Annotated in this window: 55 protein-coding genes and 1 tRNA gene (2 of these 56 only partly in view); 30 read left to right on the forward strand and 26 right to left on the reverse strand. The window is 58.9% G+C overall.

Annotated features, from left to right (window positions below; genetic code table 11):
• The 3 genes from Q1B27_RS01085 to Q1B27_RS01095 all read left to right on the forward strand — a co-directional run.
• On the forward strand, positions 1-281 hold the 3' portion of the coding sequence (locus Q1B27_RS01085; protein WP_299842369.1) for a CBS domain-containing protein. Its footprint begins 154 nt before the window's first position; 281 of the gene's 435 nt are visible here — the last part of the coding sequence; its start codon lies off the left edge, out of view; the stop codon is at positions 279-281.
• 79 nt (positions 282-360) lie between these two features.
• Complete coding sequence (coaD, locus tag Q1B27_RS01090; RefSeq protein WP_299842370.1) at positions 361-852, forward strand: pantetheine-phosphate adenylyltransferase; 492 nt, start codon at positions 361-363, stop codon at positions 850-852.
• A 14-nt stretch (positions 853-866) separates the two neighbouring features.
• Positions 867-1,220, forward strand: coding sequence for a cupin domain-containing protein (locus Q1B27_RS01095; protein WP_299842371.1), 354 nt, complete (start codon positions 867-869; stop codon positions 1,218-1,220).
• Positions 1,221-1,316: 96 nt separating this feature from the next.
• Here Q1B27_RS01095 and Q1B27_RS01100 read toward each other — a convergent pair whose 3' ends face one another.
• Complete coding sequence (locus Q1B27_RS01100; RefSeq protein WP_299842372.1) at positions 1,317-1,460, reverse strand: hypothetical protein; 144 nt, start codon at positions 1,458-1,460, stop codon at positions 1,317-1,319.
• A gap of 73 nt (positions 1,461-1,533) precedes the next feature.
• Positions 1,534-2,535 (reverse strand): type I glyceraldehyde-3-phosphate dehydrogenase, encoded by a 1,002-nt coding sequence (gene gap, locus Q1B27_RS01105; RefSeq protein ID WP_299842373.1) that lies wholly within the window; start codon positions 2,533-2,535, stop codon positions 1,534-1,536.
• A 245-nt stretch (positions 2,536-2,780) separates the two neighbouring features.
• On the opposite strand from gap, the gene Q1B27_RS01110 reads away from it, so the two are divergent.
• Both Q1B27_RS01110 and Q1B27_RS01115 read left to right on the forward strand, forming a co-directional pair.
• Positions 2,781-4,544 (forward strand): hypothetical protein, encoded by a 1,764-nt coding sequence (locus Q1B27_RS01110; protein ID WP_299842374.1) that lies wholly within the window; start codon positions 2,781-2,783, stop codon positions 4,542-4,544.
• A complete protein-coding gene (locus Q1B27_RS01115; RefSeq protein WP_299842375.1) occupies positions 4,541-5,119 on the forward strand; it encodes a hypothetical protein in 579 nt (192 codons plus the stop codon). The genes Q1B27_RS01110 and Q1B27_RS01115 overlap by 4 nt, the downstream gene beginning before the upstream one ends.
• Positions 5,120-5,344: 225 nt before the next feature.
• Here the strand turns inward: Q1B27_RS01115 and tkt are convergent, their stop codons facing one another.
• A complete protein-coding gene (gene tkt, locus Q1B27_RS01120) occupies positions 5,345-7,360 on the reverse strand; it encodes a transketolase (protein ID WP_299844816.1) in 2,016 nt (671 codons plus the stop codon).
• Between the two features lie 191 nt (positions 7,361-7,551).
• Between tkt and Q1B27_RS01125 the strand changes: the two genes are divergently transcribed.
• Together Q1B27_RS01125 and Q1B27_RS01130 are read left to right on the forward strand one after the other, a co-directional pair.
• On the forward strand, positions 7,552-8,055 hold the full coding sequence (locus Q1B27_RS01125; RefSeq protein ID WP_299842376.1) for a hypothetical protein: 504 nt from the start codon (positions 7,552-7,554) through the stop codon (positions 8,053-8,055).
• Entirely contained in the window at positions 8,055-8,450 is a 396-nt protein-coding gene (locus Q1B27_RS01130) for a cell division protein ZapA (protein ID WP_299842377.1), read from the forward strand. The genes Q1B27_RS01125 and Q1B27_RS01130 overlap by 1 nt, the downstream gene beginning before the upstream one ends.
• Before the next feature lie 3 nt (positions 8,451-8,453).
• Here Q1B27_RS01130 and Q1B27_RS01135 read toward each other — a convergent pair whose 3' ends face one another.
• Positions 8,454-9,341: a LysR substrate-binding domain-containing protein gene (locus tag Q1B27_RS01135; protein ID WP_299842378.1), complete on the reverse strand. Its 888-nt coding sequence runs from the start codon at positions 9,339-9,341 to the stop codon at positions 8,454-8,456.
• A 93-nt stretch (positions 9,342-9,434) separates the two neighbouring features.
• On the opposite strand from Q1B27_RS01135, the gene Q1B27_RS01140 reads away from it, so the two are divergent.
• A complete protein-coding gene (locus Q1B27_RS01140; protein ID WP_299842379.1) occupies positions 9,435-10,463 on the forward strand; it encodes a permease in 1,029 nt (342 codons plus the stop codon).
• Positions 10,464-10,579: 116 nt separating this feature from the next.
• Here the strand turns inward: Q1B27_RS01140 and grxD are convergent, their stop codons facing one another.
• The 4 genes from grxD to purL form a co-directional block, all read right to left on the reverse strand.
• Positions 10,580-10,942, reverse strand: a complete 363-nt coding sequence (grxD, locus tag Q1B27_RS01145) for a Grx4 family monothiol glutaredoxin (RefSeq protein ID WP_299842380.1) — start codon at positions 10,940-10,942, stop codon at positions 10,580-10,582.
• A 43-nt stretch (positions 10,943-10,985) separates the two neighbouring features.
• A complete protein-coding gene (locus tag Q1B27_RS01150) occupies positions 10,986-11,222 on the reverse strand; it encodes a BolA/IbaG family iron-sulfur metabolism protein (protein ID WP_299842381.1) in 237 nt (78 codons plus the stop codon).
• A 79-nt stretch (positions 11,223-11,301) separates the two neighbouring features.
• On the reverse strand, positions 11,302-11,835 hold the full coding sequence (locus Q1B27_RS01155) for a hypothetical protein (RefSeq protein WP_299842382.1): 534 nt from the start codon (positions 11,833-11,835) through the stop codon (positions 11,302-11,304).
• An 83-nt stretch (positions 11,836-11,918) separates the two neighbouring features.
• Positions 11,919-14,084 (reverse strand): phosphoribosylformylglycinamidine synthase subunit PurL, encoded by a 2,166-nt coding sequence (gene purL / locus Q1B27_RS01160; protein WP_299842383.1) that lies wholly within the window; start codon positions 14,082-14,084, stop codon positions 11,919-11,921.
• A 134-nt stretch (positions 14,085-14,218) separates the two neighbouring features.
• Here purL and Q1B27_RS01165 point away from each other — a divergent pair, with 134 nt between their 5' ends.
• Together Q1B27_RS01165 and Q1B27_RS01170 are read left to right on the forward strand one after the other, a co-directional pair.
• A complete protein-coding gene (locus Q1B27_RS01165; RefSeq protein WP_299842384.1) occupies positions 14,219-15,244 on the forward strand; it encodes a pyridoxal-phosphate dependent enzyme in 1,026 nt (341 codons plus the stop codon).
• A gap of 2 nt (positions 15,245-15,246) precedes the next feature.
• Positions 15,247-16,383: a Xaa-Pro peptidase family protein gene (locus Q1B27_RS01170; RefSeq protein WP_299842385.1), complete on the forward strand. Its 1,137-nt coding sequence runs from the start codon at positions 15,247-15,249 to the stop codon at positions 16,381-16,383.
• On the opposite strand, the gene Q1B27_RS01175 is transcribed toward Q1B27_RS01170, so the two are convergent.
• Positions 16,376-16,837: a GNAT family N-acetyltransferase gene (locus Q1B27_RS01175; RefSeq protein ID WP_299842386.1), complete on the reverse strand. Its 462-nt coding sequence runs from the start codon at positions 16,835-16,837 to the stop codon at positions 16,376-16,378. The genes Q1B27_RS01170 and Q1B27_RS01175 overlap by 8 nt on opposite strands.
• Positions 16,838-17,056: 219 nt before the next feature.
• A complete protein-coding gene (locus Q1B27_RS01180; protein ID WP_299842387.1) occupies positions 17,057-17,962 on the reverse strand; it encodes a LysR family transcriptional regulator in 906 nt (301 codons plus the stop codon).
• A gap of 158 nt (positions 17,963-18,120) precedes the next feature.
• Between Q1B27_RS01180 and Q1B27_RS01185 the strand changes: the two genes are divergently transcribed.
• The 11 genes from Q1B27_RS01185 (at position 18,121) to Q1B27_RS01235 (ending at position 29,509) form a co-directional block, all read left to right on the forward strand.
• The gene (locus Q1B27_RS01185; protein WP_299842388.1) at positions 18,121-21,540 is read left to right on the forward strand and encodes an indolepyruvate ferredoxin oxidoreductase family protein; all 3,420 of its coding nucleotides are present in this window, start codon (positions 18,121-18,123) and stop codon (positions 21,538-21,540) included.
• A 77-nt stretch (positions 21,541-21,617) separates the two neighbouring features.
• Positions 21,618-21,755: a hypothetical protein gene (locus tag Q1B27_RS01190; protein WP_299842389.1), complete on the forward strand. Its 138-nt coding sequence runs from the start codon at positions 21,618-21,620 to the stop codon at positions 21,753-21,755.
• Positions 21,756-21,859: 104 nt separating this feature from the next.
• The gene (locus Q1B27_RS01195; RefSeq protein ID WP_299842392.1) at positions 21,860-22,672 is read left to right on the forward strand and encodes a glutamate racemase; all 813 of its coding nucleotides are present in this window, start codon (positions 21,860-21,862) and stop codon (positions 22,670-22,672) included.
• A gap of 60 nt (positions 22,673-22,732) precedes the next feature.
• Positions 22,733-23,761 carry an N-acetyl-gamma-glutamyl-phosphate reductase gene (argC, locus tag Q1B27_RS01200; protein WP_299842395.1) on the forward strand — a complete coding sequence of 343 codons (1,029 nt, stop codon included), beginning with the start codon at positions 22,733-22,735 and terminating at the stop codon, positions 23,759-23,761.
• A 12-nt stretch (positions 23,762-23,773) separates the two neighbouring features.
• A complete protein-coding gene (gene ccmE, locus Q1B27_RS01205; RefSeq protein WP_299842398.1) occupies positions 23,774-24,220 on the forward strand; it encodes a cytochrome c maturation protein CcmE in 447 nt (148 codons plus the stop codon).
• 66 nt (positions 24,221-24,286) lie between these two features.
• Positions 24,287-24,898, forward strand: a complete 612-nt coding sequence (locus Q1B27_RS01210) for a holin-associated N-acetylmuramidase (protein ID WP_299842401.1) — start codon at positions 24,287-24,289, stop codon at positions 24,896-24,898.
• A complete protein-coding gene (locus Q1B27_RS01215; RefSeq protein WP_299842404.1) occupies positions 24,889-25,464 on the forward strand; it encodes a holin family protein in 576 nt (191 codons plus the stop codon). The genes Q1B27_RS01210 and Q1B27_RS01215 overlap by 10 nt, the downstream gene beginning before the upstream one ends.
• Before the next feature lie 81 nt (positions 25,465-25,545).
• Positions 25,546-27,513, forward strand: a complete 1,968-nt coding sequence (locus Q1B27_RS01220; RefSeq protein ID WP_299842407.1) for a heme lyase CcmF/NrfE family subunit — start codon at positions 25,546-25,548, stop codon at positions 27,511-27,513.
• Entirely contained in the window at positions 27,510-27,962 is a 453-nt protein-coding gene (locus Q1B27_RS01225) for a cytochrome c-type biogenesis protein (protein WP_299842410.1), read from the forward strand. The genes Q1B27_RS01220 and Q1B27_RS01225 overlap by 4 nt, the downstream gene beginning before the upstream one ends.
• Positions 27,963-28,037: 75 nt before the next feature.
• Positions 28,038-28,817 (forward strand): enoyl-CoA hydratase-related protein, encoded by a 780-nt coding sequence (locus Q1B27_RS01230; RefSeq protein ID WP_299842413.1) that lies wholly within the window; start codon positions 28,038-28,040, stop codon positions 28,815-28,817.
• Between the two features lie 11 nt (positions 28,818-28,828).
• On the forward strand, positions 28,829-29,509 hold the full coding sequence (locus tag Q1B27_RS01235; protein ID WP_299842416.1) for a DUF2161 domain-containing phosphodiesterase: 681 nt from the start codon (positions 28,829-28,831) through the stop codon (positions 29,507-29,509).
• 67 nt (positions 29,510-29,576) lie between these two features.
• Here Q1B27_RS01235 and gltA read toward each other — a convergent pair whose 3' ends face one another.
• On the reverse strand, positions 29,577-30,872 hold the full coding sequence (gene gltA / locus Q1B27_RS01240) for a citrate synthase (RefSeq protein WP_299842419.1): 1,296 nt from the start codon (positions 30,870-30,872) through the stop codon (positions 29,577-29,579).
• Positions 30,873-30,947: 75 nt separating this feature from the next.
• Complete coding sequence (gltX, locus tag Q1B27_RS01245) at positions 30,948-32,357, reverse strand: glutamate--tRNA ligase (protein WP_299842422.1); 1,410 nt, start codon at positions 32,355-32,357, stop codon at positions 30,948-30,950.
• 131 nt (positions 32,358-32,488) lie between these two features.
• Here gltX and Q1B27_RS01250 point away from each other — a divergent pair, with 131 nt between their 5' ends.
• Positions 32,489-34,444 carry a ComEC/Rec2 family competence protein gene (locus tag Q1B27_RS01250; protein WP_299842425.1) on the forward strand — a complete coding sequence of 652 codons (1,956 nt, stop codon included), beginning with the start codon at positions 32,489-32,491 and terminating at the stop codon, positions 34,442-34,444.
• Here Q1B27_RS01250 and lexA read toward each other — a convergent pair.
• From lexA to Q1B27_RS01285, 7 genes are all read right to left on the reverse strand, one after another.
• Positions 34,438-35,139 carry a transcriptional repressor LexA gene (gene lexA, locus Q1B27_RS01255; protein WP_299842428.1) on the reverse strand — a complete coding sequence of 234 codons (702 nt, stop codon included), beginning with the start codon at positions 35,137-35,139 and terminating at the stop codon, positions 34,438-34,440. The genes Q1B27_RS01250 and lexA overlap by 7 nt on opposite strands.
• A 397-nt stretch (positions 35,140-35,536) precedes the next feature.
• Entirely contained in the window at positions 35,537-36,250 is a 714-nt protein-coding gene (locus Q1B27_RS01260; RefSeq protein ID WP_299842431.1) for a DNA helicase, read from the reverse strand.
• 220 nt (positions 36,251-36,470) lie between these two features.
• Positions 36,471-37,643, reverse strand: coding sequence for a gephyrin-like molybdotransferase Glp (gene glp, locus Q1B27_RS01265; RefSeq protein ID WP_299842434.1), 1,173 nt, complete (start codon positions 37,641-37,643; stop codon positions 36,471-36,473).
• Positions 37,640-38,116 carry a cyclic pyranopterin monophosphate synthase MoaC gene (gene moaC, locus Q1B27_RS01270; protein ID WP_299842437.1) on the reverse strand — a complete coding sequence of 159 codons (477 nt, stop codon included), beginning with the start codon at positions 38,114-38,116 and terminating at the stop codon, positions 37,640-37,642. The genes glp and moaC overlap by 4 nt, the downstream gene beginning before the upstream one ends.
• Complete coding sequence (trpC, locus tag Q1B27_RS01275) at positions 38,117-38,932, reverse strand: indole-3-glycerol phosphate synthase TrpC (protein WP_299842440.1); 816 nt, start codon at positions 38,930-38,932, stop codon at positions 38,117-38,119. It abuts the gene before it with no gap.
• The gene (gene trpD, locus Q1B27_RS01280) at positions 38,929-39,951 is read right to left on the reverse strand and encodes an anthranilate phosphoribosyltransferase (RefSeq protein ID WP_299842443.1); all 1,023 of its coding nucleotides are present in this window, start codon (positions 39,949-39,951) and stop codon (positions 38,929-38,931) included. The genes trpC and trpD overlap by 4 nt, the downstream gene beginning before the upstream one ends.
• Positions 39,948-40,529, reverse strand: coding sequence for an aminodeoxychorismate/anthranilate synthase component II (locus tag Q1B27_RS01285; RefSeq protein ID WP_299842446.1), 582 nt, complete (start codon positions 40,527-40,529; stop codon positions 39,948-39,950). The genes trpD and Q1B27_RS01285 overlap by 4 nt, the downstream gene beginning before the upstream one ends.
• A gap of 125 nt (positions 40,530-40,654) precedes the next feature.
• On the opposite strand from Q1B27_RS01285, the gene Q1B27_RS01290 reads away from it, so the two are divergent.
• Entirely contained in the window at positions 40,655-42,295 is a 1,641-nt protein-coding gene (locus Q1B27_RS01290; RefSeq protein WP_299842449.1) for a divergent polysaccharide deacteylase family protein, read from the forward strand.
• A gap of 1 nt (position 42,296) precedes the next feature.
• On the opposite strand, the gene Q1B27_RS01295 is transcribed toward Q1B27_RS01290, so the two are convergent.
• From Q1B27_RS01295 to gpt, 5 genes are read right to left on the reverse strand one after another with little or no spacing between them, the layout of a single operon-like run.
• Positions 42,297-42,842, reverse strand: a complete 546-nt coding sequence (locus tag Q1B27_RS01295) for a pseudouridine synthase (protein ID WP_299842452.1) — start codon at positions 42,840-42,842, stop codon at positions 42,297-42,299.
• A 30-nt stretch (positions 42,843-42,872) separates the two neighbouring features.
• Complete coding sequence (gene trpE, locus Q1B27_RS01300) at positions 42,873-44,384, reverse strand: anthranilate synthase component I (RefSeq protein WP_299842455.1); 1,512 nt, start codon at positions 44,382-44,384, stop codon at positions 42,873-42,875.
• Positions 44,385-44,397: 13 nt separating this feature from the next.
• On the reverse strand, positions 44,398-46,239 hold the full coding sequence (locus Q1B27_RS01305) for a peptidyl-prolyl cis-trans isomerase (RefSeq protein ID WP_299842458.1): 1,842 nt from the start codon (positions 46,237-46,239) through the stop codon (positions 44,398-44,400).
• Between the two features lie 45 nt (positions 46,240-46,284).
• Positions 46,285-47,487 carry an aminotransferase gene (locus tag Q1B27_RS01310; RefSeq protein WP_299842461.1) on the reverse strand — a complete coding sequence of 401 codons (1,203 nt, stop codon included), beginning with the start codon at positions 47,485-47,487 and terminating at the stop codon, positions 46,285-46,287.
• A 21-nt stretch (positions 47,488-47,508) separates the two neighbouring features.
• Entirely contained in the window at positions 47,509-48,009 is a 501-nt protein-coding gene (gene gpt, locus Q1B27_RS01315; RefSeq protein WP_299842464.1) for a xanthine phosphoribosyltransferase, read from the reverse strand.
• 112 nt (positions 48,010-48,121) lie between these two features.
• Between gpt and Q1B27_RS01320 the strand changes: the two genes are divergently transcribed.
• Complete coding sequence (locus tag Q1B27_RS01320) at positions 48,122-48,592, forward strand: hypothetical protein (protein ID WP_299842467.1); 471 nt, start codon at positions 48,122-48,124, stop codon at positions 48,590-48,592.
• Here the strand turns inward: Q1B27_RS01320 and Q1B27_RS01325 are convergent.
• Positions 48,589-49,197 carry a LysE family translocator gene (locus tag Q1B27_RS01325; protein ID WP_299842470.1) on the reverse strand — a complete coding sequence of 203 codons (609 nt, stop codon included), beginning with the start codon at positions 49,195-49,197 and terminating at the stop codon, positions 48,589-48,591. The two genes, Q1B27_RS01320 and Q1B27_RS01325, sit on opposite strands and share 4 nt — an antisense overlap.
• A 5-nt stretch (positions 49,198-49,202) precedes the next feature.
• The gene (gene fabI / locus Q1B27_RS01330) at positions 49,203-50,009 is read right to left on the reverse strand and encodes an enoyl-ACP reductase FabI (protein WP_299842473.1); all 807 of its coding nucleotides are present in this window, start codon (positions 50,007-50,009) and stop codon (positions 49,203-49,205) included.
• Positions 50,010-50,181: 172 nt separating this feature from the next.
• On the opposite strand from fabI, the gene pdxH reads away from it, so the two are divergent.
• The 6 genes from pdxH to Q1B27_RS01360 form a co-directional block, all read left to right on the forward strand.
• On the forward strand, positions 50,182-50,787 hold the full coding sequence (gene pdxH, locus Q1B27_RS01335; protein ID WP_299842476.1) for a pyridoxamine 5'-phosphate oxidase: 606 nt from the start codon (positions 50,182-50,184) through the stop codon (positions 50,785-50,787).
• Positions 50,788-50,909: 122 nt separating this feature from the next.
• Complete coding sequence (locus tag Q1B27_RS01340; protein WP_299842479.1) at positions 50,910-51,437, forward strand: cold-shock protein; 528 nt, start codon at positions 50,910-50,912, stop codon at positions 51,435-51,437.
• The gene (locus Q1B27_RS01345) at positions 51,413-51,889 is read left to right on the forward strand and encodes a DUF192 domain-containing protein (protein WP_299842482.1); all 477 of its coding nucleotides are present in this window, start codon (positions 51,413-51,415) and stop codon (positions 51,887-51,889) included. Before Q1B27_RS01340 ends, Q1B27_RS01345 begins: the two co-directional genes overlap by 25 nt.
• Before the next feature lie 70 nt (positions 51,890-51,959).
• A tRNA-Pro gene (locus tag Q1B27_RS01350) sits at positions 51,960-52,036 on the forward strand.
• Positions 52,037-52,633: 597 nt separating this feature from the next.
• A complete protein-coding gene (locus tag Q1B27_RS01355) occupies positions 52,634-56,308 on the forward strand; it encodes a vitamin B12-dependent ribonucleotide reductase (protein ID WP_299842483.1) in 3,675 nt (1,224 codons plus the stop codon).
• Between the two features lie 290 nt (positions 56,309-56,598).
• Positions 56,599-56,991 carry the 5' portion of a glycosyltransferase family A protein gene (locus Q1B27_RS01360; protein ID WP_299842486.1) on the forward strand. Its footprint extends 360 nt past the window's final position, so 393 of the gene's 753 nt are visible here — the first part of the coding sequence; its start codon is at positions 56,599-56,601; the stop codon falls past the right edge of the window.

The raw sequence follows: 56,991 nt of genomic DNA on the forward strand, positions 1-56,991 counted from the left end.
TGTCCGAGCGCGATATCGTTCGGTCGCTGGCGATGCGCGGGGCCAGCTGCATGAATGACAAGGTTGAGGATTTGATGACGCGCAATCCGGTTTGCTGCTCCAAGCAGGACACGTCCGATGCGGTTCTGACGCGCATGACCGATGGCCGTTTCCGCCATATGCCGGTCGTGTTCGATGGCAAATTGGTGGGGATCGTGACGATCGGCGATGTGGTCAAGGCGCGGCTTCAGGAACTGGCGATGGAGAAAGATGCCCTGCAGGGCATGATCATGGGGCATTAGCGGCTTTCATTAACCACTTGCATTCCGGGCCACAGTATTATTGCGTGCCGCCCGACGCCATATTTCAAGGAATCTGCCCATGCGCATCGGCCTTTACCCCGGCACGTTCGACCCGATTACCCTGGGCCATATCGACATCATCCGCCGCGCCGCCGTTCTGGTCGACAGGCTGGTCATTGGCGTGGCGATCAACCGTGACAAGGGCCCGCTATTTTCGCTAGAAGAGCGCGTGGCGATGATTGAGGCAGAGTGCAAGGCCTTGTCAGCACAGACCGGGACCGAGATCGTGGTGCATCCGTTCGAGAACCTGCTGATCCAGTGTGCCCGTGACGTGGGCGCGCAGATGATCGTGCGTGGCCTGCGGGCGGTAGCCGATTTTGAATATGAGTTTCAGATGGTTGGGATGAACCGGTCTATGGATGCGTCAGTAGAGACGGTATTCCTGATGGCGGATGCCAACCATCAGGCGATTGCTTCGAAACTGGTTAAGGAAATCGCGCGGCTTGGCGGGGACATCACCAAATTCGTGACGCCCGCCGTGAAGGACGCCTTGTTGCGCAGCTATTCCTGATTGGAGGGAACCTGATGGCTGAAATTTTCAGGAATTCCGCCCCGGCGCTGCCGCGTCCCAAGGCCGAGACACTGGTGCGCCGCACGCAAGAGGCCGCGTGGCAGGAAACCGGCACCGAAGGGTTCCTGATCAAACCGCTATATGAGGACACCGCATCGGCTCAGCGGACCTGGTTGATGAAGGTCGAGCCCGGTGCGCTGGCACCGTCCCACGCCCATGACGAGACCGAACAGATCTATGTCATCGAGGGTACGTTCTATGATCAGGAAAACACCTATGGCCCCGGTGATTTTGCGATCCGAGCGCCGGGTGTGATGCATACCGGTGGTAGCAAGCACGGCGCGATCGTGATGCTGGTCTATAGCTGATCCATCTGCCAGAGTTTCCTGGGCAGGGCGGGCGCAGTTTCGCACGATTGACCATTTACACAAAAAAGATTGACGCGGTGGCTGGGTGCTGAGGTCTTAGCGCCAAAAGGCTAGCCATTCGATTAGGTCGGCCAGTTTGCGACTGAGAAAGAGCGTGCCTGCCCAGTCGTAGCTGTACCAGTCGATGCCAAGCGCGATCAGGATGATGCAACCCAGCACTACGGCGATCTGATTGGTCATCTGGTCCTGCCCGCGAAACGAAATGTCCCGCCCGGTATGCCGGACGGGACGAATTTACGCAAGAATTCAGGGGTTAACCCAGTTTGCCCATCAGCACGGCGACATCTGCCATGCGGCAGGAAAAGCCCCATTCATTGTCATACCAGGCCAGAATACGCACCAGGCGGTTGCCGATCACTTTGGTCTGTTCTGGCGCAAAGATCGAGCTTTCCTCGGTGTGGTTGAAGTCGATCGAGACCTTGGGTTCGGGATCGTAACCCAGCACACCCTTGAGCGGCCCGGCGGCTGCCGCGGCGACAACCTCGTTCACATCCGCTTCGGTCACGTCTTTCTTGGCAACGAAAGTCAGGTCCACTGCCGACACGTTCGGTGTGGGTACGCGGATGGCCGAGCCGTCCAGCTTGCCTTTCAGTGCCGGCAGCACCTCGCCCAATGCTTTGGCAGCACCGGTCGAGGTCGGGATCATCGACATGGCGGCGGCGCGGGCGCGGTAAAGATCCTTGTGGCGGCGGTCCAGCGTGGGCTGGTCACCGGTATAGGCGTGGATCGTGGTCATGATGCCGCTTTCGATGCCGATGCCTTCGTGCAGTACCTTGGCGACCGGGGCCAGACAGTTGGTGGTGCATGACCCGTTCGAGATCATGTTCTCGCCCGCCTGAAGATCGCCGTCATTGACGCCGAACACGACCGTGCGGTCGACGTTCTTGCCGGGCGCCGACAGCAGCACCTTCTTGGCACCGCGCTCAAAGTGCTTCTTGGCCTTTTCGCCATCGTTGAACTTGCCGGTACATTCCAGCACGACATCGACACCGGACCAGTCCAGCTCGTCCATGTCATAGGTCGAGAACATCTGCATCGGACCCTTGCCCAGATCCATCGTGCCATCGCCCAGGGTGATCTCATTGGCAAAGCGGCCATGCACGCTGTCATACTTGATCAGATGCGCGGCTGTTTCCAGCGGGCCGGTCGCGTTGACTTTGACGACTTCGATATCGTCGCGGGTGCTCTGTGCGATATGAGCCAATGTGCAGCGACCGATGCGGCCAAAGCCATTGATGCCGACTTTGATGGTCATGGCAGGTTCCTCTGATGCGGTTTCTTGCCTGCGATATAGACGGGCGGGATAGGCCCTGAAAGGCGAAAATCACCTAAATTTCGCGTGTTAGCGATAAACACTGTCCACGGTTTGGCAATGGTTGATCTGGTTGCGCTAACGGCTGGTAACCGGGGGAGATGTGGCACGATGACTGTTTTGATGCTATCATGCACGCCATAGTTGAAGTGGTCCTTTGGACCTGAATTGAAACAGAGTGATTTCCTATGCGAGCCGTCTGGTGCTCTGCGGTCCTTTGGATCGCGCTGATCTTTGCCGTGATGCCTGCGCCCACAGTGGCGCAAGCCCAGAATTCCGGAACCCGGCAGACCGGGGCCGCCGATCAAGGCCGTCAGATTGTGAACCCCCTGATTGAGGGGGTGTTGCAGCAGATGCTGGATCAGATGGCGCAGCCCCCTCGTGATCCTCCTGTAGTGCCTAATGACGATGTCCAACAGCCGCGCGGCGATAATACCCCAGGCGCGCCCGATGACGTACAGGCCGCCGACCGGGTGGGGCCGGTTGTCTCGCTGGACAGGTCCGTATTCCAGAGCCGAAGCAGGGCGGCGCTTGTCCGGGCGAAGATTACCGATAGCAGCGGGATTGACCGGGCTGTAGTGACGATCGGAAACCGGCAGGTGACCATGCGGGCCACGGGCCAAGATGTCTTTGAGGCTGGCGTGCCGCTTGCGCCCCATTACCGACCGATAGCGGTGACTGTTCAGGCCTGGGACAGGCGCAGAAACGCTTCGGCCATTGTGCCTTTGGCCGTGCGCCGAGTACCGGCTTGCGGGGCTGCTGATGATGTCAGCGTGTCACTGGTACAGTCCGTCCAGCGCAGCCTTGCGGCCCTGAACCGATACGGCGGGGGCATCGACGGTTTGGCGGGCCCCAACACGTGCCGGGCCATCGCGGAAGCAGGTATTGCAACGCCTTTCAGCTGGCCCCAGATCGCGCAGGAGCTTGAGACTCAGGTGGCCCTTGATCTGATCGCTTTGCAGGTCGACGCCCCTGCGGAAGTTCTGGACGAAACGGGCACGATCCGCGTCAGCGTCCTTGATCCGCGCCGGACCGGTGCGGTTACCTGGGTCCGAATGCTGGTCGATGGGGTAATGGCGGAAGAGGTGCAAAACCGGTCGCAGGATTTGTTCTTTACGGTGCCTGTTGCCGAAGGGACCACCCGTCAGGTCACCTTTCTGGCGCTGGATCGAAGCAAAAACAGACCTCTGACGCAAGCGCGCGTCGTGCTGTCGCGGCCAGAGGCGCTGCGGCTTGAGCTGAGCGCTGAGGGGATGCTGGGCAATCGGATCGAAAGCGAAGACGCGCAGATTATGGTGACGGCCAGCATCAGTGGCACTCAGGAAGCGCGGGTATTTTATGAGGATACTCAATCGCTTGAGCGTGGCGCGCGGGACTATGTTGGACGCCCGGTCACCTTCATGCTGAGCATGCCCGCGCCGGGTGCGCGCACGCTCGTGACCTTTTGGGCCGAGAGCGGGCGGCGTACCGTCCCACGGCAGCGGCTTGAATTGGTGCGAGTCCGTGTGCACGTGCCCGTCATCTGGATCGGTGATCTTGCGCTGTCTCCGATACCAGTGGCGGATCCGGGGTGGAGCTATACACCCGTGCCGCCACCGGGCCGGGCCGAGGTGCCGGCGAAATTGGCGCTGGCAAGCGCTGATCGAAGACCTGGGGCGGTATCTCCTCTGCCGGTGGTGCCGCGCGCTGGATTGCAATGGTGGGTCGTGCCCGCCGGGTTGGGTCTGGTTCTGTTGCTTGGCGTGGCCGGGCTGATCCGAAAAGCGAAATCGCGGCCATCTGACATATCAAAAGCCCCTCCCACGCTGCGTGTTGTGGCGGTGCCCGATCCTGCCCCTTCAGTCGAAGTTGCAGGCGCCGATTTGCCGGGCCTGATGTTGACGGTCGAGCCGGGGTCGCGGGGCAAGGTCGCTTTGGAATTCGAGGAAACATTGGAGGATGCAGCGCCATGACCAATCAGACAATCGCCGAAAGCATACCACCCGCGGAATTCAATAACGTTGTCGAGGCTGTGAAATCCGCGCTCAAATACGGCGATTCCGGCGTGCGGTTGACAGGCGTCGGGCTGGACGCCGGCACCTTGCAGAAAAGCGTGGCGGATGCAGTGGAAAGCGCGCTGTCGATCTCGGTTCTGGATGCGCTGCTGAAGGGGTGGTACGGGGCCAAGAGCATTGTGGCGCTGACCGGTGAAGAGGGCCCGATGGATGGCAAACCAAGGGTTGCCGCACTGGCCAGTCACACGCTCAAGGTTTCACACAAACCGGAAATTCGCGTGAGCCTGGGGGAAATGCTGGATATCCGTACCATCGCGCTGCCGGTTACATTGAAGGTAGAAGCGTCGGGCGTGGCGCTGACGGTTGTGGACCGCACGATCACCAGGGTTTCAGCCGGGTATCTTCAGCCCAAGGTGGTGGTGAAGGTGGAGAAAGTGAAGGTGGTGGACGCTAAGCTGCCTCGGGTCGAGATGTCGGGTAACTTGCTGACAATGCAGAAAGATACTGCCAGGGTCGACGCCCTGGAGGCTTAGAATCTAGCAAAGACCGACACATGGCTTTGGCGTGGTGCTGTGCCGGATATGACGTTGGTTTTACGTGTTGTGGGGCGGCGGGCGAGAATTTGCTTCCTGATAATGTGTTTATCCACTCACCGATTCCGTCGGGCGGAAGCATTATTCGCATTGATCTAATTATGTGTTGTGACGCATCTGAACCCGACCAAGCGGATGGCCGGGCTCTTGCATTTTTGTTCTCGATCAGATCAGGGATTTGACCCTTTCTGCGACGGCCTCGGCGGTGATGCCGAATTTCTCGTAGAGTGTGCCGGCAGGGGCCGATGCGCCAAAGCTCCACATGCCTACGAAACCGGCTTTGGCTTCGCGGCCCCGTTCGCCAAGCAACCAGCGGTCCCAGCCTTGCTGAACAGCCGCCTCGACACCGACGCGCACTGGACCGCCGGGCAGGATGCGTTTGCGATAGGCTTCGTCCTGGTCGGCAAAAAGCTCCATGCAGGGCATCGAAACGACACGCGTGCCGATGCCTTGGGCCTGCAACATGTCGCGCGCCTTCATGGCGATTTCGACCTCGGAACCGGTGGCGATAAGGATGGCCTGACGCTTGCCATCGGCATCGGCCAGAACATAGGCGCCCTGCGCGGTCAGGTTCTTGTTCTTATGCTCATGCCGAAGGGTGGGCAAACCCTGACGGGTCAGCGACAGCACCGAAGGTGTCGATTTTGAGCTGAGCGCCAGTTCCCAGGCCTCGGCTGTTTCGACCGTGTCACAGGGGCGGAAGACCCGCGTGTTGGGGGTGGCGCGGCTGATTGCCAGATGCTCGACCGGCTGATGGGTCGGGCCGTCCTCGCCCAGACCGATACTGTCATGGGTCATGACAAAGACGGTGGGCACTTTCATCAGCGCGGCCAGACGCATGGCGGGGCGTGCATAATCGGTGAAACACATGAAGGTGCCGCCATAGGGACGGATGCCGCCATGCAGCGCCATGCCGTTCATCGCGGCAGCCATGCCATGTTCGCGAATGCCCCAATAGACATAGCGCCCTTTACGATTATCGATGTCGAAAACGCCCAGATCACCGGTCTTGGTATTGTTCGAGCCGGTCAGGTCGGCCGAACCGCCAACGGTTTCGGGCATGATCGGGTTGATCACCTCAAGCACCATTTCAGACGATTTACGGGTCGCCGCTTTTGGTTTTTCCTCGGAAATCTGCTTTTTCAGCGCCTTGATGCGGGCGGAAAGCTTGGCGGGAACATCACCGTCAAAGACGCGTTTGAATTCCGCCTGACGCCGCTCGGATACCTCGCCTAGACGCGCCCGCCATTCGGCATGATCCGCCGCGCCGCGCTGGCCGATTGCTTCCCACGCGGATTTGACATCGGCAGGCACCTCAAACGGGCCGGTTGTCCAGCCATAGGCGGATTTGGCGGCGGCCATCTGCGCCTCATCCGTCAGTGCGCCGTGACCTTTGGACGTATCCTGCGCCGCGTGACCAAGCGCGATGTGGGTCTTGCAGGCGATCATCGTCGGCTTCTTGGTTTTCTTCGCAGCCGTAATCGCTTCGTCAATCTCATCGGGGTTATGGCCATCAATTTCGATCACCTGCCACCCGGCGGCGCGGAAGCGTTTTACCTGATCGGTCTTGTCCGACAGTGAGACCTTGCCGTCGATGGTGATGTCATTGTTGTCCCAGAAGACGATCAGCTTGCCCAGCGAATGCCGACCGGCAAGGCCGATCGCCTCGTGGCTGACGCCTTCCATCAGGCAGCCGTCACCGGCGATGACATAGGTATAGTGATCTACCAACTTGCGGCCATAGCGGGCGCGCAGGATTTCCTCGGCCATGGCAAAGCCCACGGCATTTGAGATCCCCTGGCCCAGCGGACCGGTGGTGGTTTCAATGCCCGCATGCAGGAAGTTTTCCGGGTGACCGGCGGTCAGCGCACCCCATTGACGGAAATTCTTGATCTGCGCCAGATCCATGCCCTTGTAATCGGTGAGGTAAAGCAGCGAATAGATCAGCATCGAGCCGTGGCCAGCGGACAGGATGAACCGGTCGCGGTCAGGCCATTCGGGTGCGGCGGCGTCGAATTTAAGGTGCTTTTCATAGAGGACCGTGGCGACATCGGCCATGCCCATCGGCATGCCAGAGTGACCGGAATTGGCGGCATGAACCGCATCAAGGGTCAGCGCGCGGATGGCGGTCGCTTTGGACCAGTGATCGGGGTTGGCTTTGCGCAGGGCGGCGATGTCCACGGGGAGTTTTTCCTTTGGCAGTGGCAACAGATAAGGCTGCATATCAGCCCAGCCTCAAAGATCAACCCGGCCAGAAGTTGCGAGCGTTAGGGGGGCGCATTTTACCTGGGTTTTGAGTAGGTTTAGGATCAGGTCACCGTTGGTCCGATTCGCCGGACGGGTGGGAATGATGATTGAGGGGGTTTGAGGCAATGAGCCAGATAGAAGAACTGCAAAGGCGGATCACCGCTGCGCTGGACAGGATCGGGCAGGGCCTGGACGAGGTGGCGCCCGGGGGCGGTGCTGATGCCGGTGAGATTGACGCGTTGAAAAAAGAGCTGGAAGACGAGAAGCTGGTCAGTGCGCAGTTGGAAGAACGGTTGAAAGCGGTGAGCCAGAAGCAGCGAGAGCGTGCCGAGGCAGAGGATGCTGCGCGTGCCGAGCAGGCCGATGCGCTGCGCAAGCTGGACACCGAGTTGCAATCCCTGCGCAAGGCCAATCAGCAATTGCGTGACAACAACAAGGCGCTGCGGGAAGCCAATGAGGCGGGCGTGGCCGAGCCTCATCTGATCAATAAATCCATGTTGGCCGAGTTGGAGGGCCTGCGTGCGGCGCGCGCGGCAGACCGGGCCGAGGCAGATGTGGTGATGGCGGATCTGGGACGGTTGATTTCAGGCGCGGCGACGGTCGAGCCCAGCCAGGCGGAGGATGCGTAATGCCAGAGGTGACGATTGAAATCGGCGGAAGGTCGTTCGAGGTAGCCTGTCAGGAGGGTGAGGAGCATTATCTGCAATCCGCCGCCAAGATGCTGGATGAAGAAGCAGCGGTCCTGGCGTCGCAGATCGGGCGTATCCCCGAAGCGCGAATGTTGCTGATGGCCGGGCTGATGCTGGCGGATAAAACCGCAGGCGTGCAGGATAAGCTGCGTGAAGTTGAAGACCGAATGGCCGAGAAAGAAGCCGAGCTGGAGCGATTGCGATCTGCGCCCCCGCCCGATGCCGAGCGGATCGAGGTGCCGGTGGTGCCGGGCCATGTGACGGATACGCTGGCCGAAATCGCGGCAAGAGCCGAAGCGCTGGCTGAAACGGTGGACGGCAAACGCGCGGGCTAAGCCTTAAACAGCACTGGAACTGGCCGGGCGGAACTTGTCCGTACGCCGAGCGAATGCGTGTTGGATAGCGGCCGCGATGCTGCGGCGTGCTGGTGACTCAGGCCCGGCGGTTTCTAGGATGAGGTTTGAAATCGGCATCTCGGGGAACCCCTGTTGTGGTCCGAGTGCCGTCATCTTTTCATTGATCGCACCACTGCCCAGAAGTGCTACGGCAACGCCCGCATCGACGGCAGCGGTAATACCTTGGACGCTTTGACTGGAATAGATCACGCGATAGGGGCGTTGCATGGCCTTTAAGGCCCCAAGCGCTGCATCGCGCCACCAGCAATCGCGATCAAAAAGAGCCACGGGCAGAACCTCGCGCGATAACAGGTCGTGATGGCGCGACATCAGCCATTGGGTCTGATCCCGCCACAGGACCGTGTCCGGATCATCGGGTGTTTCAACCTCATAGACCGCAAGATCGAGGGCTCCGTTCGCCAGAAGGCCGGGGAACCGCGCGCTCAGGTCGCAGATTACCTCAAGTTCGACGGAAGGATGCGATTGGGCAAACTCCGCGATGATCTGGGCCAGAGTGTCCTGGCTGTGATCGTCCGGGAGGCCTATTCGCAAACGCCCGGCCAATTGGTCCGCCGTCAGATGGCGCAATGTAGTGTCTAGCGTTGCGGTCACCTGCCTGGCGATGGGCAGCAGTTCTTCACCGACAGGCGTCAGCGATACGCCGCGCCCGTGGCGCCTGAACAGCGGCTGACCCAACGTCTCTTCCAGCTTTTTGATCTGCAGGCTGGCCGCCGATTGTGTGCGCAGGATACGGGCCGCCCCAAGCGTGAAACTGCCAGTGTCGGCGACAGCAATGAAGGTGCGCAGAAGATCACTATCAAGCGTATTCATTCGATATGCTCATATCAGATAAAATATATATTCGTTTTTCTTTTAACTTGATGCCACGCATATTGGCAAATGAGAAATCAGAGGATTGAACCTATGGCCGAACAGATTGAATCACGCGTGGGACTTGGCCGAATGCCGTTCTGGATGGTTGCAGCCGTGCTTTTCCTGATCGCTGCGGCGCTGATCTGGCCCGGGGATTTTGCGCAAACGGCTCTCTTCGTTGCATGGAGCCTCGTGGTAATTGCGCCATTCGTCATACCGGGCATCCTGTTGGCGGCGTGGATCATTGCCAGCGGTGCGGACAGCCGGATCGCTCGCGTTTTCGAAGGGCGGATGGGGTGGTCGATCCTTGCGGCGGCGGCGATCGGTGCGGTGACACCCGTGTGTGGCGTGACCGTGCTCCCGCTCATGGCGGGCTTGCTGGCAGGAGGCGTGCCCTTGGCGCCGGTGATGGCTTTCTGGTTGTCGTCGCCGGTAACCGACCCGGCGATGCTGGCCACCACGGCGGCGACACTTGGTGTTGCCTTTGCTGTGGGCAAGACGGTTGCTGCCTTTATGCTTGGTTTGTTGGGTGGTGCCGGTACCTTGACCGTGTCGCGGGCGGGGTGGGCCCACGATCCGCTGCGAAATAATGCAATGGTTGGGCGCATCGTGGCCGCACGCTGCGGTGGTGACATGCCATTTTTAATGGCCGTCTGGGCCGATGCAGACCGGCGGCGTGTGTTTGCGCGTCAGCTGTGGGCGACCACCAGGCTGATCCTGATCTGTCTTATCCCCGCATTTGCGGCCGAACATGTACTGAATGCTTTACTTCAGCCCGAGGCGCTGAGTGCTTACGTGGGGCAGGGAACAGCATGGGCAATTCCCCTAGCGGTTTTTGTCGGTGCGCCTGCCTATGTTGATGGTTACGCCGCCTTGCCGCTGACCCGTGCCCTGATTGACCACGGCATGTCACAAGGTGCCGCGATGGCATTTCTGGTGTCGGGCGGGGTGGTCAGCATCTGGGGCGCGATGGCGATTTTCCCGGTGCTGAAATTGCGCCCTTTCCTGCTTTATCTGCTGCTGGCGGTCACAGGTTCGTTGCTGGCGGGATACGGATTCGAAGCCGCCATGTCGTTTTGATGCGCGATCACTTTTCGCCCAAACGTTCAGGTGTCCGGCCCGAGGAGGATGGCGGAGCTGGACGATTAGAGATCCTGCGTGTGCGGTAGCGCATTCGACTAAGCAACGGTTCTGGTTCAGGCGTTCGCTTCTCGGATCTTGTCAGCGGCTTCCTTATCGTAGACCACACCATTTTGTTCAAAAAGCGTGTCCAGTTCACCCGATAGCGTCATCTCGGTGATGATGTCGCAGCCGCCCACAAACTCACCTTTAACATAAAGCTGAGGAATTGTTGGCCAGTCGGAATAATCCTTGATCCCCTGGCGGACCGCATCATCGGCCAAAACGTTGATATCGGAAAATTCGACCCCCATGAAATTCAGCACGCCGGCCACGCGGCTGGAAAAACCGCATTGTGGCATTTCCTTGGTGCCTTTCATGTAAAGCACAACGTCATTGGCTTTGACGGTTTCTTCGATCTGGGTTTTTGCGTCGGTCATGTTGACTTCCTTGCTGTGTCAGTCGCGCCTTGGGCGACGCGTCTCAATCCGGGGCTTTGGTGGTCAGCGCCAATGCGTGAATTTCGCCTTGCGGGCCGTCCATTTTACCTTTGAGGGCCGCCATTACCGCGCGTTGCTGCTGCACGCGGTTTTGGCCACGAAAGCTCTCGTCGATCACTTCGGCGGCAAAATGCGCACCGTCATCCCCTTGCACCGTGATCTGGGCATTGGGGAAGCTTTCGCGGATCAGCGCTTCGATATCTGTGGCGAGAATGGCCATCTTAGCTCTCCTTGGTTCTTCCCTTAGGATGTAGAACGCAAGGGGGAGAAGCGCAAGGTGGCTGAGGGGCTGAAATGCGTCAGATTTCTTCGCCCTTTTTCAGCAATTCGTCGATCAGCCGCCGTTGGATCGGCGCACTGTCCCCCCCTTCGAATTGCAAGGCGCCACCTGAATAGAGCGTCCCGTAGGACTGAGCGAGATTGACCGTTTGGCCCAGACTCGAGATGAACTCCTTTTTCTCCAGCGGTGAGAGCGGGTGGATAAAAGTGGCCCATAACGTGCCCTGTGCAATGGCGTAACGAGCGTCCAAAGCACTGTCAAAATTGGCTTGCATCATACGAGTGAGATCTTCGGTCGAAATCTCATCGCTTTTACGGATCGGAACCATTGCGCGCATGCGATCGGCTTTGGCATCGGTGACAACGAATACCATCGTGCCTGCCACCTCGAATTGCCATGCGGCACCGTTTGTCTGAGCTTCGGGGTCAAGCGTGCTGATGATTTGCCCCAGCGTTTCCAGGGTCATCGGCGGTTCGGAAACTGGATCGCCCTCCTGCGCGCTAAGGGCAGGGGGCAGGAAGATAATCAGGGCAGCAATGGCAATGCGGATCATGGGGCAGTCCTTTCAGATTTGCCCTGATCCTGACACGCAGGCGGATGCCTTGCCATGCGCCTGATATGAATGTGAACAAATGTTCAGTCGAAGGTCGCGCCAAATGTGCTGCGGTAAATCTGCGAGAGCGCGGTTAGCGGGGCCGCGCTATTGCCAATTTTAACCGCATCGCCAGTGAAACGACCCACGGTCTGAATCGTGACACCGGCGTTCCCGGCGGCGACCATCAGTGCTTCGGCCTGATCGAAATTGCAGGCGACCAGATAGCGACCCTGATCCTCGCCAAAGAGGATGGCGGTGTCGTCGCTGTCAAGCTGCACCCCCACACCCGCAGCTTCGGCCATCTCGAACGCGGCCACGGCCAGTCCGCCATCGGAAAGGTCGGTGCAGGCCTTGATCAGGGTATGGTTGGCACGAATGAAATCGCCATTACGTTTCTCGGTCGCCAGATCGACCGGGGGCGCATCGCCCTCTACTCGGTGAAATACTTCGGCCAGAAGGGCGGATTGGCCCAGATGGCCATGGGTTTCGCCAATGACCAGGGCCACATGGCCGTCGCGCACCTTGCCGGTGATTGCGCAATCAGGATCGCGGATCAGGCCGACCGCACCGATCGTGGGGGTGGGCAGAATGGCAGCGCCATCGGTTTCATTATAGAGCGAGACATTGCCCGAAACGATGGGCATGTCGAGCGCGGCGACCGCCTGACCGATACCGTTGATGGCACCGACGAACTGGCCCATGATCTCGGGCTTTTCGGGGTTGCCGAAATTCATGTTGTCTGTGGTCGCCAGTGGCACGGCACCAACGGCGGTAAGATTGCGATAAGCCTCGGCCACGGCCTGTTTACCACCCTCGACCGGGTTGGCCTTGACGTAGCGGGGCGTGACATCCGATGTGAAGGCCAGCAGCTTGTCGCTGCCATGCACGCGCACAAGTCCGGCGCCAAGGCCCGGTGTCCGCGCGGTATCGGCCATGACCATCGTGTCATATTGTTCGAACACCCATTCGCGCGAGCAATAGTTGGGCGAACCGATCAGTGCCTTGAGCCCGTCGATCGGATCGATATGAGCAACACTGCCGGCATCCAGAGGGGCCGCCGCAGGGGTTTCGACCCAGGGGCGGTCATATTCCGGTGCCGTCGAAGAGAGTTTCGAAAGCGGCAGGTCAGCCTTGACCTCGTTATGGTGCAGGATCAGGAAACGGTCTTCGGCGATGGTTTCGCCGACAATGGCGAAGTCCAGATCCCATTTTTCGAACACGGCCCGTGCTTCGGCCTCAAGCTCGGGCTTGAGGACCATCAGCATGCGTTCCTGGGATTCCGAGAGCATCATTTCATAAGCTGTCATGTCCTCTTCGCGCTGAGGCACATCTTCGAGCTTCAGCTTAACACCCAGACCGCCCTTGTCGCCCATTTCCACGGCTGAGCAGGTCAGACCCGCCGCGCCCATGTCCTGGATGGAGATCACCGCGCCGGTGGCCATCAGCTCAAGCGTGGCTTCCATCAGGCGCTTTTCGGTGAACGGATCGCCGACCTGAACGGTGGGGCGTTTTTCCTCGATACTGTCGTCGAACTCGGCGCTGGCCATGGTGGCGCCACCGACGCCGTCTCGCCCGGTCTTGGCACCCAGATAGACGACAGGCATGCCGACGCCGGATGCGGCCGAATAGAAGATGCTGTCGGTTTCGGCCAGGCCGGCGGCAAAGGCGTTTACCAGGCAGTTGCCGTTATAGGCAGGGTCGAACCGAACCTCGCCGCCTGCGGTGGGCACGCCGAAGCAATTGCCATAGCCGCCGACGCCCGCGACGACGCCATGTACCAGCTGGCGGGTTTTGGGATGCGAGGGTTCACCGAAAGACAGGGAGTTCATCGCGGCGATGGGACGTGCACCCATTGTGAAAACGTCGCGCAGGATGCCACCTACACCGGTCGCGGCACCCTGATAGGGTTCGATATAGGACGGGTGGTTGTGGCTTTCCATTTTGAAAACAACGCATTGGCCGTCACCAATGTCGACGATACCGGCGTTTTCACCGGGGCCACAGATCACTTGCGGGCCTTCGGTGGGCAGCGTACGCAACCATTTCTTGGAGGATTTGTAGGAACAATGTTCGTTCCACATGGCCGAGAAGATACCAAGCTCAGTAAAGCTCGGCTCGCGACCGATGATTTCAAGGATGCGCTCGTATTCGTCGGGCTTGAGGCCATGAGCTGCGATCAGCTCAGACGTGATTGCCGGGTCCTGCATGTGAATGGAATCCCCCAAAATGTCCGGTTGGCGCTTCTTTAGGGTATCGCGGGCCGGGGGGAAAGACCTTCGCGCATGTATGCTTGACCAAAACGGGCATATCGGATTGTGTGACCGCGCATTAGGGAGAGATCATGGAAAATCTGGTGAACCCATGGCGGGGTAAAGGGCTGTCGGACGAAGTGCTGAGTGGGGCGCCCGTGCCCAGTGTTGACGCGGCGGCACCAGCCGCTTTGCTGAAACAATGTCCGGCAGCGGGGGCAACGCCCTTGATCCGTATCGAGGGCCTAGGTGCGCAGGTTTGGGCTAAGGATGAACGCCAGCGCATGGGTCTTGGCAGTTTCAAGGCACTGGGGGCTGCCTATGTGATTGCGCATGAGGCTGCGGCCAACGGCAGAGATGATCTTTCAAATGCGTTGCAAGGTGAGACATTCGTCAGTTCCAGCGCGGGCAATCATGGCCTGTCTATCGCGGCTGGTGCCAAGGTATTTGGTGCAAAGGCGGTAATTTACCTGTCCGAGCATGTGCCCGAAGGGTTTGCGGAACGGTTGCGTGATCTGGGGGCCGACGTGGTGCGGGCAGGCTCGGATTACGAAGGCAGCATGACCGCGGCGATGCAGGCCGCTGATGACAACGGCTGGACCTTGCTGTCGGATACGTCATGGCCGGGGTATTTCGACATTCCGCACCGTCTGATGGAAGGGTATCTGGTAATGGCAGCCGAGGCGGTAGAGCAGATGCCCCAGACACCGACGCATATTTTTCTGCAAGCGGGTGTCGGTGGCTTGGCTGGCGCTTGCGCCGCTTATTTCCGCAAAGCGTGGGGGGATGCGCCACAGATTTTCGTGGTTGAGCCTGAATTTGCACCGGCATTGCAGGTCAGCATCCGCGATGGGAAATGCGTGAATTCCGAAGGGCCGGTTTCGGACATGGGGCGATTGGATTGTAAAGAGCCGTCGCTGATCGCGTTGAAGGGTTTGGCACTTGATGCGGATGCCTTTGTCACGATCACTGAAGAAGAAGGATTTGCCGTGCTGCCCATATTGGACGGGCAGGGCACGTCAACCAGCACGTCGGGCGGTGCGGGGCTGGCGGCGGCAATGGCATTGAAGTTGGACGCGGACGACCGCGTTCTGTGTATTATCAGCGAGGGAGCTTGAACATGAGCCAAGGTTTTCCTGAATCCGAATTTCAAACACGCACAACCGCAGCGCAGGCACGCATGGGCGAGGCCGGACTGGCCGCGATCCTGCTGACGACAGAGCCGGAAATTCGCTATTTTACCGGCTATTTGACTCGCTTTTGGGAAAGCCCCAGTCGGCCTTGGTTTCTGATCGTTCCTGCCAGCGGGAAGCCGGTGGCGGTCATTCCATCAATTGGTGCGGCTTTGATGGGAAAAACCTGGGTTGATGATATCCGAACCTGGTCTGCGCCCGAGCCTGCTGACGATGGGGTAACACTGCTTGCTGCGGCGCTGCGCGAGCTGGCTGCAGAAGGCAAGGTCGGCCTGCCTTCGGGGGCGGAAAGCCATTTGCGGATGCCGCTGACCGATTTCGAAAGGGTCAAGGCCGCCGCCGGGATGGAGTTCACCGATGACCGTGGCATCGTTGCTACGCTGCGCATGGTCAAATCCGCCGCCGAAATCGAAAAGATCTCTGCGATCTGCGCAATAGCAGGACGGGCCTTTGGCCGGGTAGGCGAGATTGCACGCGAGGGCGTGCCGTTGACGCAGGTTTTCCGAGACTTTCAGCGCCTGTTGCTTGAAGAGGGGGCCGATTGGGTGCCTTACCTCTCGGGCGGCGCGGATCAGGACGGGTATGGCGATGTTATCTCTCCTGCCAGCCATGCGCCTTTGCGGACTGGTGATGTGATGATGTTGGATACCGGCGCGGTGTTGGATGGCTATTTCTGCGACTACGATAGAAATTTCGCGATCAGTCAGGCAAGTGATGCCGCGAAGAAGGGCCATGCGCGTCTGATCGAAGCAACGCATGCGGGGCTGGAAGCAGCCCGCGTCGGCGCGCGTGCCAGTGATGTCTGGAAGGCGATGGCGGATATTGTCGGCGGGGGTGAAGGCGTCGGTCGTATGGGGCACGGGCTGGGTATGCAGCTGACGGAAGGCCTGTCGCTTACATCGAAAGATCATACGATCCTGCAAGCGGGTATGGTGATCACGCTTGAGCCTGGGGTAGGGACCGGAGCAGAAACCATGATGGTTCACGAAGAGAATATCGTGATCGAGGCGTCTGGTCCAAGACTGCTGTCCCCCTTGGCCACGGCTGAACTGCCGGTTATCTGAGGGCAAACTCCAATAACGGCAATGTGCGTCCGGGCAGTGAGCCTGAGGGTGCTGTGCCGATTAAACGGGCACCCATATGTTGGTAGAAGGACGCCGCTTGCGGATCCGCTTCGATCAGAAGGCGCGTCGCGGACATGCTGCGCGCCGATAATACACACCAATCAAAAAGGCATCGGCCTGCGCCCGTGCCGATGAAGGGTGGGTCGACAAAAAGTTTGAGCAGGTTGGCATCGTCGCCTTCGCGGGCAACCTGCGCCATACCGACCAGTTGACCGTCCAGTTTGATCGCGGCCAACCGGGTAGAGATGACATCCTGGGGCGTGACCGTCAACTCATCTTTGCAGGCCGCTATAAATTCGCTGTCATATCCCCAATGGGCTTTGGACCGCATGTTGAGCGCCGAAAGTGCATCAAGCTCTAAGGGGCGAGGCGCGCGGATTTCGAAATCAGTCATGAGACCGATTTAAGCCCGGTGCTGGCCATTCGCAATGCAGCAAAAAAAGGGCCGAGCATTAAGCTCGGCCTTAGTCCAACAGGGAGGTATGATGGTGAACCGCCTCTCGGCTATCACCGTCAGGAGTTGAATTAGGCATCGAAAGTGAGTCGTTCAAGAACAATAATGCCGCACCCGCAGCATTGCCGGTATGCAATTTGTGCATATCGACACTAAAATCTACGCAACATCTTGTTTTTTAAGGTTTTTCCTGTAGATGATGATTTCTTCCTGAACAAAGTCGCGGAAGGCGGCAATGCGCTTGGAATGCCGTAATTCCTCGGGGTAGGCTAAAAATACGGGGACTTCGACCGATTCTACCTCGGGTAGAACGGGGACAAGCTGTGGGAAGTCATTGATCAGGTAGTCCGGCAAGACCCCGATTCCGAGATTATTCAGCACGCTTTGCAACACGCCATAGTAGTTGTTGACCGTCAACAATGACGGAATATCGTGGGTCATCAGTTCATTTACCAGCACTGCACCGGCGCCAACTTGTGCCGATCGGGGGTTTTGACAAATCAGGCGATGGTCGTGCAGGTCAGTCGGGCTTTGTGGCATCGGGTGCGTTTCAAGATAGCTTTTTGCGGCATAAAGCTTCATGTGCACGCTCATCAGCCGTTTGCGGATCAGGTCTGCCTGGCTGGGCTCTTTCATGCGGATGGCCACGTCGGCCTCGCGCATGGGCAGGTCGAGCACTTTTTCTTCGAGCATGAGGTCAATTTTCAGGTCGGGATAGTTTTCGTAAAGTTTGGGCAGGCGCGGGGCCAGCCAAAGTGTTCCAAAACCGATTGTTGTTGTCACGCGAAGCTCGCCAAACACTTCTTCTTCGCTGTCGCGAATGCGGGCTGTGGCGGCATCAAGGCGTTTCATCATTGCGCGGGTGGCGTCGAACAGTAATTCACCCTGTTCAGTCAGAATCAGCCCGCGTGCGTGGCGGTGAAACAACGTGGCATTCAGTGATTCTTCAAGCGCTCTGATCTGCCGTGAGACGGCGGATTGCGACAAATGCAACTGGTCACCTGCATGTGTCAGGCTGCCAGCATCCGCCACCGCGTGAAATATTCTGAGCTTGTCCCAATCCATACCCGCAACTTTCGATTCAAACTTCCACCGCTCACGCAATAGCAAAAAACTTCAAGAGATACACCGCCCATCGCCATAAATCTGCTTGGTAGGTCAGGATTTTTGACCTATTATCAGGCTATATTGAATCCAGCAATCCACGCCGTGGGGAGGCCGCAATGGGCAAGCAAGAGATATCACTGAACGATCGGTTCGATCTGGAGAAATCGCCGATATTGCTGAACGGAACACAAGCGCTGGTGCGTTTAATGCTGACGCAAGCCGCTCGCGACAAGGCGGCGGGGTTGAACACCGCAGGATATGTGACCGGATATCGGGGCTCTCCTTTGGGCGCGGTCGATTTGCAGATGACCCGTGCAGCAAATCTGCTGGGCAAATCAAATGTCATGTTCAACGAAGGTTTGAACGAGGATCTGGCAGCGACGGCGCTGTGGGGAAGCCAGCAAGCTGAATTGCGTGGGGAAGGCAAATACGACGGTGTGTTTGGTCTCTGGTACGGCAAAGGGCCTGGGGTGGACCGGACAGGGGATGTGATGCGCCATGCCAACATGGCTGGGACCAGCACGCATGGTGGTGTGCTGATGGCGATGGGCGACGACCATACGGGAGAATCGTCAACCGTACTGCATCAATCCGAATGGGCTTTGGTGGACGCCTACATGCCCGTGGTTAGCCCGGCTGGCGTACAGGAGATCATCGATTACGGCATCTACGGTTATGCGCTCAGCCGGTTTTCTGGCCTTTGGGTGGGGCTGAAGACCATGAAAGACACTGTCGAAGCCACGTCGGTTGTGGATGGTCGTGTAGACCGGATGAAGCTGGTGACGCCCGAGTTCCAGATGCCCGATGGTGGTTTGAACATACGGCTGGGCGATACACCGCACCTGCAAGAAGCACGAATGATCGACTTTAAACGCTTCGCCGCCGAAGAGTTCAGCCGAGCCAACAATATGGACAAGCGCATGTTCGGCAAGCCCGGGGCCAAAATCGGCTTCGTCGCGGCCGGGAAAAACTGGCTTGATCTGGTGCATGCGCTGGACCTTTTGGGAATCGACGCCGATGAGGCAGAGCGTCTGGGGATCACGACGTACAAAATCGGCCAGACTTTCCCACTGGACATGAAAGGATTCCATGAATGGGCGGAAGGTCTGGATCTGATTGTTATCGTAGAGGAAAAACGAAAACTGATCGAAGTTCAGGTCAAGGAAGCCATTTTCGATGACCGGCAGGGGCGTCGTGTCTACGGTTGGTACAAGGGTGGCGCTGGTGGCATGCACCGCGAAGAGCTGTTTCCGACCCGTGGTGCTCTTGATCCGATCATGATCGCCGAAAAGCTGGGTGAAATCCTTATAGAAGAAGGCCGCGGAACGGAACGCGTCAAGGCGGGGCTGGAATTGCTGGCCGATGCAAGACGGAATGACAATGCCGATGAAATTGCCTCGCGCCTGCCTTACTTCTGCTCGGGCTGCCCGCATAATTCTTCGACCAAGCTGCCAGATGGTGCCCGTGCCTATGCCGGGATCGGCTGTCATTACATGGTGCAATGGATGGACCGCGAAACCACCGGGTTTACGCATATGGGCGGGGAAGGTGCGAACTGGATCGGTGAAGCACCATTTTCGACCCGCAATCACGTTTTCCAGAATCTGGGTGACGGCACGTATAATCACTCTGGCGTACAGGCCATTCGCGCGGCTTTGGCCGCTGGGACAAATATCACCTACAAGATTCTGTACAACGACGCGGTCGCGATGACAGGAGGTCAGCCGAATGAGGGCGGCTTGGACGCCCCGCGTATTGTCGCTGAGTTGAAGGCGATGGGGGTTTCGAACCTGGCTGTTGTCTATGATGAAAAAGAAGAAATTGACTTTAAATCCTTCCCGCATGGCATTGAAATAAAAGAGCGTTCCGAATTGATGAACGTCCAGAACAGCATGTCCGAGAAAGAAGGGGTCTCGGCCATCGTTTATATCCAGACCTGCGCGGCGGAGAAGCGACGCCGCCGCAAGCGCGGTCTGTTCCCGGATCCGGATAAACGCGTATTCATCAATACGGATATCTGTGAGGGGTGCGGAGATTGCGGTGCCCAATCGAACTGTGTGTCGATTGTGCCGGTTGAGACTGAACTGGGGCGCAAGCGGGCGATCGACCAGTCAAGCTGCAACAAGGATTTTAGCTGCCTCAAAGGATTTTGCCCCTCGTTCGTTACTCTCGAAGGTGCGAAAATTCGAAAAGAGCAAACGGCCGAGATCGAAATACCCGATCTGCCGCAGCCAAAATTACCCGAGATTGATGGTACCCATAACGTCGTCATCACTGGCGTCGGTGGGACGGGTGTGGTGACAATCGGTGCTGTTCTGGCGCAGGCGGCTCAACTTGATGGCAAAGGTGCAGGCATGATGGAAATGGCCGGACTTGCCCAGAAGGGCGGCGCCGTTCATATCCACTGTCGCCTCGCTAACAGCCCCGAAGATATCAATGCGATCCGTGTGGCGACCGGTGAATGCGACGCGCTGATTGGCGGTGATCTGGTGGTCAGCGCCGGTGCAAAAACCCTCGGATTGACAAATCTTGGCCGAACAGGGGCTGTCGTCAACAGCCACGAGATCATCACCGGAGACTTTACCCGCGATACTGAATTCAAATTGCCAATTGACCGTCTTGAACTGGCGCTGCAAGCCCGTCTGAAAGATCGGGTCCAACTGTTCGACGCGACCGAGTTGGCACGGGCATCAATGGGTGATTCCATCTTTTCTAATATGATGATCTTCGGCGCGGCATGGCAGCGCGGACTTATCCCGTTGACCCACAAGGCGATCGCAGCAGCGATCGAGTTGAATGGAGCTGCCGTTGCCAAAAACCTGCGCGCGTTCGAAATCGGCCGGTGGGCTGCTGAGCATCCCGAAGACGCTGCGCGTGCGAGCCAACCGAAGGTGATTGAATTGCCGAAATCAACGGAAGAAAAGATTGCGTTCCGGGCGGATCATCTGGTGGCCTACCAAGGCAAGGGATTGGCCAAACGCTATCGCAAACTGGTGGATCAGATTGACAATTCGGGGCTGAAATCGGCTGTTGCGCAAGGTTATCACAAGTTGCTGTCCTACAAGGATGAATACGAGGTGGCGCGCCTATTGTTATCCAGTCAGGAAAAAGCGGCTGCTGAGTTTGAGGGTGATTTTAAAATGAGCTTTCACCTAGCGCCGCCGATGCTGTCGCGGAAGGGACCTGATGGCCGACCCGCAAAGCGAACATTCGGCCCTTGGGTGGCAAAGCCGTTGAAATTTTTGGCAAAACTCAAACGTTTGCGCGGCACACCACTTGATATCTTTGGGTATTCGGCTGAGCGCAGGATGGAACGTGCCCTGATCAAACAGTATGAACGCGATATGAAAGAGGTCTTGCCGATGCTCACGGTGCAGACGCGCGATGCTTTGCTTGCGTTGGCATTGCTGCCGCTTCAGATTCGTGGCTTTGGCCCGGTTAAACAGGCAAATGAGGCAAAAGCGGCGAAGCGGCGCGAAGAATTACTGGCGGTTATCCGAGCCGGAGGTGAGGCAGTTTCCAAAGCCGCTGAATAAAATCAAAACCTGTGTCAATCTGTGCGCGCCTACAACCGACGTAAATGGTGTCATCAGTCCGGTTTGAGGACAAGTTGATGCGGCGGATCAGCCATGTCTTGCGCGATATCAGCTATTCTATCCCGGCCTCCGCGCAAAGCGGTCGGGTGGTGATCCGGGCGACTGAAAAGCTGGCTGGTCGCGTCGAATTGATCAAACGCGTCTATGGGACATGAAATCATGGATGGAATTTCTACGCTACAAGACGTATGAGCTATCCGCGGGGACAATTGACCCCAACCTTGTCGGATTCGATTTTGAATAACGGGCGGTTTGACGGATGGCAGTAGGGGTTTTTGACAGCGGCCTTGGCGGGTTGACCGTGCTGGATGCGGTCTCAAAGCGCTTGCCGAACGTACCCTTTGTCTATTTCGGGGATAACGCTCATGCGCCCTATGGCGTGCGGGATGCGGAAAACGTTTATGATTTGACAAAATCAGCGGTGACGCGGCTTTGGGACAGTGGCTGTGATCTTGTGATCCTGGCATGCAACACCGCGTCTGCGGCTGCCCTACGGCGGATGCAAGAGGCCGGTGTGCCTCAAGGGAAGCGTGTGTTGGGTGTTTTTGTGCCTTTGATTGAGGCGCTGACCGAAAGGCAATGGGGTGACAATTCCCCACCGCGCGAAGTTGCCGTCAAGCATGTGGCGCTATTTGCGACGCCTGCCACGGTGTCGAGCCGCGCTTTTCAACGGGAATTGGCGTTTCGGGCTATCGGTGTGGACATCGAGGCACAGGCCTGTGGGGGTGTCGTTGATGCCATCGAAGAAGGCGATCTGATCCTGGCCGAGGCATTGGTGCGCAGCCATGTCGATGCGCTGAAACGCAAAATGCCCGATCCGCAGGCGGCAGTGTTAGGGTGTACTCATTATCCCTTGATGGAAAGTGCCTTTCAGGCGGCGCTTGGCCCGGATGTAAAAGTGTTCTCGCAGGCCGATCTGGTCGCGGACAGCCTCGCCGACTATTTGGAACGGCATCCCGGGATGCAGGGAAAGGGTGACGAATCGCTTTTTCTGACCACCGGAGATGCCAAGCGCGTCTCTGATCGTGCCACTCAGTTTTTGCGACGAAAAATCGAGTTTCAGGCGGCATAGATTGCCGCCGCGCTGATTATTTTCTAAACGCTACCAAGATATGTAAGAAAGAGGTCTGACATGACCCATAAAATCGCCATTCTGGGCGCCTCGGGCTATACCGGCGCAGAACTTGTACGGTTGATCGCAACCCATCCGACGATGGAAATTACGGCACTAGCTGCTAATTCCAAAGCGGGTCAGTCGATGGCTGATGTTTTCCCACATCTTCGTCATCTTGACCTGCCGGATCTGGTGACGATCGACCAGATTGACTTTGCCGGAATCGACTTGTGCTTTTGTGCCTTGCCGCATGCAACTTCGCAGGCGGTGATCAAGGCATTGCCGAAATCCCTGAAGATCGTTGACCTCAGCGCCGATTTCAGGCTGCGCGATCCCGAGGTCTATGCGCAATGGTATGGCGGGCAACATGATGCATTGGAATGCCAGGCCGAGGCAGTATATGGATTGACCGAATTTTATCGGGATGACATTCGCGCGGCTCGGTTGGTAGCAGGCACCGGGTGCAACGCTGCCACCGGCCAATACGCCCTGCGGCCATTGATCGCGGATGGTGTGATTGATCTGGATGAAATCATCATCGACCTCAAGACCGGCGTCAGCGGGGCTGGGCGGTCGCTTAAGGAAAACCTGCTTCATGCGGAGTTATCCGAAGGCGCACATGCCTATGCTGTGGGCGGTACACATCGGCATTTGGCAGAGTTTGATCAGGAATTCAGGGCTATCGCTGGTCGCCCGGTGAAAGTGCAGTTCACACCACATTTATTGCCTGCAAACAGAGGTATAGTCGCCACTATTTATGTTAAGGGGTCACCTGAAGAAGTGTATCAATCGCTGAGCCATGCCTATTCGGATGAATCATTTATTCAGGTGCTTCCCTTTGGACAACATCCGAGTACCCGGCATGTCCGTGGCAGCAATTTTTGCCATATCGGTGTGTCAGGTGACCGGATCGAAGGTCGTGCGATCGTGATTGCCGCACTTGACAACCTGACCAAAGGATCAAGCGGTCAGGCCTTGCAGAATGCTAATCTGATGTTAGGTGAAAAAGAGGAAACGGGCCTGATGCTGGCTCCGGTTTTTCCGTAGGGATTGGCAGCGATGAAGTCGCTTAAGAAAAAACGTCGGATTCAGATCATTGCCATTGCGGCCGTCGCATTGGTCGTCTCGACCGCGCTGATCGGTTATGCGATGCGCGATGGCATTAACTTTTTCCGATCCCCCAGCCAAATTGCAGCTGAACCGCCCACCTCCTCCGAAGTTTTCCGTATCGGCGGGCTGGTGGAAGAGGGCAGTCTTGTACGAGGCGAGGGGAAGACCGTTCGGTTTAATGTGACCGACGGTGGCGCAGTTGTGCCCGTGACCTATACCGGCATTCTGCCTGATCTTTTTGAGGAAAATCAGGGAATGGTCGGCACGGGTACGCTGGAAGACGGCGTTTTCAAAGCTACGGAAATTCTGGCCAAGCACGACGAAGATTACATGCCTAAAGAAGTGATCGACGCTCTGAAGGAACAGGGCACCTACCAGCCGCCGGACGGTAGTTAAGCGCCGCATTAACCCCACTTGATCAGTCTCTGCGTCAATTTCCTCAAGGAAAAAGGCGCAACAGGCATGCAGAGTGTTTCAGATATAGCAAAATCAATCGTCGCTCGGGAGGGCGGTTTCGTGAATGATCCCGACGATCCCGGAGGGGCAACCAAATACGGCGTTACGATTCATACGATGCGCCGCCTTGGTCTGGACCTGAACGGTGATGGTACGGTGGGTGTGGCGGATGTGAAGCGCCTGAGCCGAGCGCAGGCCGAAGAGATATTTATCGACCATTATTTTAATCGCCCGGGCATTGCGCGTCTACCAAAGCCGTTGCAGGCAAGCGTTTTCGACATGTATGTCAATGCTGGCACAAACGCTGTGAAAATACTCCAACGCTTGCTGCGCCAGATGGGACAGCAATTGGACGTTGATGGCGCCATCGGTCCGCACACGGTCGCCGCAACCAAGGCGGCTTTCAACGCAGCGCCGGATCATCTGGTCGACGCCTACGGGATCGCCCGCCGCAATTACTATTTCCGTCTTGCGGACAGACGTGCTGCATCGCGTAAATACGCTCGCACAAGGGTTGGTGGCAAAGGTGGTTGGATCCGGCGCGCCGAGGAGTTCATCTCGCCCCGCTATCATCTGTCACAGACGCAGTTTCAGAAAAGGACAGCATCATGGGGTTGATTGGTCAATTGCTGAATATGGTTTTTGGCGGCGGTCGAAATGTTGTGGCTGAGACTGCCGAAGTTTTCCGAGAAAATGCCGAGGCCGGCGCAGTGCGAGAAGCAGATTTGCGTTCACAGACTATGGTGCAGTTTGCCGGCGAATTTGCGCCACGCCAGCGTGGTTGGTTCGACCGGTTGATGGATGGTGTAAATCGCTTGCCACGTCCCGCAATGGCGTTAGGGACGATGGGAATGTTTGTGTCTGCAATGACCAATCCGATTTGGTTTGCTGAAAGAATGCAAGGTATTGCGCTTGTGCCCGAACCGCTTTGGTGGTTGTTGGGGGCCATCGTTTCCTTTTATTTCGGGGCGCGCCATCAATTGAAAGGGCAGGAATTTCAGCATTCACTTGCGGCTACGATGTCCCGCTTGCCAAAGGTTGTAGATAACATCGAAAAACTGCGGAAATTGCGTGCAGATAGCCCCGGTGCGGCTGATACTGGCCCGGATGCAGCTTTGACGCTGGCAAGCGTAGCGCCGGGAGAAAACGCAGCACTTTTTGATTGGCGGCACGCCCGCGGCTGACCTCTGGCCCCGCGACAATGTGATCACTCGGAATCGGGTTTTCACATTGGCCCCCGGGTCGCGGCGATCTATACTACGGGAATGATCACCGAACTTGGCCACTTTTCCCTCGTCCTGGCATTCTTCATCGCCTGCTTTCAGGCGGTTGTACCATTGGTCGGTGCGCACCGGCGATTGCCGGGATGGATGGCCGTGGCCGAGCCCGCAGCGACACTGCAATTCATCCTGACAGCTACCTCCTTTGCGGCACTAACTTACGCTTTTCTGTATTCGGATTTCTCGCTGCGGCTGGTGACCTTGAACAGCCATACGGCCAAACCGCTTTTGTATAAAATTACGGGTGTTTGGGGCAATCACGAGGGATCGATGCTTCTCTGGGTGCTGATTGTCACACTTTTCGGGGCGATGGTAGCGTGGTTTGGCGGCAATTTGCCTCCGGGATTGCGCGCGCGGGTGTTGTCGGTTCAGGCTATGATCGGCGCGGCCTTCTTTGCCTTCATCCTTTTTACCTCAAACCCGTTCCTGCGCATGCCGGTGCCGCCATTTGACGGGCAGGATTTGAACCCGCTGTTGCAAGATCCGGGATTGGCCTTTCACCCGCCGTTTCTATACCTTGGTTATGTTGGCTTATCCATGACGTTTTCCTTTGCGGTTGCGGCCCTGATCGAAGGCCGGGTGGATGCAGCTTGGGGTCGTTGGGTGCGGCCATATACGCTGGCGGCATGGATTTTCCTGACGATTGGTATCGGGTTGGGCAGTTGGTGGGCCTATTATGAACTGGGTTGGGGTGGCTTCTGGTTTTGGGACCCTGTTGAGAACGCCAGTTTCATGCCTTGGCTAATTGCTGCCGCCCTTTTGCATTCTTCTGTTGTGGTCGAAAAGCGCGAGTCGCTTAAAAGCTGGACAATTTTGCTGGCCATTATTGCGTTTGGTTTTTCGATGGTAGGCGCGTTCATCACACGGTCCGGCGTCATAACATCCGTTCATGCCTTCGCCAGCGACCCGGAACGCGGCGTATTCTTGCTTGGCATTCTTGCCATGTTCATGCTGGGCGGGCTGACGCTATTTGCGGCGCGGTCCGGCGTAATGCAAGCGAAGGGCGTGTTTGGTTTGGTCAGTCGCGAGTCGTTTCTGGTGATCAATAACATCCTCCTTTGCGTCGCAGCCTTCGTGGTGTTTGTCGGCACAATCTGGCCGCTGGTCGCTGAACTCTTTTTCGACCGCAAGCTGTCTGTCGGGCCACCGTTCTTTAATCTGGCTTTCACGCCTTTCATGGTGGCGCTCGGGTTGGTCCTGCCTGTTGGGGCAATGCTGCCTTGGAAACGCGCAAGGCTGGGACGAGTTATAAAGTCACTACGTTGGGCTTTCATTCTGGCCGTCGCGATCGGTTGTTTGGCATGGGCGATGCAAAGCGGACGCTCTGCACTTGGACCTGTTGGATTGTTCCTTGCGGCCTGGTTGGTCGCAGGGTCGGCAGTCGATCTGTGGGGGCGGACAGGGCGTGGAAATGACAGGTTTGCACGGTTGACACGCCTGCCGCGCGCTGATTGGGGCAAGGCCGTAGCCCATGGCGGTTTTGGAATAACGATCGCTGGTGTTGCGGCGATGATGGCCTGGGAGGCCGAGGATATCCGCGTTCTGCAGCTCGGTGAGAGCGCCGAGTTGGCTGGTTACACAATTACGCTGGATGGTGTTCGCGACGTCCAGGGCCCCAATTTTCTGTCCACAACCGGAGATGTGACTTTGTCGCGCGCGGGCGAGTTCATAAGCACAATGCACCCTGAAAAGCGGATTTATCCGGTGGCAGGTATGCCTACGACCGAGGCCGCGCTGGACAACGGCATTTTGCGGGACGTCTATGTTGCTATTGGTGACCCACAGGATGGCGGAGGCTGGGCCGTACGCAGTTACTACAAACCCCTTGCGAATTGGATTTGGGGTGGGGCGATCCTGATGGCCCTTGGTGGCGCATTGTCGTTGACTGACCGTCGTTACCGGGTAGCGGCAGGTGCCCGCAAAGCTCCGGCAACCGGAGTGCCTGCGGAATGAGATGGCTGATCCTTTGCCTGTGTCTTACTGCAATGCCGGTTCTTGCGGTGGAACCCGATGAGATGCTTGCGGATCCGCGACTCGAAGCGCGGGCGCAAGTGTTGGATGAAAAAATCCGATGCGTGAAGTGCCGGTCCGAGGTAATAGCTTCATCCAATGCGGACTGGGCGTCGGACGCACGTGTTATCGTCAGAGAGTTGATCTTGGACGGCGCGTCGGATCAGGAAGTTCTAGATTTCTTTGTCGCCCGCTACGGTGAATATGTCCTCATGACGCCTCAGGCCACGGGCTCCACCCTTTTTCTGTGGCTGGCAGGACCCATCATGCTGATGCTGGGCGGTGGGCTGGCCGCTGTTTACATCAGGCGCCGCGCAACCACCAAACCGGCAACCGAATGGGTGCTGAGTGAGGCCGAAGAGGCGCGGCTGAAGCAAATCATGGACGATTGACGCGCCGTTTCCCTTTCGCATCCGCTGCCAATAGGGTTTGATTATGCGCAGAGACCACAAACAAGGGGTGCGCTCGTGAAGGATTATCAAACCATTACGCTTGAAATTGCGGATGACATCGCCGTTTTACGTCTCAACCGTATTGATAAGATGAATGCGCTCAACACGCAGATGCGGGCCGAGATTACCGATGCCGTCACCTTCTCGGGACTGAAAGCGCGTGTCGTTGTGCTGACCGGTAATGGTAAAGCCTTCTGTTCCGGCCAGGATTTGAGCGATAGCGGCAACGCTGCGGCGATTGATCTGGAGCGTGTGTTGCGCGACGAATATGTGCCTATGCTGCGGGCAATTTCGGATTGTCCAATCCCCACGATCAGCGCCGTCAATGGCCCGGCTGCCGGGGCAGGCGCTAATCTTGCCTTGGCCGCAGACTTGGTCATTGCCACGGAAAGCGCCTATTTTCTTCAGGCATTCACGCGAATTGGGCTTATCCCTGATGCCGGCGGTACATATTGGCTGCCGCGCCAGATGGGTGCGGCAAAGGCAATGGGCGCAGCACTTTTTGCCGAACCGATCAGTGCACGTCAGGCGGATGAATGGGGCATGATCTGGGAAGCTGTTGAGGATGCCAAATTCGATGACCTTTGGCATGCGCGCGCGGCCCATCTTGCCCAAGGGCCAACGCAGGCCTATGGCAACCTCAAACGAGCGATACGCGACAGCTGGGAAAACGGGTTCGACAGTCAGCTCGATCTGGAAGCAAAACTTCAAGGGGATTGTGGAAAGACCCGTGATTTCAAGGAAGGCGTTGTGGCTTTTCTGGAAAAACGCCCTGCGCAATATGAGGGGCGATAGGGGCGATGACAATGACGCCGGAAGAGGAGCTTTATGCCCCTGTAAAGGCGTTTCTTGAAGGTCAGGGATATGAGGTAAAAGGTGAGATCGGAGCGGTCGATGTGATGGCCGTGCGCGGTGATGACCTGCCGGTGTTGGTCGAACTGAAAACCCGCTTCAGTCTTGGTCTTTTGCATCAGGGAATTGCCAGGCAATCTGTGAGCGATGCGGTCTACTTGGCAGTACCTCATAAATCCGGGCGCCGCGCATATGCTGCAATGCGGGACAATTGCACGCTTTGTCGTCGTTTGGGGCTTGGATTGATGACGGTACGCCAACGGGATGGCTATGTCGATGTGCTGGTCGATCCGGGCCCGTATAAGCCACGAAAATCCAAAGTAAGGTTGCAAAGGCTTCTGCGGGAATTTCAGCGCCGGGTCGGGGATCCGACCAAGGGTGGGTCAACGCGTGTGGGGCTGATAACCTCTTACCGGCAAGATGCATTGCGCATCGCAACGCATCTGGCTGATCATGGGCCTGCTAAGGGCGCGGATGTTGCCCGTGCTACGGGTGTACCCAATGCGACCCGGATCATGGCCGACGATCATTATGGATGGTTTGAACGGATCAGGATCGGGGTATATGCACTGACGCCCAATGGCTCGGAAGCACTTGTGCAATATGGACGGTTAGAATTTCCGGTTTCGGATTAGCAAACTTGGCGTTGGACATGAAAAAGCCGCCCAGTGATGTGGGCGGCTTTGAAACCAGGTTGGCCGATTAACGTTTTTCGATATCGACATAATCCCTTAGAGTTGACCCTTGGTAGAGTTGACGCGGGCGTCCGATTTTCAGTTGTGGATCGGCGATCATCTCTTTCCATTGCGAAATCCACCCGACTGTACGCGACACGGCAAAGATCGGAGTGAACATCGAGGTGGGGAAACCCATCGCCTCAAGAATGATGCCCGAGTAGAAGTCGACATTCGGGAACAGTTTCTTGTCAGCGAAATAATCATCCTCAAGCGCTTGTTTTTCAAGTTCTTTAGCGACCTGGAGCGTGGGGTTGTCTTCGACGCCCAGCAGTTCCAGAACCTCATCCGCCGATTGTTTCATTACTTTGGCGCGTGGATCGAAGTTCTTGTAGACCCGATGCCCAAAGCCCATCAGGCGGAAATCATCGTTCTTGTCCTTCGCCCGATCAATAAATTCAGGGATGCGATCTACCGTCCCGATTTCGCGCAGCATCTCAAGACAGGCCTGATTGGCACCACCATGCGCAGGACCCCAGAGACAAGCAATGCCCGCCGCGATGCAGGCAAACGGGTTCGCACCCGAGCTTGACGCCAAACGCACGGTCGAGGTCGAGGCGTTTTGCTCGTGATCCGCATGCAGTGTGAAAATCCGGTCCATGGCGCGGCTGAGGATTGGGTTCACCTCATAATCCTCGGACGGCACTGCGAAACACATGCGCAGGAAGTTCGACGCGTAATCGACATCATTGCGCGGATAGATGAAGGGCTGGCCGATTGTGTATTTATAGGCCATCGCCGCGATGGTCGGCATTTTTGCGATCATCCGGATCGACGCGACCTCGCGCTGCCAGGGATCGTTGATGTCGGTGCTGTCGTGGTAGAACGCACTCAGCGCGCCAACAACGCCGACCATGATGGCCATCGGATGCGCATCCCGGCGGAAGCCCCGGAAAAGGAAATGCATCTGTTCGTGCAGCATGGTGTGATTGGTAACGCGGCTTTCGAAATCTTCCAGTTGCGCGGCCGACGGAAGATCGCCGTAAAGCAGCAGATAGCATACTTCGAGATAATGTGATTTCTCGGCCAGCTGGTCGATGGGGTAGCCCCGGTGCAGCAATTCACCTTTGCCGCCATCAATAAACGTGATCGTGCTGTCACAGCTCGCGGTCGAGGTGAAGCCCGGATCATATGTGAACACGCCAGCTTTGGCATAAAGCTTGCGAATGTCTATGACATCTGGCCCGGCGCTTGGTGAAAAAATGGGCAGTTCATAGGAGTTTCCGCCGATATCGAGCTTTGCGGTTTTGTTGCTATCTGCCATTTTCATGTCCTCCGTCAGAGCGCCCGCGCAAGATACGCTATTAGGCTGCTTAATTCACTTGGCCTTTAGAACGTGTTAATCGCTCTTGCAGGCAGCATCTGTAAGTCGGGCAACAGATTCATCCTGCCCAAGCACCAGCATCATATCGAACACACTGGGTGTTACGCTTCGGCCCGCCAATGCAGCCCTGAGTGGACCTGCCAGCTTGCCAAACTTCATCTCATGATCTTCGGCAAACTGATTTGCAGTAGCCTCAAGTTCCTCGCGAGACCAAGTAGCATTTTGCAGATGCGGCGTCAATTCTTTCAGTATACCACGGGATACATTATCAAGGTTTTTTGATGCTTTGTCATCTGGTTCTATTGGTCGATCACTCAGAATAAACTGAGCTTTTTCAATTAATTCTGGGAAGGTCTTCGCGCGTTCTTTGAGGCAGTACATACCTTTTTCAAAAAGTGCCTTCTTGGCGTCGGAAAGAGGGGTCTGACCGGTTATGTCCCTGAAATCCACCAAATCATGCAGCAGTGCAGCATCTTGGGATGCGGCGATATGCTGACCGCAAAGATTTTCCAGTTTCTTGAAGTCAAACCGCGCGGGTGATTTGCCGATACCCTTCAGATTGAACCATTCCCGTGCCTGATCATCGGTAAAAAACTCATCGTCCCCGTGGCTCCAGCCGAGACGCGTCAGGTAATTGCGCATGCCGGATGCGGGGTATCCCATGGCACGGTATTCCTCGACCCCCAAAGCGCCGTGGCGTTTGCTGAGTTTCTTGCCATCAGGCCCGTGTATCAGCGGAATATGCGCCCAGACAGGCACGTCCCATCCCATCGCCGTGTAAATACCCATCTGTCGGGCCGCATTGTTCAAATGGTCGTCGCCCCGGATCACATGCGTTACGCCCATGTCGTGATCATCTACGACAACCGCCAGCATGTAGACAGGTGTTCCGTCGCTGCGCAGCAGGATCATATCATCCAACTGGTCGTTGCGAATGGTCACATCGCCCTGCACCTGATCGTGAATTACCGTTGTGCCCTCGGACGGCGTGCGCAGCCGGATCGCGTAGGGCGCATCCGGGTGGTCCGAGGGATCAACATCGCGCCAGGGGCTCTGAAACAGGGTCGAGCGCTTTTCAGCTTGCGCGTCTTCGCGGAATTTTGCGATTTCTTCCTGGCATGAAAAGCATTTATAGGCCTTGCCCGCTGCCAGCATTGCATGTGCCACCTCTGCGTGGCGTGCGGCATTGTCAAACTGGCTGATTGCATCCCCATCCCAATCGAGCCCGAGCCAGCGCATTCCATCCAGAATGGCCTGAGTTGCCGCCTCGTTCGACCGCGCCCGGTCGGTATCTTCGATTCGCAATTTGAATTCGCCGCCGTGATGGCGCGCGAACAGCCAGTTGAACAGCGCCGTGCGCGCCCCGCCGATATGCAGAAATCCGGTGGGCGAGGGGGCAAAACGGGTCACGACCTTCTGCGACATGGGGCAAATTAACCTTTCGGTAACGGTGATGGCGATAGCGTTAACGCCTGTCTATCGACCCGTCCGAGGGGTGACAAGTCTTGGCCGTCTGGCACAACTTGCAAACCGTGTGGTTAACGCAGCGGGGCTATTTGTTTCCGTGGGTGCCCGTATGTCTGGCGGTCGGAATAACGACCTATTTCACCATCAAGACCGAGCCGCCGCCCGAGATTTTTTTCTGGATTGGCGCAGGCTCATTACTGCTTGTTGTCCTGACCCGCTGGGTCGGTGTGCAGGTGTCGCCCTTCCTTTGGGTGATCGCGCTTTTCGGGATGGGGTTCTGTCTGGCGGGATTGCGTGCCCATCATGTGGAGGCGCCTGTCATCGGATGGCGATATTATGGCCCTGTCGAGGGACGTATCGTCGGTATAGACCGGTCTGCCAGCGATGCGGTCCGGTTGACGCTGGATCAGGTTATCCTGCGGGGGTTAACACCTGCTAAGACGCCCGAGCGGGTGCGTTTGTCGCTTCACGGAGAGCAGGGGTTTGTTGACCCGGTGCCGGGGCTGCGTGTCATCGCGACGGCGCATATCTCACCCCCGGGAGGGCCGGTTGAGCCGGGCGGTTTTGATTTCCAGCGGCATTCCTGGTTTCTCAAGCTGGGCGGCGTCGGCTATACCCGCACGCCACTTTTGGCTATTGCGCCGCCCGATGATGGTCAGATGCTTTTCAAGGCCCGTATGGGCCTTTCGGCGCGGGTTCAGGCCGCGCTTCCGGGGGAGACTGGCGCCTTTGCCGCCGCCATCATGACCGGCGATCGTTCTGGTATGGGGCAAGAGACATTGAAAGCGCTGCGGGTGTCAAACCTGGCGCATCTTCTGGCCATTTCGGGGCTTCATATGGGGTTGCTTGCGGGCTTTGTCTTTGCCGTTTTTCGATTGAGCTTTGCCGCTGTCCCGGTGGTTGGCCTGCGCGTACCCGCCAAGAAACTGTCGGCGATTATGGCGTTGATCGTCGCCGCCGGATATTTGGCCTTATCTGGCGGGAATGTCGCCACCGAGCGCGCCTTTGTAATGGTTGCGGTCGCATTGGTTGCCGTGCTTTTTGACCGGCGGGTCTTGAGTTTGCGTGCCGTGGCCGTGGCGGCGGTGATTGTGCTATGCCTCAGGCCCGAGGCGCTGCTGGGGCCGGGCTTCCAGATGTCTTTCGCGGCGACCACCGCGCTGGTGGCCGTTTTTGGCTGGCTCAGGGACCACAAGATCAAGCTTGGGCCCCCTTGGATGCAGCCTGTTGCTGCCGTCGTGATCTCGTCTTTGGTGGCGGGGCTGGCGACGGCCCCGGTGGCCGCTGCGCATTTCAACCAGATTGCCCATTATGGGTTGGTCGCAAATCTGGTCAGCGTACCGCTTATGGGGATCCTGGTGATGCCTGCCGCGGTGCTGGCAGCGTTTCTGCTGCCCATCGGATTAGAAGGGATTGCACTCTGGGTTATGGGCCTAGGTTTGCGCTGGATTCTGGGCGTCGCACATACGGTGTCCGGGCTTGAAGGTGCCCGCGGCACGGTTGTCAGCCCGGAACCGTTTGTGTTGCCCCTGATGATGCTGGGGGCGCTTGTGATCGTGCTATGGCAGGGTCGGGCACGGGTCGTGGGGGTGGTGCCGGTGATCCTTGCCTTTGCATTCTGGTCGCAGACCACGCGGCCGGATGTATTGATTGCCGATACGGGCGCGCTGGTCGGTGTCATGACGGATGAGGGCCGCGCGCTCAGCAAGCCGCGCGGTGCTGGTTTTGTGGCTCTTAACTGGCTGGAAAATGATGGTGATGCCGCTGAACAGGAGGGCGCGGCAAAACGCTGGAACTTGGCCCTGCCGGCGGCCTACAACATAACAACCATTCGCGGGAAACGCGCCGCCGAAGCTTTGACGGATTGCGCCGATCAAGAATGGGTGGTGATGAATGTGGACCCGCCACATGACTTGCCCTGCAAGGTCATCCACCCGAAAACCCTAAAGAAATCCGGGGCGCTTGCACTCTACCGAACAGATCAGGGGATTAGGACGGTGACCGCGCGACAGATCACTGGCGCGCGGCTTTGGAATAGTCAGTAAGAGCGGATCAGCCCCACCAGGCGGCCCTGTACCTTGACCTTGTCTTCGGGGAAAACACGGGTCTCATAGGCCGGGTTCGCAGCTTCCAGTGCAATGGCATTCCCCTTGCGGAAAAAGCGTTTCAGGGTCGCTTCGTGATCTTCCACCAGGGCCACGACGATATCGCCATTATCCGCTATGCTGGTTTCCCGGATCACCACGACATCGCCATTATTAATACCGGCGTCGATCATAGAATCGCCTTTGACCTCAAGCGCGTAATGCTCTCCGGAGCCGCTCAGCATGCTGCCGGGCACGGCCACGTTGTGCGACGCATGAGAAATCGCCTCAATCGGGACACCGGCCGCGATCTGCCCCATCACGGGCAGTTCCACCGCTGCGGCGGCTTCGACGGGTTGGGCATTTGCGGGCTTGGCGACATCCGGTTTGTCGCCGTCGATCACACGTGGCGAAAAGCCGTGTGTTGCTTCACCACCAAGGGATTCGGGCAGTTTCACGATCTCAAGCGCACGGGCCCGGTGGGCGAGGCGTCGGATAAATCCGCGCTCTTCCAGCGCCGTGATCAGCCGGTGAATCCCGGATTTTGACCGCAGGTCCAGCGCTTCTTTCATCTCGTCGAAACTGGGGGGAACGCCGTCACGTTGCACACGTTTATGGATAAACTCCAATAAATCCAACTGCTTCTTGGTCAGCATTTGACAGATCCTCTGCTCAGTGCGTTTTGTTTTGTTCTACGCATGTTCTTGTTTTGTGTCAACTGTGGATAAAAATCGACAGGTCACCCTTTCAGGATGGTTTCGAAGGTCGAACGGGGCTCTAGATTCGGCGTCGGCAGAACCCGAATAACACGGATTTCAGCGAATCTTGGTTAACGGCCTGAAAAACAAGGGAATCCGCTGTCGGTATAACGTCGGTATTTTGTCGGTATTACGTCGGTGCCGGTATCGGTACGCGGGCAGGTTAACCGGACGTTCGGCGCGTAAAGCTCCGGCAGAGTTCGTGAGAGGGATCAGTCTTGAGTAGAGGGGAGAGGCGAGGTCTTTGAGCTGTTGCGGGCACGCAGAGAATGCCCGCAAACTTCTTTCTCAGGGGCTACGCCGCGGCCTCAAACCGGATTTCACCGTGATGCAAAAAGCACGCCTTGTCGAAGGCCGACAGATCGAGAGGGTTGGGCAGGCGCACGTCGGAAAGGTCCGGCATCGCCTTGCCTGTCAGGTCAAACGAGCGATCGACCTGCGCGATCAGCACGATTATGCCACCTTTGGTGCTGGCAAAGGCGCGCAGCGCGTCGATCTGATCTTGTAGGTCCGGGTTGGTGCGCTTCTGGTCGAGAAGCTGCATGTAGTCGATGACGGCAATGGCGTTCCCGTCCGTCCGGGCCAGTCGGCGCAGGATGTAATCGGCGCAGATATTGTCGGACGTGTCGATTTCGACCGGGTTCGAGGCAGCGGTTTGCGGGAATTCCAGATCACGAAAGCGGTTCGCAACGTCCCGTTCGTGATAATCCAGCGTAAAGAAGAAACCCGCCTTGCCCAGAAGTCCGGCCCGTGCCGCAAGTTCGAGACCGAGAAGGGTTTTGCCGTGACCGGGTCTGGCAGCCAGCAGAACCATATCGCCGGGATGTAAACCCGCAAGGATGGTCGCAGCCGGGTCGGGTTGCGATGCGCGGGACACCAGATGGCTCCAGCCGCGAAAGCCTTCAATAACGGCGACGCGGTCCAGCGCCTGATGCAGGGGGATGGATTTTTCGCGCGCCAGCAGTTTGGCGTTGCGCTTCAGTTTATAAATCGGGGCGGATAGATGCATGTTGGATACTCCTTTTTCGAGCGGTTGGCGCAATCCCTCCTTATGCGTGTGCTCGAACGGAATGGTCCGGATTTGCAGTGCTCTGCATGTCAGATGCTGCCCCGGCGGAGGGGGGAGGCCCGAGCAAGGCCCTGACTGGAACCATAGCCGGGCAGGGCGCGCCGCTCAACAGGTGATCGTGATGTTCCGGGGTGGGTCGCGACGCGGCGTATAAGTGTTGTCAGATCGGAAGATATTCGACCGTATCACCGGCGGCGCGCGCGCTATCGCCTGCGGGGCGGATCAAAAGCGCGTTGGCGTCGGCGAGAACGGTCAGCAGAGAGCTGTCCTGCCGGGTTTCGGCGGTGATCTCGCCATTGCGCACGAAGGCGCGCATGTAATGTTCGCGCGGGCCGTTTTCAGGCAGATCTTCGGCCAACCGGGCGCTGAGACGAGGGGACGGTGCAGCCCCAAGCCCCAGCATCGCGCGGATGACCGGGGCCAGAAAGACATGACCGCAGACCATCGCGGATACCGGATTACCCGGCAGGCCGATCATCACCGCATCCCCCATGCGGCCCGCCATCAGCGGTTTGCCGGGGCGCATGGCGATCTTGTAGAAGGCGCGCTGCATGCCCAGATCCTCGGCAACATCGCCCACCAGATCATGATCGCCGACGGACGCGCCGCCGATGGTGACAATGAGGTCGGCATCGCTGGCCAGGTCAAACGCGGCCTCTAGCAGCGGACGGCTGTCCCCGGCGATGGGCAGGATGCGCGCACGGGCACCGATGCCATCCAGCAGCGCCTTGAGGCCAAAGGTGTTCGAGGCGATGATCTGATCGGGGCCGGGGTCCTCGCCGGGCATCACCAGCTCGTCCCCGGTGGAAATCAGCGCCACGTTCGGACGGCGGGCCACGGAAACCTCGGCGATGTTCATCGAAGCGAGCAGGGCGATGTCCGAAGGACGCAGAAAGCGTGGTGCTCTCAGCCGGTCGCCCACGCGGAAATCGGCCCCGAGTGGGCGGATGTTATCGCCACCGCCCAGGCGGTCGGTCAGGGTGATGCGGTCGCCCTTGCGGTTGACATCTTCCTGGATCACCACGCGGTCGGCGCCGCCGGGCACTGGCGCGCCCGTAAAGATGCGAACGACCTGACCCGGCCCGCACTGGCCGTCAAACGCATGCCCTGCCGCCGATTCTCCAATGACATCGAAGGACGCGCCGATTTCGGCCTCATCGCCCATGACCGCGTAACCATCCATGGCCGAGGCGGCAAAAGGTGGCTGATCGCGCGTGGCAATGGCGTCCTGGGCCAGCACCCGGCCCGTGGCTTCGGTCAGTGGCACGGCCTCGGTGCCCGTCTTGGCGACAAGTGAAAAGAGATGCTCAAGCGCCTGATCGACCGAGATCATTTGGCCTCGTACCGCCCTGATTTTCCGCCGTCTTTCAGGATGACGCGGGTGCCGCCGATTTCCATGCCGCGATCCACCGCCTTGCACATGTCATAGACGGTGAGGGCGGCGATATTGGCGGCGGTCAGCGCCTCCATCTCTACCCCGGTCTGACCCGTGGTTTTGACCGTGGCCTGGATTTGAACGCCGGGCAGGTCCGGGTCGAGCGATAAGTCCAGCGTGACCTTGGTGATGGGTAGCGGGTGGCAAAGCGGAATGAGGTCGGCGGTTTTCTTGGCGCCCATGATCCCGGCCAGCCGCGCCACAGCCAGAACGTCACCCTTCTTGGCGCGGCCTTCTGCAATGATATCAAAGGTTTCCCGCAGCATCTTGATGTGACACGCCGCAATGGCAACGCGGTCGGTGACGGCCTTGTCCGATACATCGACCATATGGGCATCGCCCTTGCCGTCAAAATGCGTGAGGCCCGCCACTTACATGCCCCCGGGGGTCAGCGGCGAGGCCAGAATATCGCGGGTGGCCGCGGTCACGTCATCGGCGCGCATCAGGGTTTCGCCGATCAGGAAGCTGCGCGCGCCGTAACGGGCCATATCGGCCAGGTCTTCGCGCGTGGCCAGCCCGCTTTCGCAGACGATCATCCGGTCCAGTGGTACCAGTTTCGAGAGTTTGCGGGTGGTATCGAGCGTTGTTTCAAAAGTGTTGAGATCACGGTTGTTGATGCCGATCATCGGCGATTTCAGCGCCGCGGCGCGCTCCAGCTCCGATTGGTTATGCACTTCGATCAACACATCCATGTCCCAGTCCATCGCGGTCTGTTCCAATTCGGCTGCCTGGCTGTCTTCGACGCTGGCCATGATGATCAGGATGCAATCCGCGCCAAGCGCACGTGCTTCGACAACCTGATAGGGGTCATACATGAAATCCTTGCGCAGGACCGGCAGGTCGCAGGCATTGCGGGCCTGTGGCAGGAATTCCTTGGCGCCCTGAAAGCTGGGCGTATCTGTCAGCACGGACAGGCAGGCAGCACCACCTTCGGCATAGGCGTGGGCCAGAACCGCCGGGTCGAAATCTTCGCGGATCAGACCCTTGGAGGGGCTGGCCTTCTTGATCTCGGCGATCAGCCCGTAGCCGTTCTGTGCCGCGTATCGCAGGGCATCGGTGAAACCGCGCACTGGTCCGGCCTCCCGGGCGCTGGCTTCAACGGCGTCCAGGGGGGCGTCCGCCTTGGCGGCGGCCACCTCATCCAGCTTGTAAGCCTTGATTTTTTCCAGAATCGTGGGGGTGCTCATTTGGCCTCCGATGTCAGGGTGGCTAGGGCGTTGATTTTCGCCAATGCAGCGCCACCGTCAATGCTTTCGGCGGCCATGGCAACGCCGGTCTTGAGATCGCTGGCAGCGTCGGCGACAACAAGCGCAGCGGCGGCATTCAGCAGAACCGCATCGCGATACGCCCCGGGTGCGCCGTTCAACAGCGCGCGGAAGGCGGTGCCGTTTTCTTCGGGCGTGCCGCCGAGGATATCTTCGAACGGATGGACGGGCAGGCCGAAATCCTCGGGGTGCAGTTCAACCTCGCGGATGCTGCCGTCCTTTTCCAGCGCACAGACCCAGCTGATGCCGGTGATCGTCATCTCATCGGTGCCGTCGCTGCCATGCACCAGCCAGGCGTGTTCCGAGCCGAGCTGGCCCAGGGTTTCCGCCATCGGGCGGATCATCTCGCGTGAAAACGCGCCGGTCAGTTGACGTTTGACGCCTGCGGGGTTGGTCAGGGGGCCAAGGATGTTGAAGATTGTGCGGGTGCCCAGCTCGGCCCGCACGGGGCCCACATGGGCCATCGCCGGGTGATGCATCGGCGCCATCATGAAGGCGATGCCGACCTCGGCCAGGGCGCGGTCGACGACATCCGCCCCGACCATGACGTTGACGCCCATCTGGCCCAATGCGTCTGCCGCGCCGGATTTCGAACTGAGATTGCGGTTGCCGTGCTTGGCCACCGGCACGCCCGCGCCCGCGACGACAAAGGCGGTTGCGGTCGAGATGTTGAGCGTGCCCTTGCCATCGCCGCCGGTGCCCACGATGTCCATTGCGCCTGCGGGTGCCGTGACCGCATTGCATTTGGCGCGCATCACGGCGGCGGCGGCGGCATATTCATCTACCGTTTCGCCGCGGGTGCGCAGAGCCATCAGCAAGCCACCGATCTGGCTGGGCGTGGCCTCACCTTCGAAGAGGATATTGAACGCCGTCTCGGCCTCGGCCCGCGTCAGGGGCCGGTCAGCCGCCGTGCCAATCAGCGGTTTGATGTCGTCGCTCATGCAGGCACCTTCATCGTATCAAGAAAGTTCTTGAGCAACGCGTGGCCATGCTGCGAGGCAATGGATTCCGGGTGGAACTGCACCCCGTGGATCGGCAATTCGCGGTGCCGCAACCCCATGATCGTGCCATCCTCAAGCTCGGCATTGATTTCAAGGCAATCGGGCAGGCTGTCGCGTTCGACCACCAGCGAATGATAGCGCGTCGCTTCAAACGGGGAGGGCAGGCCAGAGAACACGCCGGTGCCTTCGTGATGCATGATCCCCATCTTGCCATGCACGATGTCGGAATGGCGGATCACCTTGCCACCAAAGGCCTGGCCGATGGCCTGATGGCCCAGGCAGACACCCAGAAGCGGGGTTTTCGTCTCGGCCGCGGCCTCGACCAGCGCCAGGCAGATGCCCGCCTGATCGGGATCACAGGGTCCGGGGCTGAGCAGGATACCGGCGGGGTTCAAGCCCATCGCTTCCTGCACGTTCAGCGCATCGTTGCGGTGTACGACGACATCCGCCCCCAGCTCGCCCACATAATGCACGAGGTTATAGGTGAAACTGTCGTAGTTATCTATCAAGAGCAGCATCTTGCCAGTCCTTGCGTTTGAGGGGCTGGAGGCCCCATATAGGGTCGCGCTATACTTGTTCAGGGTTGCACGGCACCGTCAAGGGGCGCAAAGCTGGGAAAAAGGCAAATAGAGGGGCAAAGGCAGTGGCACGCGGAACTTTATCAGGCATGATCGCCGGAACGGTGGTGTCGGGGCTTGTCGTGGGCACGGCATCGGTGATGACCGAGGTGCCGGGGGCAGGAGCCCCGGACGCGACGGCAATCGAAGTACCTGCCGGATCCGAGTTTGATCAATCGCGCGACGACACCCAAGCCGATCTGCCCGAGACGCAGGAAACACCCGATGCTGGCGATGTGGCCAAGATCGCGGCACCCGAGCCGGATGACCTGAGCACGATCGACACGGATGCGACGCAAAGCGCCGCCCAGCCTGAGACCGACGATGCCGATCTGGCGATGAATGCGCCCGATGCCGGTGACAGCGGGGCTGGCATTGCCGTGGATACGGATAGCCCGGTGCTGCCCAGTCCGCAGGCCAACGCCCCCGAGGCACCGGCGAGCGAAGAAGAGCTTTCGATCTCGACCGAACCTGCGCAGCCTGCCCTGCCGGAGCCTTCGGAAGAGGAATCGGCCTTTCCAGAGCAAAGCGCACCGGAAGGTGAGGGTGCGGCACTGGATACCGGAGAGACACCAGCGCAAGACGGCGACACCACGGCCGAGGATACCGTGACCGGCATGGCGACCGAACCGGAGGCGGACCTGCCCCAAGCTGAAAAATCGGACGCCGCCGAGGCCACCGAGACGACAACGGATGAGAGTGCCGAGAGCGTCGATGTTCAGGACCAGGTGACCGAACCGGCGCTGCCGATCGTCGAAGCACCCGATGCCCTTCCGGAAGAAACGCCAACCCCGCCGGAAGAAGATACCGCCGCATTGGCCGAGCCTGAGAAACCATCCGGCACGATCACGAATATCGCACCCAATGTGACGACGAACAGGTTGCCCTCAGTCACGGCCGAACCCGAGCCCCCCGCGGATGCTGGAAGTGAGGATGGCGTGACCGAAGAGGACGTGGCCCAGGACGCGGCCCCGGCCCCCGATGATGACAGCTTGCCGCCGATCAAGCGATTTGCCGCGGCGTTCGAGAACCCCGATGACAAACCGATGATGTCCATCGTGCTGATTGATGATGGCAGCAGTCCGATCGGCCTTGAGGCGCTGAAAAGCTTTCCCTATCCGCTGAATTTCGCGGTGGATACGGGTTGGCCCGGCGCAGGGGATGCGATGCAGAAATATCGCGAGGCCGGTTTCGAGGTTCTGGCGATGATCGACTTGCCGGAAGGGGCCTCTGCCACGGATACCGAAGTGTCGGTGCAGGCCTACCTTGAGCGTGTGCCGCAGGCCGTTGCGATCATGGAGGGCGACGAGGGGGGGCTGCAAGCCAACCGTGATGCCAGCGGGCAATTGGCGCAGATCCTGCGCGATAGCGGTCATGGTGCGGTGATGTTCCCCAATGGGCTCAACACGGCGCAAAAACTGATCGCGCGTGAGGGCGTGCCCTCGGCCAGCGTGTTCCGCGATTTTGATGCCAAGGGGCAGAATGCCACGGTGATCCGGCGTTTTCTGGATCAGGCCGCGTTCCGCGCGGGCCAAGAGGAAAAGGGCGTGATCATGGTGGGCCGGTTGCGCGCCGACACGATCAGCGCGCTGCTGCTCTGGGGCTTGCAGGATCGGGCCGGACGGGTGGCAGTGGCGCCGGTCTCAGCCGTTTTGACAGCAGAATAGCCTAGGCATCGCGCCACGCGCCGGTGTCCAGACCGTCAAGGCACCAGTCTCCCACCCGCCAGCGCACCAGCCGCAGCGTCGGGTGGCCGACATGGGCCGTCATCCGGCGCACCTGCCGGTTGCGCCCTTCTGAAATGGTGATTTCCAGCCAGCAATCGGGGACCGATTTGCGAAAGCGCACGGGCGGGGTGCGGGGCCAAAGGTCTGGCGGGTCGATGCGGCGTATCTGTGCCGGGCGGGTGGGGCCGTCTTTCAGGGTCACGCCTGTGCGCAATGCGTCGAGCGCGGCGTCATCGGGCAGGCCTTCGACCTGTACCAGATAGGTCTTTTCCATCTTGTGGCGCGGATTGGCGATACGGGCCTGTAGCCTGCCATCATCGGTCAGCACCAGCAGCCCTTCACTGTCCCGATCCAGCCGTCCGGCAGGGTAGACGCCCGGCACGTCGATATAGTCCGACAGGGTGGCGCGCGGGCTGTCCTGACTGCCCTTATCGGTGAATTGCGAAAGCACGCCGAAGGGTTTGTTGAAGAGGATCAGGCGCGGCATGGTGAAGGTCTGGCGGGGGGAGACCCCACCCTAGGAATTGCCATTGCCGGTGAAGCGGGCGGCGTCGGCGGCAGCCCGTCGGATGGCGTTGGATTTATGCACGGTTTCCATATATTCCGCCTCGGGGTCGCTGTCATAGACAACGCCGCCCCCGGCCTGGATATAAAGCTTTTCGTCCTTCACCACGGCGGTGCGCAGGGCGATGCAGACATCCATGTCGCCGTTCGAGCTGAAATAGCCCACGCCGCCGCCATAGACGCCGCGCTTTTCCGGCTCCAGCTCGTCGATGATCTCCATCGCGCGGACCTTGGGCGCGCCTGAAACCGTGCCTGCGGGCAGACCGGCCAGCAGCGCGCTGAGTGCGTCCTGATCCTCGGCCAGCTCGCCCACGACATTGCTGACGATATGCATCACGTGGCTGTAGCGTTCGATGATGAATTCTTCGGTCGGGCGCACGGTGCCGATCTTGCTGACCCGGCCCGTATCGTTGCGCCCGAGATCGAGCAGCATCAGGTGTTCTGCCAACTCCTTGGAATCGGCCAGCAGATCGGCCTCATGCGCGCGATCCTCTTCCGGGGTGGCACCGCGCGGGCGGGTGCCGGCAATGGGGCGGATCGTGACCTCGTCGCCAAACACGCGCACCAGGATTTCAGGGCTGGCGCCCACCACCTGAAAGCCGCCGAAATTGAAATAGAACATGAAGGGCGACGGGTTGGTACGCCGAAGCGAGCGGTAGAGTGCGAAAGGTGGCTGGCGAAACGGCTGGGTCCAGCGCTGGCTGGGCACAACCTGAAAGATGTCGCCCGCGCGGATGTATTCCTTGGCCTTCTCGACCGCGTCCTTATAGCCGTCACGGGTGAAGTTCGACACCGGCGGCGCGTCTTCATGCGCCTCGCCCAGATCGCGGGCCTGCTGGGGCAGGGCGCGTTCCAGATCGCGGACCGCGTCCATCACCCGTTCTGCCGCCTGCGCGTAGGCCGCGCGCGCGCTAAGCCCCGAATTGGCCCAGGCGGGGCCCACGACGATCACCTCGCCATTGACACCATCGAGAACGGCCACGACCGACGGGCGCAGCATCACCGCATCGGGCAGGCCCAGCGGATCGGGGTTCACGTCGGGCAGATGTTCAACCAACCGGATCATGTCATAGCCCAGATAGCCAAAGAGCCCCGCACTGGCGGCGGGCAGACCGTCGGGCAGGCCGATCTGGCATTCGCCGATCAGGGCGCGCAGATTGTCCAGCGGCGCGCCTTCCTGCGCCTCGAAACTGTCAGGGTCCAGACGTGCCTGTCGATTGATGCGGCTGGCCTCGCCATGACACTGCCAGATCAGATCGGGTTTCATGCCGATGATCGAATAGCGCCCGCGCACCTCGCCGCCGGTCACCGATTCCAGCATGAACGCGTCACGCGCCGCCGCTGTCAGCTTGAGCATCAGCGAGACCGGCGTGTCCAGATCCGCGGCCAGACGGGCATAGACCACCTGATTGCGCCCGGCCTCGAAGCCCTTGGCGAAATCGTCGAAACTCGGCGTCAAATCCACGGGCTTGCTGCTCCTACTGGAAATTCGCGTGCACGGCGTTAAGCGCCTGCTGGTTCACGCTGATGCCGACACGGCTGCGAATATCGGCGGCCAATATCTGGTACAGGTCCTGCGCCACGCTGTTGGCATTCTGTTCAGCGATGCTTTGCCGTAAGGTGGTCAGTTCCTCGTCCGACTGGTCAGGCTGCCTGATATCGTCCAGACGCAACACGAAAACGCGCCCGCCCCCCTGGATCAGTTCGACATCGCCCTTGGCCATGCCGAACACGGTGTCGGCGAGTTCCGGCGGCACATCTGCCTGCGATCCGCGACGGTTGAGGCCGGTTGCGGCCTGTGGTGTCATGCCCAGCTCTTCGAACGTGGTGCCGGATTTAAGCTCGGTTGCCTGGGCCTGCACCTGCGTATTGAGCGCCTCTTCGACGGCTTGCAGGCGCCATGCCTCTTCGGCCTGTTCGCGCACTTCTTCAAGCGGCAGCAGGGCGGGGGGCACAACCTCGTCCAGGCGCATCGCGAAAATCCCGCTATCTTCCAGTTGCGCGACATCCGGATAATCCTCGGCCGTGATTGACGCGGCGGCGACGCGGAATGAGTCGTAGGCGGCAATGTCATCGCTGACACCTTCGTGCCAGTCGATCTGCCCCAGTTGCATCTCGGTCTCGGCAGAGAGGTCTTCGATCGTGGCGCCCCCGGCAAGCAAATCATCCACGCTTTCGATCTGCGCGTCGATCACGCGGCGGGCGCGATCTGCGGCCAGTTCATCGCGAAGCTCGGGCTGGGCATCCTCGAAACTGGTTTCCTGTGCGGCCAATACCGCGTTTATCCGGAAAAGCGCGGGGCCGATCGGGCTGTCCAGCGGACCCACGATATCGCCGGCGGAGGCTGCAAATACAGCATCCCCGGCGCCATCCAGGTCGATTTGACGTACATCGCCAAGATCAATATCCGCCAGTTCCAGCCCGCGTTCTTCGACAACGGCCTCAAAACTGGTCTCGCCCCCGGTGATGCGAGCAAGCGCCGCGTCTGCGGCGGCGGTATCGGCAAAGGCCAGACGTTCGACCAGCCGCCTTTCGGGCTGACGGTATTCTTCGATACGCTCGTCATAGGCGGCGCGCAGGGCGCTTTCTTCCACCTCGACCGTGTCGATGATCATCTCGGGTGTCAGCCAGGCATAGGTCAGGCGCTTGATCTGGGGGGTGGTGAACTCTGCCGGGTTCGCATCGTGATAGGCTTGCAGATCCTCCTCCGATGGCACGGGCAGGCCGGTCTGCAAATCATCACGGTCCAGCACGGCCCATGTGATGTCACGTTCTTCGGCAAGAAAGCGCAGCAACGTGTCCGTATAGGCCTCGGGCGCGTGCACGCCCGCGATGACCGCATTCTGCAACAGGGTGCTGGCTTGCTGGGCACGCAGATCGGCCTCGAAATCACCTTCGTTCATGCCCGCGCGGTCCAGCGCAAAACGATAGGCTTCGCGGTCGAAACTGCCATCAATGCCCTGAAAGGCCGGAATGCGGGTAATCTGCTCACGCAGGTTCGCGTCGCCGATGGAGATGCCAAGCCGCCGGGTTTCTTCCTCAAGCGCTGTGACCGACACAAGCTGCGACAGGACCGAGGCGTCGATTCCGGCCTGCTGTGCCTGCGCAAAGCTGACCGGCGCGCCCAGTTGGGCGGAATAGGCGTTGATCTGGTTTTCCAGCGCGCGGGCATATTCGTTGATAGTGATCTCGCTTTCGCCAACCGCGCCAACGCTGCGCACATTCCCCGACAGGTTCGAGACGCCAAAGCCGCCCAGCCCCAGGATCAGCAGGCCCATCAGGATCCAAACCAGTGTTTTCGAGATGCTTTTGCCCGCCATGTGGCCCCTCATACGCTTCTAGGGATAGGATTTCTTCGCGACTGTCTACGCGCTGCCCGCAGCAGGAGCAAGGGGCCAGTCCAGCGCTTCGAGACGGTCAAAAAGCTGACCGATCCCGGCGCGATCCACATTGGCAAAGGCGACGCGCATCTGGCGCTTGCCCGCGGCGTCACCGTCTGGGGTGAACATGGTGCCGGGCAGCACGAGCACGCCCGCATCGGCCACCAGTTTCTTTGCTACCTCGTCCGAGGCCATCGCGAACGGGTGCTGCATGTAGGCGAAATAAGCGCCACAACCCAAAAGCTGCCAGCCTTTTGCCGTGAGCCGGGGCATATTGTCATTGATCGTTGCGCGCCGGTCGAGGATTTCGGCGCGTTCCCCGGCCAGCCATTGCGTCAGGTTTTGCATCCCCCAGAGGGCTGCAATCTGGCCCAGCTGGTTGGGGCAGATGGTGACCGTATCGAGGAATTTCTCGGCCTCGGCCAGACGTGTGGGCGAGGCGATCATGGCGCCAACACGGTGCCCGGTCAGGCGAAACGCCTTCGAGAAGGAATAAAGCTGGATCAGCGTGTCATCCCAATCGGGATCGGTGAAAAGCGCGTGCGGGGCGCCGCTTCGGGCATCGAAATCGCGATAGGTCTCATCAACAATGAGCGCGATGCCCTTGTCGCGGGCCAGATCGAAGAAGGCCCGCACCAGGTCGGCGGGGTATTCCACGCCGCCGGGATTGTTGGGGGTGACCAGTGAGATTGCCCGTGTGCGATCGGTGATCAACCGTGCCGCGTCCTCCGGATCGGGGAGAAGGTCCGCCCCGGCAGGCAGGGCCACCGACCTAACACCAGCCATATCCAACCACATTTTATGGTTGAAATACCAAGGGGTTGGAAGGATAACTTCATCTCCGTCCGCGCAAAGCGTGGTGATCATTGCACAGAACGCCTGATTGCAGCCCGAGGTGATCGCGACATTCTCTGACGTGACCTGTCCGCCATAGGCTGCGCGCCACTGCAATGCCACTTCGTCGCGCAGGGCTGGCAGGCCCAGAACCGGGCCGTAAAGATGCGCTTCGGGCGTGTTCAGCGCGGCCTCTGCGATCACCCGGCGCAAGGGTTCGGGCGGCGGATCGACCGGCGCGGCCTGGCTGACATTGATCAGCCGGCGGTCGGGCGGAAACTCGACGCCCTGCAACCAGCGCCGGGCCTCCATGACAGGCGGGAAAAACGTTGTGGCGGTGCGGGGTAATGGCATCAGGGTCTCCGGTGGATCAGGTCAGGTGCCGCGATAGGGTTCGACATATTGCAGGGCCATGTCCCACGGGAAAAAAATCCATGTATCCTGACTGACCTCGGTGATGAAGCTGTGCACCTGCTCGCGGCCCTGCGGCTTGGCATAGATGGTGGCCACATGCGCCTTGGGCATCACGGCGCGCACAACTTCCAGCGTGCGACCGGTATCCACCAAATCGTCGACGATCAGCACGCCGGTGCCGTCGCCCACCAGATCCATGTCGGGTGACTTGATCACACGCGGTTCGCTTTGTTCCTGGTGGTTGTAGCTTTTGACGCTGATCGTATCGACAGTGCGGATATCAAGCTCGCGCGCGACGATCATCGCGGGTGCCATACCGCCGCGTGTAATTGCGACAACGGCCTTCCAGGCGCCCTCATCCGGGCCTTTCCCGTCCAGCCGCCAGGCCAACGCGCGCGCGTCGCGGTGCAATTGGTCCCAGCTGACGTGAAAGCCTTTTTCGTGGGGCAGGCGGTCGTTCATAATCGTATCTCCTTGACTCATCCGCGCATAGCGCAATCCGGCCCCAAACGAAAGCCGCAGTTTGAAAGCCGGCCAATCCCGGATACAGTTGGGACACGGGATATCGAGGGCCATGTCATCGCGCGTTCTTACATCACATTGGCGGTTTGAAGCTGCGGTCGAAGAGGTTGCGGACATTCTTGGCGATGTCGAACGCCTGCCGGACTGGTGGGGCGATGTGTACCTGTCCGCGCGTATAATCGAGCCGGGAGGGGAAGATGGGCTGGGCCGGAAGGTGGCCTTCCACAGCCGCGGGCGTCTGCCCTACACGCTGAATTGGCAGGGCACGATCATCAAGGCCAACCGGCCCACAAGCTGGACCATCCGCGCCGAGGGCGATTTGCTGGGCCAGGGCGTCTGGACGCTGACACAGGAGGGCGGGATCGCCGATGTTCGTTATGTCTGGACGGTCGACGTGGGCAAACCCGTCCTGCGCCTGCTGGCGCCGCTGTTGTGGCCCGCCTTTACCGCCAATCACCGGTGGGCCATGGCACGGGGTGAGGCTGGTCTTCGGCAGGAATTACGCCGCCGTCGTCGTGGCTAGGCGCGGTCCAGCATCAGGCGCAGGCCAAGTGCGCCAAGCACCGCTGCGGTGATGCGATCGAGCTTTGGTTTAAGTCGGAGATATCCGTCACGGGCCTGCCGCGTCGACAGGACAAAGGCGAAGGCGGTATAGGCGACGGATTCGACAATAAACTGGTTCAGCACAACGATGGCCTTGCCCGCGAATGCCATATCAGGCGGGAAAATCACCAGAAGAACCGCCGAGGCGAATAAAACCGACTTGGGATTTGCCAGATTGACCAGCGCGCCTGCCACAATTGCATTTCGCGTACTGACATTGCCACCGGTTCTGATCGGTTCCGCCGCGTGTCGCCATGTCGAGATTGCCAGCCAGACCAGATAGGTTGCGCCGATCAATTTGAGGGTCATGTAGGCCCAGGGGAACATCTGGAAAATGACGTTCAATCCCAGCAACGCCGCAGCCGTCCAGCCAGCAGCGACAGCACCCAGGCCGATCCCAAAGAGGATGCCAGCCTGCCTGCCGGATACCAGTGTGGTGCGCAGCGCCATCAGCATGGCGGGGCCGGGGCTGACCAGCGCTGCCAGCAGCGCCAGGTTGAAGACAATGAGATGCGTGGCGTCCATGACGCCTAGGTTTTGTCGATATCAGGCGCGTCGACGGCTTTCATGCCAACCACATGATAACCCGCGTCCACATGCAGGTTCTCACCTGTTACGCCGCTGCCCAGATCGCTGAGCAGATAAAGCGCCGAATTGCCGACATCGTCGATGGTCACGTTGCGGCGCAGGGGTGAATTCAACTCGTTCCATTTCAGGATATATCGGAAATCGCCGATACCGCTGGCGGCCAGGGTCTTGATTGGACCGGCAGAGATCGCATTGACGCGAATACCGTCCTTGCCCAGATCTTCGGCCAGATATTTTACCGACGCCTCCAGCGCCGCCTTGGCGACGCCCATCACGTTATAATGCGGCATCACCTGTTCGGCGCCGTAATAGGTCAGCGTCAGCATCGCGCCACCATCGGGCATGATCTTTTCGGCACGCTGCGCCACGGCAGTGAAGGAATAGACTGACACATCCATTGTCATCAGGAAGTTGTCGCGGCTGGTATCGACATAGCGACCGCGCAGTTCGTTCTTGTCGGAAAAGCCAATGGCGTGGACCAGAAAGTCGATCTTGCCCCAGGCTTTCTCGATCTCGGAAAAGGCCGCGTCGATTGAAGCGGGGTCAGACACGTCGCAATCAAATAGATTGGTAACCCCCAATTGTCCGGCCAGCGGCTCCACGCGTTTCTTGAACGCGTCTCCCATATAGGTAAAGGCCAGCTCGGCACCTGCATTGGCACAGGCCTTGGCAATGCCCCAGGCGATGGATTTGTCATTGGCCAGGCCCATGATCACACCGCGTTTGCCCGCCATCAGATTATTCGACATATCGTGCCCTCGGCCTATTTTCTTGTTATATGATTTCTTTAGGCGATTGGTCTTTGGGCATCAAGTGCATGGCGTTAGTCCGCCGATTGAGCCTGGCTGAAACAAATGCAACCTTGATATGTTGGCGCTAGCGGTCTACGCGCGTAATAGAAGATAGTAGCGAGTTGGGGAAATGACGGAACGCGACGGCGTATTCGCAGGTGACAATCCTTTTGAAATCGCGCGGCGTTGGCTGGGCGAGGCCGAAGGCGTTGAGCCGAACGACCCCAATGCGATAGCGCTGGCCACAGTCGACCCTGACGGTCTGCCCAATGCGCGGATGGTTCTTCTGAAAGAGATCGAAGACGGCGGGTTCGTGTTTTACACCAACTATGGCAGCGCCAAAGGGCAGGAACTGGACGCGACCGGTAAGGCCGCTTTGGTGATGCATTGGAAATCTTTGCGGCGTCAGGTCCGGGTGCGCGGTCTGGTCGAACGCGAGGATGGTCCGCAGGCCGATGCCTATTACGCCTCCCGCTCTTTGCAAAGCCGTCTGGGGGCCTGGGCGTCGCGACAATCGCAAGAACTGCCATCGCGCGCATCTCTGATGGCAAAGGTGGCGAAAATCACTGCCCAGAAAGGTACAAATCCGCCGCGCCCGCCCTTCTGGGGAGGTTTCAGAATTCGTCCCGTTGAGATTGAATTTTGGGCGGATGGCGCCTTTAGGTTGCATGACAGGTTTGTCTGGCGCCGCGACACGGTGGATAAATCGTGGCAAATTATGAGACTAAATCCATGACACTCGCGTCACGTAAAATGCAACGCGTTGAACGCAAAGGGGTTTTAAGGCTTGCATGCCGGGGACGAGTGGCGCAAAAGTTGTTGAAGTCTTGGGGAATGAAGACTGTTGGGTAGGACAAAGTGACGAAAGACAATGAAGGTACCCGCAGAGTAAAAGGACAAGTTAAGTGGTTCGACCCGGTAAAAGGGTTTGGATTCGTAGTTGCCGATGAAGGCGGGCCGGATATTCTGTTACACGCGAATGTGCTGCGTAACTTCGGACAGAGTTCTGTCGCGGATCGCGCGGGCATTGAAATAGATGTCCAGGACACTGACCGTGGTGTCCAGGCGGTCGAAGTGCATTCGATCGAGCCCCCTCAGGATGCCATTTCCTCGGGGTTGTTAGATCTTGATGACGTTGATCCCGATATCATCAGCGCGGCCCCCCTGGAACCCGCACGCGTCAAGTGGTTCGACAAGGGCAAGGGGTTCGGCTTTGCCAATACCTTTGGCCGCGACGAGGACGTGTTCGTTCACATCGAAGTGTTACGCCGTTCAGGCCTTGCGGATTTACAACCGGGCGAGGCCGTGGCAATCCGTGTCATCGAAGGCAAACGTGGTCGAATGGCAACAGAGGTATGTGGATGGGAAACTGCGGTAAAGGAATAGCCGCTGCATTTTGTCTGCTACTGTCGGTTGTGTCGGCTTCAGCCGCTGAATGCCGTGACGATCAGGTGCTTTTGCGGGGCGATTGGGGGCAGGCGCGGTTCACCGTGGAGCTTGCGAATGACGAAGCCGAGCGCAACCAGGGTCTGATGTTCCGCGAAAACCTGCCGAAAAGCGCCGGTATGCTCTTTATCTATCCCAAACCCGACCGGGTAGGATTCTGGATGAAGAACACGCTGATCCCCCTTGATATGATCTTTCTGGACGAAACCGGGACTGTGAGCCGTTTGCATTCCAACGCCATTCCTCATGATGAGACACCGATCATGGGCGGAGAAAACATTCTGGCGGTGCTAGAAATCAACGGCGGCATGGCCGAAGCGCTTGGCATCTCGGAGGGTACCGAATTGCAACATCCGGCATTCGATCCGCAGAAGGCGGCATGGCCCTGCTGAACATTCCTACGCTCGCAAGAGCTTTAGGGCTTTTCAATCTCGTTATTCGGAATTAAGTAGGCCCCCGGTCCGGGGCGTAGCGCAGTCTGGTAGCGCACCTGTTTTGGGTACAGGGGGTCGCAAGTTCGAATCTTGCCGTCCCGACCATCTTCCTCCTGTTGAAATCCAAGCGATGATTCTGCTGGTTCAGGCGGTCGCGATGCACATATTTGTAACATTATTGCGTCACGGCCAGTCGTGAGATCCGCAAATTAACCGTTGCTTAATCTGTGTTAATTTATTGGGGATTATAGTTTCATTCAGTGAAACACTGGTCGATCATTTCATGAAATACACCTTCTAAACCAGCCGAATAAAAAGGGTTTCCCGGATCGTCAAATCCGGCCTGGCCTGATTAATCTTTATGAAGATTTGCCGGAATGAATCACACAAACGTGAGCGGGCATTTCCGATTGCGTACGTCAACGGTTTTTTCCAAGATTTTTTTAAAAATTTTCGTTGACCATGTAGGGGTCAATACGTCAGGTTGTATGAACCGGCCAGCAAGCCACAACATATAGTGGCGACGGCCAGGCAGGGACCACAAACCCAAACATACCCGAACGTATCATCGGGGCACGTATGAACCGCCGCAAACTACGGTTGTGGCGGGGGATAGGTTTCTGCCGCGAGGAGAAGGGCAGTCGGCTCGCTATGTCAGGCCGACAATTGACATCAATAGCTGGATCATGGGGCAGCGCTAAAATGAAAATCGAACGTAAATTCACCACCGCCGGTCAGGACGCTTATGCCGCGCTGGATTTCAAAACCACCAGTTCAGAAATCCGCAACCCGGATGGCAAGATCGTGTTCCGCCTGGATGCGGTCGAAGTACCGACGGGATGGAGTCAGGTTGCCAGCGATGTCATCGCGCAGAAATATTTCCGCAAGGCTGGCGTGCCTGTGCGCCTTAGGAAGGTGAAGGAAAAAGACGTTCCCGAATTTCTCTGGCGTTCGGTTCCCGATGGGGACGATGTCGAAAAAGGTGGTGAGACCAGCGCCAAGCAGGTCTTTGATCGTCTGGCCGGTGCCTGGGCTTACTGGGGCTGGAAGGGTGGTTACTTCACCACCGAAGAGGATGCGCAGGCCTATTTCGACGAGATGCGCGTGATGCTGGCCAAGCAGATGGCCGCCCCCAACAGCCCGCAATGGTTCAACACCGGCCTGCACTGGGCCTACGGCATCGACGGTCCCAGCCAGGGCCACTACTACGTCGACCACAAGACCAAGAAACTGACCAAGTCGAGCAGTGCTTACGAGCACCCGCAGCCCCATGCGTGCTTCATCCAGTCGGTCGCTGACGACCTGGTGGGTGACGGTGGCATCATGGATCTGTGGGTGCGCGAGGCGCGTCTGTTTAAATACGGTTCCGGCACGGGCACGAATTTTTCCTCCCTGCGTGCCGCCGATGAGCCTCTGTCAGGCGGAGGCAAGTCCTCCGGCCTGATGGGCTTTCTCAAGATCGGTGACCGGGCAGCAGGTGCCATCAAATCCGGCGGCACCACCCGTCGCGCCGCCAAGATGGTGATCTGCGACGCCGATCACCCGGATATTCAGGAATTCATCAACTGGAAGGTCAAGGAAGAGCAGAAGGTCGCCAGCATTGTCGCCGGTTCCAAGATGCACGAGGCTAAGCTGAACGACATCTTCAGCGCCATTCGCGCCTGGGATGGCAGCACCGAGGATTCAGTTGACCCCAAGAAAAACGAGCAGCTGAAGGACGCCATTCGCGGGGCGAAAAAATCAGCAATCCCCGAGACCTATGTGAAACGCGTGCTGGACTATGCCAAGCAGGGCTATGACAGCATCGAATTTCCGACCTACGACACTGATTGGGACAGTGAGGCCTATGCGTCGGTCTCGGGGCAAAACTCCAACAACTCGATCCGCGTCACCGATGCCTTCCTCAAGGCGGTTGAAGATGATGCCGACTGGGCGCTTCTGAACCGTACCGATGGCAGCGTCGCCAAGACCATCAAGGCGCGCGACCTGTGGGAAGATGTGGGTCACGCGGCCTGGGCCTGCGCCGATCCGGGCATCCAGTACCACGATACCGTGAACGCCTGGCACACTTGCCCGGAAGACGGTGAGATTCGCGGCTCAAACCCTTGTTCCGAATACATGTTCCTTGATGACACGGCCTGCAACCTGGCGTCGATGAACCTGCTGACCTTCTACAAGAACGGCACATTCGACGCTGAATCTTATGTCCACGCCACACGCCTCTGGACTGTCACTCTGGAAATCAGCGTGATGATGGCGCAGTTCCCGTCACAGGAGATCGCGCAGCTTTCCTATGAGTTCCGCACCTTGGGGCTGGGCTATGCCAATATCGGCGGCCTTCTGATGAACATGGGGCTGGGCTATGACAGCGATAAGGGCCGCGCGCTTTGTGGTGCCCTGACCGCGGTGATGACCGGGGTGTCCTACGCCACCTCCGCCGAAATGGCCGGAGAGCTGGGACCGTTCGCGGGCTACAAACGCAACAGCGATTACATGCTCCGGGTCATCCGCAACCATCGCAACGCCGCCTATGGCGCGACCGAAGGCTACGATAACCTTGCGGTCAAGCCGGTACCGCTTGATCTGGCAAACTGCCCCGACAGCCGCTTGGCCGAATTGGCGATGGCCAGCTGGGACGAGGCGCTGAAGCTGGGTGAAAAACACGGCTACCGCAACGCGCAGGCCACGGTGATTGCACCCACCGGTACCATCGGTCTGGTGATGGATTGCGACACGACGGGCATCGAGCCTGACTTCGCGCTGGTCAAGTTCAAGAAACTAGCCGGGGGTGGCTACTTCAAGATCATCAACCAATCGGTGCCTGCCGCCCTTGAAAAGCTGGGCTATGGCCCTGCCCATATCGAGGAAATCGTCAGCTACGCGGTCGGCCACGGCACCATCGGCAACGCGCCGGGTGTCAATCATACCTCGCTGATCGGTCATGGCTTCGGCCCGAATGAGCTGGAAAAGGTTGATGCAGCGCTGGGCTCGGCCTTTGATATCCGCTTTGTCTTCAACCAGTGGACGCTGGGCGAAGAATTCTGCACCAACGTGCTGGGTATCCCGGCGGCAAAGCTCAACGACCCAACCTTCGACCTGCTGGCCAGCCTGGGATATTCCAAGGCAGATATCGAAGCGGCCAATGATCATGTCTGCGGCACCATGACCCTTGAGGGCGCACCACATCTGAAAGAAGAGCATTACAGCATCTTCGATTGCGCCAACCCCTGTGGCAAGAAGGGCAAGCGGTATCTCGATGTGAACAGCCACATCACCATGATGGCGGCAGCGCAGTCCTTCATCTCGGGTGCGATCTCCAAGACGATAAACATGCCCAATGACGCGACGATCGAGGATTGCCAGAAGGCTTATGAGCTTAGTTGGTCCCTTGGTGTCAAGGCCAACGCGCTCTATCGCGATGGCTCGAAACTCAGCCAGCCGCTGGCAGCGGCCCTGGTCGAGGATGATGACGACGCGGCGGACGTGCTGGAAAGCGGCAATCCGCAGGAAAAAGCCGCTGTGCTGGCCGAAAAGATCATCGAAAAGGTGATCGTCAAGGAAATCGTCAAATCGCACCGTGAAAAGATGCCGGAACGCCGCAAGGGCTATACCCAGAAGGCGGTTGTCGGCGGCCATAAGGTCTATCTGCGCACGGGCGAATACGAAGATGGGAACCTGGGCGAAATCTTCATCGACATGCACAAGGAAGGTGCCGGTTTCCGGGCGATGATGAACAATTTCGCCATCGCCGTATCGGTCGGGCTGCAATATGGTGTGCCGCTGGAAGAGTTCGTCGATGCCTTCACCTTCACCAAGTTCGAACCGGCGGGCATGGTGCAGGGCAACGACTCGATCAAGAACGCGACGTCGATCCTTGATTACATCTTCCGCGAACTCGCGGTCTCGTATCTGGATCGCACCGATCTGGCGCATGTGAAGCCCGAAGGGGCTAGCTTTGATGATCTGGGTCGCGGTGAAGAGGAAGGGGTCTCGAACATCTCCGAGATGTCCGAGACCGGTGCCAACAAATCGCTTGAGGTGCTGAAACAGATCAGTTCGACGGGCTATCTGCGCAAGCGTTTGCCACAGGAACTGGTCGTGCTTCAGGGCGGACAGTCGGTGGGCGCGACGGCACTGAGCGGTTTCGCCGATCCGGTGGGCACGCTGGAGACGCTGGTGCCGGAAACCTCGGTAGCAGTGGCCAGTTCGACGACGTCGACCACCGCTGTGGCCGCCGCAACCATGGACCCGCGCACCAAGGCCAAGATGCAGGGCTACGAGGGCGACCCCTGCGGCGACTGCGGCAACTACACGCTGGTGCGCAACGGCACCTGCATGAAATGCAACACCTGCGGCGCGACCAGCGGGTGTAGCTAAGAAACTCGCGTCCTCCTGGGGGCGCGTAGGGGTCGCGGTTCCCTCCAGGGCCGCACCCCGACGAACACACCTTCAGATCCGCGCGGGATCAGAAGGGCACGCACAGGGTGGGGGGACTTACAGGCTCCGACCCACCTTACCCGGAGCGGGTGCGCTCGCTCCGACGACACTCAGGCCGCAGGCAGAAACCGGGCGGTATAAATAGTGAGCTTGAGTGGCGAAACTACCGGGGGGCTTCGGCCCCCCGTTTTTCTGTTGCGGTGCAAGTTATAGTGGTAGAAAAGCGGCCCATGTCACAACCTCGTCTCAGTATTTGTATTCCCGCCTACGATATGGGCGGCAAGGGTGCCGAATTCCTTGCGGCGTCATTTGATCGCCTGCAAAATCAAAGCTTTACGGATTTCGAAGTGGTCGTCTCGGACCAGTCCGACAGCGATGGCGTGGCGCAGGTCTGCGCGCGCTACGGGCAGGATCTGACCATCCGGCGGGTCGATTTCCGCGATGGTCCGCGCCAATCCTCGGCCAATGCCAATAATGCAATGCGCCATGCCTCGGGGCGTATCCTCAAGATCCTGTTTCAGGATGATTTCCTGTGCCGCGACGATGCGCTGGAACAGATAGCGGGTGGATTTGACGACCCGGCCAGGCGCTGGCTGCTCTGTGGGTCGGGCGTGTGCCGCGAT

This window comes from uncultured Roseovarius sp. (genome assembly GCF_947489715.1).
Taxonomy (GTDB): domain Bacteria; phylum Pseudomonadota; class Alphaproteobacteria; order Rhodobacterales; family Rhodobacteraceae; genus Roseovarius.

Coding starts and splice junctions, on each gene's coding strand:
- coaD (WP_299842370.1), top strand. CDS start 361: ATGCGCATCGGCCTTTACCCCGGCACGTTCGACCCGATTACCCTGGGC.
- Q1B27_RS01215 (WP_299842404.1), top strand. CDS start 24,889: ATGGGGTTGATTGGTCAATTGCTGAATATGGTTTTTGGCGGCGGTCGA.
- Q1B27_RS01225 (WP_299842410.1), top strand. CDS start 27,510: ATGAGATGGCTGATCCTTTGCCTGTGTCTTACTGCAATGCCGGTTCTT.
- purL (WP_299842383.1), bottom strand. CDS start 14,084: ATGCAGGACCCGGCAATCACGTCTGAGCTGATCGCAGCTCATGGCCTC.
- Q1B27_RS01190 (WP_299842389.1), top strand. CDS start 21,618: ATGCGGCGGATCAGCCATGTCTTGCGCGATATCAGCTATTCTATCCCG.
- Q1B27_RS01170 (WP_299842385.1), top strand. CDS start 15,247: ATGAGCCAAGGTTTTCCTGAATCCGAATTTCAAACACGCACAACCGCA.
- Q1B27_RS01185 (WP_299842388.1), top strand. CDS start 18,121: ATGGGCAAGCAAGAGATATCACTGAACGATCGGTTCGATCTGGAGAAA.
- Q1B27_RS01130 (WP_299842377.1), top strand. CDS start 8,055: ATGCCAGAGGTGACGATTGAAATCGGCGGAAGGTCGTTCGAGGTAGCC.
- gap (WP_299842373.1), bottom strand. CDS start 2,535: ATGACCATCAAAGTCGGCATCAATGGCTTTGGCCGCATCGGTCGCTGC.
- trpC (WP_299842440.1), bottom strand. CDS start 38,932: ATGAGCACCCCCACGATTCTGGAAAAAATCAAGGCTTACAAGCTGGAT.
- ccmE (WP_299842398.1), top strand. CDS start 23,774: ATGAAGTCGCTTAAGAAAAAACGTCGGATTCAGATCATTGCCATTGCG.
- lexA (WP_299842428.1), bottom strand. CDS start 35,139: ATGCTGACCAAGAAGCAGTTGGATTTATTGGAGTTTATCCATAAACGT.
- Q1B27_RS01285 (WP_299842446.1), bottom strand. CDS start 40,529: ATGCTGCTCTTGATAGATAACTACGACAGTTTCACCTATAACCTCGTG.
- Q1B27_RS01355 (WP_299842483.1), top strand. CDS start 52,634: ATGAAAATCGAACGTAAATTCACCACCGCCGGTCAGGACGCTTATGCC.
- Q1B27_RS01220 (WP_299842407.1), top strand. CDS start 25,546: ATGATCACCGAACTTGGCCACTTTTCCCTCGTCCTGGCATTCTTCATC.
- Q1B27_RS01125 (WP_299842376.1), top strand. CDS start 7,552: ATGAGCCAGATAGAAGAACTGCAAAGGCGGATCACCGCTGCGCTGGAC.
- gltX (WP_299842422.1), bottom strand. CDS start 32,357: ATGTCGCAGAAGGTCGTGACCCGTTTTGCCCCCTCGCCCACCGGATTT.
- Q1B27_RS01110 (WP_299842374.1), top strand. CDS start 2,781: ATGCGAGCCGTCTGGTGCTCTGCGGTCCTTTGGATCGCGCTGATCTTT.
- pdxH (WP_299842476.1), top strand. CDS start 50,182: ATGACGGAACGCGACGGCGTATTCGCAGGTGACAATCCTTTTGAAATC.
- Q1B27_RS01260 (WP_299842431.1), bottom strand. CDS start 36,250: ATGCATCTATCCGCCCCGATTTATAAACTGAAGCGCAACGCCAAACTG.
- Q1B27_RS01325 (WP_299842470.1), bottom strand. CDS start 49,197: ATGGACGCCACGCATCTCATTGTCTTCAACCTGGCGCTGCTGGCAGCG.
- Q1B27_RS01095 (WP_299842371.1), top strand. CDS start 867: ATGGCTGAAATTTTCAGGAATTCCGCCCCGGCGCTGCCGCGTCCCAAG.
- Q1B27_RS01295 (WP_299842452.1), bottom strand. CDS start 42,842: ATGCCGCGCCTGATCCTCTTCAACAAACCCTTCGGCGTGCTTTCGCAA.
- Q1B27_RS01180 (WP_299842387.1), bottom strand. CDS start 17,962: ATGGATTGGGACAAGCTCAGAATATTTCACGCGGTGGCGGATGCTGGC.
- Q1B27_RS01345 (WP_299842482.1), top strand. CDS start 51,413: ATGGGAAACTGCGGTAAAGGAATAGCCGCTGCATTTTGTCTGCTACTG.
- grxD (WP_299842380.1), bottom strand. CDS start 10,942: ATGACCGACGCAAAAACCCAGATCGAAGAAACCGTCAAAGCCAATGAC.
- gpt (WP_299842464.1), bottom strand. CDS start 48,009: ATGAACGACCGCCTGCCCCACGAAAAAGGCTTTCACGTCAGCTGGGAC.
- Q1B27_RS01195 (WP_299842392.1), top strand. CDS start 21,860: ATGGCAGTAGGGGTTTTTGACAGCGGCCTTGGCGGGTTGACCGTGCTG.
- Q1B27_RS01135 (WP_299842378.1), bottom strand. CDS start 9,341: ATGAATACGCTTGATAGTGATCTTCTGCGCACCTTCATTGCTGTCGCC.
- Q1B27_RS01115 (WP_299842375.1), top strand. CDS start 4,541: ATGACCAATCAGACAATCGCCGAAAGCATACCACCCGCGGAATTCAAT.
- Q1B27_RS01165 (WP_299842384.1), top strand. CDS start 14,219: ATGGAAAATCTGGTGAACCCATGGCGGGGTAAAGGGCTGTCGGACGAA.
- Q1B27_RS01305 (WP_299842458.1), bottom strand. CDS start 46,239: ATGGCGGGCAAAAGCATCTCGAAAACACTGGTTTGGATCCTGATGGGC.
- Q1B27_RS01155 (WP_299842382.1), bottom strand. CDS start 11,835: ATGATCCGCATTGCCATTGCTGCCCTGATTATCTTCCTGCCCCCTGCC.
- Q1B27_RS01210 (WP_299842401.1), top strand. CDS start 24,287: ATGCAGAGTGTTTCAGATATAGCAAAATCAATCGTCGCTCGGGAGGGC.
- Q1B27_RS01140 (WP_299842379.1), top strand. CDS start 9,435: ATGGCCGAACAGATTGAATCACGCGTGGGACTTGGCCGAATGCCGTTC.
- gltA (WP_299842419.1), bottom strand. CDS start 30,872: ATGGCAGATAGCAACAAAACCGCAAAGCTCGATATCGGCGGAAACTCC.
- glp (WP_299842434.1), bottom strand. CDS start 37,643: ATGATCTCGGTCGATCAGGCGCTTGAGCATCTCTTTTCACTTGTCGCC.
- Q1B27_RS01235 (WP_299842416.1), top strand. CDS start 28,829: ATGACGCCGGAAGAGGAGCTTTATGCCCCTGTAAAGGCGTTTCTTGAA.
- argC (WP_299842395.1), top strand. CDS start 22,733: ATGACCCATAAAATCGCCATTCTGGGCGCCTCGGGCTATACCGGCGCA.
- Q1B27_RS01320 (WP_299842467.1), top strand. CDS start 48,122: ATGTCATCGCGCGTTCTTACATCACATTGGCGGTTTGAAGCTGCGGTC.
- Q1B27_RS01100 (WP_299842372.1), bottom strand. CDS start 1,460: ATGACCAATCAGATCGCCGTAGTGCTGGGTTGCATCATCCTGATCGCG.
- trpD (WP_299842443.1), bottom strand. CDS start 39,951: ATGAGCGACGACATCAAACCGCTGATTGGCACGGCGGCTGACCGGCCC.
- fabI (WP_299842473.1), bottom strand. CDS start 50,009: ATGTCGAATAATCTGATGGCGGGCAAACGCGGTGTGATCATGGGCCTG.
- Q1B27_RS01175 (WP_299842386.1), bottom strand. CDS start 16,837: ATGACTGATTTCGAAATCCGCGCGCCTCGCCCCTTAGAGCTTGATGCA.
- Q1B27_RS01150 (WP_299842381.1), bottom strand. CDS start 11,222: ATGGCCATTCTCGCCACAGATATCGAAGCGCTGATCCGCGAAAGCTTC.
- Q1B27_RS01310 (WP_299842461.1), bottom strand. CDS start 47,487: ATGCCATTACCCCGCACCGCCACAACGTTTTTCCCGCCTGTCATGGAG.